Source organism: Psychrobacter sp. M4, from assembly GCF_055699795.1.
This window is the reverse complement of sequence record NZ_CM146740.1, coordinates 2,249,190-2,306,860: the sequence shown is the minus strand read 5'-3', so window position 1 is coordinate 2,306,860 and position 57,671 is coordinate 2,249,190. Positions and strand designations below refer to the sequence as shown.

Below are 57,671 nucleotides of genomic sequence, written 5' to 3'. Positions count from 1 at the left end.
CTATCGCCTTAAAAGACAATATTTATTTTGGTCAAGAGCTGACCACAGTAGGATCTAAGATTCACGGTAGTTTTATTCCAGAAGCCGATGCTACTGTGACGGCAAAACTACGCGCAGCAGGAGCGGTTTTCACAGGTAAGCTCAATATGCATGAATACGCTTTTGGTGCTGACAATAACAACCCCCATTTCGGTGCCGTACATAATCCATGGAATCCTGAAAAAATACCTGGTGGCTCTAGTGGCGGCTCTGGTGCAGCCGTTGCCGCGCATAGTACGTATAGCTCTTTGGGGACTGATACTGCCGGCTCTATTCGTATCCCATCTTCAGCTTGTGGTACTGTTGGCTTAAAACCCACGCATGGCAGGGTTAGTAAATATGGTGTTTATCCGCTAGCATGGACGTTAGATCATGTAGGGCCAATTGCCAAGTCCGTTGCAGATGCTGCGGCCATGCTCTCAGTTATTTCTGGTTTCGATATCAAAGATCCAACTTCTGCAAATGTGCCCGTCAATAACTACCTTAGCGGTCTGAACGGTAATGTTAAAGGTTTGCGTATAGGTATTAATGAAGATTACTTTTTTAAAAATATAGATGCTCGGGTAGAAAAAATCATTCGAGATCGTATTGCAGATTTAGAGAAATTGGGCGCTATTGTAAAACCCGTATCAATGCCGACGCTACGCCATGCCGAATGGACCGAGTTGGCCACTTGTTTTTCTGAAGCCTCAGCCATTCATCATCGCAATTTGCAAAAGCGACCAAACGACTTCGGTGCGGATATCCGTCTTTTATTTGAAATTGGTGAGATGTTCTCAGCAGTTGATTATCTGCAAGCACAACAAGTCAGACGGCAAATTAAGAAAGAATTTGTGCAAGCTTTATCAGAGGTTGATGTGATTATTACACCTACTTTGCCACTTATACCACCAAGTATTGGCGAGAATACCGTAGACATCAATGGTAATGAATCCGGTTATATTGAAAACTCCATTCGGCTTACAGGGCCAAGTAATTTGACAGGTTTGCCTGCACTCTCAGTACCAGCAGGAATAGCTGAAGGGATGCCAGTAGGTGTGCAAATTATAGGTCGGGCCTTTGATGAAGCTAGAGTACTCAACGTAGGTATGGCGATTGAACTTATGAAGCCGCTAGGTGATCATCGACCAGTTTTGGCTCCTTAACTTAACAAGAAGCTCATTCATTAGAGGAGCTATGTAGTTTAGCTCTTAATTACTACAGATAAAAAAGTGATTAAGTCGTTTATTTGCATATTGTAGATAACAGTATCAATACAGCAAAAGGACAATTGCTTGAACGTCCTCACGCTATCAAATTTTAGGCAAAAAGTGTCTTAAAAATACTGAATGAGGATGTTATTTATGAGTAATAATACCTTAGAGAGCTTTGGTTATAAGCAAGAGCTTTCAAGAACGCTGGAGCTAAAAGATCTTGTCATTTACGGTTTTATTTTCATTGTCCCTATTGCCCCTTTCGGTATTTTTGGACATGTCATGAGTGCTAGTGGCGGTATGATTGTAACCGCTTATGTAATAGGGCTGATAGGAATGCTTTTTACTGCTATTAGTTATTCGCAGATGGCTAAAGAATTTCCTGTAGCAGGTTCTGTATATTCTTATGTGTCTAAAGGAACCAATAGCTTTGCCGGTTTTGTAGCGGGCTGGATTATGTTGTTGGATTATATTCTTATTCCGGCGCTACTTTATGTAGTAGGTGCACTCGCTATACACGATATTTTCCCATCGCTTTCTCCCATACTTTTAATCATTGCCTTTGTGATCTTTAACACCTACATCAATATTCGTGGTATTAGTTTTACTGCAGCGTTTAATAAATGGATGCTAGCTGCTGAGCTTATCGTGCTTGTCATATTTTTAGTAGTTGGCGTCATGGCCATTAGCAACAATGTTAATGGCGCTGTTTTCTCGATAGCGCCTGTTTATGATGTCGATAACTTTTCACTAGGACTTATTATCTCCGCTGTACCTATTGCGGTATTAAGCTTCCTAGGGTTTGACGGTATCTCAACCTTAGCTGAAGAGGCGAAAGGAGGCGGTGAGGCCGTAAGTAAGGCCATTTTCTTAGTGTTATTTATAATTGGTGGTTTGTTTATTGCACAAACCTGGGTTGCCGCCTTAATTCAGCCTGATGCTGAGCAGTTTAGCAATCTTGATACCGCATTTTATGAGACGGCTCGTATTGCTGGCGGCGAGTGGTTGGCAGTGTTGACAGCTGGAACAACAGCTATTGCCTGGGGTGTTGCAGATTCGCTGGTCGCTCAGATTGCAACCGCGCGTATTCTTTATAGTATGGGCCGTGACAAGATATTACCTACAACTTTATCCAAAGTTCATCCTCGCTACAAGACTCCCTATATCAGTGCACTATTAGTAGGAGCAGTGTCCATTGTCGTGGGGATTGGTTTTATGTCCAACTTGGCTTTACTTACCTCCATGGTCACTATTGGAGCGTTGACAGCATTTTTAATCCTTAATGTCAGTACTATTTATTATTTTGTGTTTAGAAAGAAGTCTTATAACTTTTTTATTCATATTCTGAGTCCTATAATTGGTATAGGCGTTGTCGGATATATATGGAGCGGTTTTGAAACCTATACGATCATTATAGGTGTGGTATGGGCCTTAATAGGCGTCGGTATTTATTACCTAGCAAAAATGCGCGGTCAACAAGTTAACATGGAGATTTAATATGAAAATCAAGACGATTCATGACGTTCATCATTTTTTTGATCGCGATATCCCGCCTCTTGAAGTTATCAGCTCTGGTGATACTCGTCGATTCGATATTATTGATGCTAGCGGAGGCTTAATTAAACCTGATAGCGAAGCAGAAATTCTCACCCGTCTACCTCCTGATGCTCTAAATCCTGTTTGTGGCCCATTGTTCATGGACGATGCTGAACCAGGGGATGTCATAGAAGTCGAGCTTGTAGATTTTGAACCAGGCAGATGGGGATGGACTGGGCTGATACCTGGATTTGGGCTGCTTGCCGAAGATTTCCCTATGCCATGGTTGAAGATTTCTGAATACGATAGCGATTCGGTATATTTTCTTGATGACATCGTTATTCCTTTTCGCCCTTTTGCCGGTACTATTGGATTAGCGCCTTCCGAACCTGGCCAACACTCTATTATTCCGCCGCGTCTATGTGGCGGAAATTTGGATATCCGTGATCTGGTAAAAGGCGCTAAGCTTTATTTGCCCGTTCAAGTGCCAGGAGGTCTTTTTAGTATTGGTGACACCCATGCTTGTCAGGGCGATGGAGAGGTATGCGGGACGGCGGTTGAGACCAGTATGGCTGCGACAGCGACACTCAGGCTGCATAAGGGCGATAGTATTCCTGCGCCTATGTTTGATATGCCAGCTAGAGCTGAGAGTCAGAAAAACGAGGGATATATTGTAACGACGGGCGTAAATAGTGATCTTATGCAAGGTGCAAAAGATGCCGTCCGTTTTATGATTGATCGGTTGAATAAAAAAGCGGGTATGGACGAGGCATTTGCCTATGCGCTGTGTAGTATAGCTGGACATCTTAAGATTAGTGAGATCGTAGATCAGCCCAACTGGGTAGTCTCGTTTTATATCCCTAAAGCAATTTTTACCTCTCGCAGTCTGAAAGCTATTTGATGAGGTTAAAACGAGGATAGGGTATTAAAAAGTATATCTTTAAAATTCTCTATATGCCTATTTAAACAACGATTGGAGATACTTTATGAAAACTAAGTTAGCTGTTTTAGTAGGGTCGCTTGCTTTTTCAACAGTCTTCACACTTAGCAGTTGTAGTTATAATACTGCATCCTCTGTAGATACTAATAGTCATACTACCTCACCTGTAAATTCCACTAATTATACTACCTCATCTGTAAGTACTAACATTGGAACAGCTCGAGAGATATACGATGGCTCTCTTTATCCTAATAAGGCGGTATTGACTTATCAAAATACCGATAAAATTTTTCCTACACGAGTCATTAAAGCGGGCGAGAAAGCATCTCCGTTTGCTTTAAGTGATAAACGAATAACCGCTATGACGTTTACTTCCGACGGCGAAAAATATGATTTGCCAGATTATTTTGCTTTGAATAGAGTTGTTGGATTAATGGTTCTAAAAGATGGCAAGATAGCATATGAGCACTATGATTATGGAGTGCAGCCAGATACTAGATGGATGTCTATGTCAGTGGCAAAGTCCTTTGTCTCCACCTTAGTTGGCGCTGCAATTAAAGATGGTTATATTAATAGCGTCGATGATCCTGTTGTGAAGTATTTGCCTCAGCTAAAGGGCAGTGCCTATCAAGATGTATCAATCAAAGATGTTTTGATGATGGCTTCTGGGGTGGATTGGAACGAAACCTATACCGATCCAAACTCTGACAGGAGAAAGTTTTTAGAATTACAAGTTTTGAGTAATAAAAAAGGGGCTATTTTTGATATTTTCAAAACGTTAGACAAAGCAACCGAGCCTGGAAAATACTTTAATTACAGTACAGGTGAAACGGTATTGATAGGCGAGATTGTGCAAGCCGCAACAAAAATGCCTTTAGCTGATTATCTCTCTCAAAAAATATGGATTCCAGTGGGGATGGAAGCGGATGCTTTGTGGTGGCTAGACTCCCCTGATGGTCATGAAGTTGGAGGAAGTGGTATTTTGGCAGTAATGAGAGATTACGCGCGCTTTGGTCAATTTATTCTCGACGGGGCAGAGGTTAATGGGGAAAAAATTGTCCCTGATACTTGGTTAGCTGAAGCAACCACTGCAAAACCAATTATCGGCGTTGGCGGCATAGATGGATATGGCTATCAGTGGTGGACTATGAAGCCTGAAGCTGGCAGGGTACATGAAAAAGCATTTATGGGTATCGGCATTCATGGTCAATATCTTTATATCAATCCTGAAGAAAATTTAGTGGTAGTTGCACTAAGTGCCCGTTCAAAACCCACGGGTCGGGATACTATTGATGATCTTGATTTCTTAGCAGCAGTGGCTGAGAAACTAGAAAATTAGTAAAACCAACAGCTCAAACGTTATATTTCAAAATCGCCAACCGAGACTTTCTGTTAGAAGATCCAATTGGCAAAACGATAGACAAATTATCCATTATAAAGATTGAGAGTCCAATATTTCTAATCTGAGTAGCGAGTAATAAGTTTTCATTTATCTCAGAAAAGCTGTCTTTTGTATGAGCAGAAGACAGCTTTTAATGTTTAAAAATTTATTTTGTTGATCATATTCATATACCAATTTGGGTAACAATGAAATAGATAATCGTACCTATGTAATTGCCAATCACGTAACCGACCGTACCGATAACTAATATAGGACCTACTAGCTTTGTCCAGCCCTTACTAATGGCTAAGGCCGCTGCGGTGGTTGGTCCGCCAATATTAGCATTACAAGCTAGCACCACTTCTTCAACACTAAATTTGAATAACTTACCTATACCCATAGTGATAGCTAGATTGACCATAGCAATGATAAAGACGAATACAAATAATAAAGGAGCTTTAGTGATAATTAAACCAATAGAGGCGGGAATACCAATGACGACGAAGAATAAATAAATACAGTAAGTACCCAGCTCTTGGCTACCGTTAAGCCTCTCAAAAGAGTTCCTAAAAATAGAAGCCACTATAAAGGTAATAGTCGTTAGCAATAGGTACTTGTCAGTAATTAGACTAATAATTAAGTCGCCAATCACGTTATCACTAGTTCCTAGTAGCGCTTTTAGAAATGCTGATAATTTAAACGAGATTAGTACTATCAGCATCGAGCTGGCTAAGCAGATCGCAATGTCTTTTAGTGAGATAAGGTTAGGTTGCCAGTAAGCTTCAGACAGTGTCCGACTACCTTGCATATTAGGACTTTTCTCAATTTCATCGGTATACGGTGAACCCCAGACACGGCGTATCATTGGAATACCTGCCAAACCAATTAAAATTAGAAAATAAAAGGCCATCATCATATTATCAGCGACAATAGTAGCAGCATTGATACTCTCGCTCGGTTCTAGTTTGGCGGACATAGCCGCGTAATTTACCCCGCCCCCACTATAAGAGGCTGAGATCATGCCGCTGACTTTATCCAGCTCTGGAATATAACGACGTAAAGCTAAAAAGGCAATGACAGTACCAATCATAGTGGCCATAGATGATGTTAAGAACAGTAGTAGGAGCTTCCAGCTCTCTTTTACCAATATTTGTATATTAGTTTTAAATAGTAATAAGGGTATGGCTAGCGGTACGATATAGCCCCAGACAATGTCGTATGTAGGTGCATCTGTAGGAATAATTTTTAGGTTGGACGCTGCAATAGCAATTAACAATGCGATGATCGCACCGGGGATTTTACTGGCCCATTGGTAACGTTGTTCGATAAAAATAGCGGAGGTGGCGGCTACTAAAACGAATGTCCACAATGCTAGATGATCGTCTGCCTGAATTAAAGTTTCCATCATATTCCTCCTTGAACTTGATGTCTAAATATACAGTTACTATAAAATGAGAAAGGCAACGTTAGTGGTTCATTGTATACCGATGAGCAGCACCATAAATAACGTGGTCTTGTTTATTATAGTGCGCCCGAAGTGTATTGCCATAATCGAAATGCCACCATTCAGTGGGTAGGTTGCTCCCGAATTTACAAAGTGGCTTGAATCGTTAAATCAATCTGAGAAAGAGGATGTATTAGCCGCTTTAGTGATTCTACGTCAATACGGACATCAGTTAGGCCGACCTCATGCTGATACACTAAAAAATAGTGAATTGACTAATTTAAAAGAGCTACGCATCCAGCATTCAGGTAAGCCTTATCGCGCTTTTTATATCTTTGACCCCTATAGACAGGCAGTGATGCTATGCGGTGGTGACAAAACAGGAGATAAGCGTTTTTATAAGCGCATGATACCGATAGCAGAAAATATCTATCAGGTGTACTTAAAAACGCTAGATCGTAAGGAGAATAAAAAATGACTGACTTTATAAATTTAGATGATTATTTGGCAAAAATGCCAGCAGATAGTCAAAATCGTATCAATGATAAAGCCAGACGTTTAAGCCAGTCCATTGAGCTTGCCAAACTAAGACAAATGAGTAATTTAAAACAGACTGAGCTTGCAAAGATGATGGGTGTATCGCAAGCGAGTATTTCAAAGGTAGAAAGTGGTAAAGATATTCAGTTATCAACCCTACAAAACTACGTACAGTCTTTAGGTGGTGAAGTTGTTATTACCGCTAAAATGCCTGATGGTGAAGTCATATTGATGTAATATCTGATAGGTTTAAACTTAGCTCAAATATCACATAAAAAAATACCGTTAACCAAAGTCTAGCGGTATTTTAATACTACTTTCGATTGGCTTCTTTCTCAAGTTAACCCTCTGCTCTCTCACTATGCTCCAAAGCAAACTCCCTGATATACTCGCTAACTTGCTCCGGATGACTAAGCTCAGCCCAATGATTAGCCTTGATCTCAACGACTTTCAAATCCTCTACCCAGTTTTTCATCTCCTCAATATAAGTTGGTCTAACATAGTTGTCTTCGGTCAGCACAATCGCTTGTACCGGACACTGCGCATAACGTGGACGCGGATTCAATGTGCGCGGCAAAAAGTTAGCGCGGTAGAGCTTAATCCCGTATTCGCCATTTTTAGTGACATATGGATTAAAAGGAATATCTGGGCAATCTTGGACTTTCGCCACATAGTCTTGCCATTTTTTGGGAGAATAAAACTTCCAGAAGGTAGGCCCAATAAAGGGTAGATGAAAAGCGCCGACATACCATGAGGGCTTTAGTAAAGCGGCCATACGCAGTGGCGATTGTTTAACCAGACGGCGCATTAAGAAGCCAGCATGATCAAGGCTAGGGCCAGACATGGAAGAGTAGGACAAGATATGCCCTGCAAAATCAGGATCGGTTACCGTCTCCCAGCATTGCAGTGAACCCCAATCATGGGCTGCCAGATGAAACGGTTTATCGTCTAATAGCTGTTTGCTCACAGCTTTTAGATCATCATTGAGCTGCGAGAGTCGGTAAGACTTCAACGACTCAGGATGATCTGACGCGCCTGCACCGCGCACATTGTAAGCGACAACATAGAACTGAGCAATCAAACTTGGAATCACCTTTTGCCAAATATTATGTTGGTCTGGATAGCCGTGCACTAATATTAGCGGTGGATTATTCTTATCGCCATAGCTAAAGGCGGCAAGCTTGATTCCGTCGCTGGTATTCACCGTGTGCCGAGTTTCTTGTAGCATAATTTTTCCTTATCGTTATTCTTATGGAAAGTTAACTAAATCAAATAGTATTTAAGACTCTTACTACTATAAGCGCTAGAAAAATTATTGTTATAGGAATTACTTTACGTTGTTTATCTTTTACGTTAAACAGAGTAGGGATATTTTTATTATTATTCAACGTACTTAGTAATCAGCAGACAAGAAAAAGGCTTCCAAGTTATCTTGGAAGCCTTTTAATATAATGGTACCCGGAGCCGGACTTGAACCGGCACGATCTTTCGATCGAGGGATTTTAAATCCCTTGTGTCTACCAATTTCACCACCCGGGCAAAACTTGTGTTATCTATTTGGCAACCAGTTGATAGACCGTCTGGTTACTAGATAAGTGCTCGCTATTATAATCCGTTATATCAATAATGCAAGTCAAAATTAATGCAATTATTATAAAAACTGACTAAATAGCTGTGCTAAATAAATGGAGGCTGGGGTCGGAATCGAACCGGCGTCTACGGATTTGCAATCCGCTGCATAACCACTGTGCTACCCAGCCAATCAAGGTGACCTATATTAGCAAAAATAATTCAAATTACAAGCTATTTTTTGACTAAATGCAGTCTATTTTTGCCTCATTATTATAGTCTGACTTAGTAATGACGCTATAGAGCAGCTATACAGTCCTAGCCATTTAGGCTTAGCAACTTAATATCAGTAATTTAATATCGGTAACTTAAGCAGCTAAACAATGTCTTTATTATTACGCTTAGCCTTTTTGATATCGCGGTAAGTGGCCGTACAGATCAGTACCAGTACCCCAAGGGTAATCGCCGGCCAGATCAAAATATAAAAGCCATAGAGTAGTGTGTTATCCATGTTATCTCCTTATTAGTATGAGAAGTTATTAACGGCCAGCACATAAGACTGACCGTATTTGTTAAATCTTTGTCGATGCCTTAGGTTGGACTTTAGCTTTTTTATCGTAGTCACCGACGCGCTGTTTGATCAGATCAAAATCGAAGCGCTCATTACCCATTAGACTCACGATAGTACAAACGATTGTACTGACACCATAAGCAGTTAGTGAGGCGACCAGCACCATATAATCGCGCAAGAAACCAGTGGCGAATATCAGCATCAAAATGAGCGTAATAGCTGCAGCACTCAGACCCGCCTTGCGTCCTAAGAAACCAAAGACCATCAGACCGATGACGACAGCTGCACCGACGCTTGCCATCACTTCAAAGAACAGGGCAGTGATACCAGTGATAGGAATCAGCTCGAAGCGCGCAATACAGAAGAATATTAGCGCGACGATAACCGCTGAGGTAAAGGCAACATTGGTGACGCGATTCCAAAATACACTGGCAATAACTGGAAATACCACCGCGCCCCAAAGCGCGCCAACAAATACCAGCATCACTAGGATATCAAGCTTAAAGCTGGCGAAGATAAGTCCGGCAGCCGTCGCCACAATCATGGTACCGCGTCCGACAAGCATCATAGTTTTGGGTTTAACCTGACCTTTTTTAGCAATGTTTTTGCCGTAAACATCGGCCATCATAATCGTTGATAATGCGGATAAATCAGAGTCAGCAGTAGACGATAGTGAGCCGATGACTAAGATAAAGAACAGCGCAATAAATACTGGATGCAAATAAGTACTGACCATTTGCGGGATCAGGTTATTCATATCGCCATTTAGCGGCTCAATACCAATGGTTAGCGCCATCAGACCAATCATGCCAAGACCGATAACGATACCCGCATAGCCGACAGTCGCGGTCACAAAGGTGGCTTTGATTTTGGTTTTATCAATGGCAAACAGGCGCTGGGTGATGGTTTGATTACCGATAGCATAAGCCAGTACTGCCACAAAAAACGGCGCGCCTTGCTGCAAAAACGCCTCTGATGAGAAGAAGTTTTGTTGCTCTAAAGTTAGATTGGACAGGCCGCTTACCATAACCTCAGGACCACCCATAGAGAATAGCACGGCAGGTATGATTACTACGCCAATCGCCATTAGTGCAACCAGTTGCGCAAAGTCGGTAAAGACGGACGCCCGAAAACCAGAGGTTAAGGTATAGCTTAACACCCCAATACCAGCGATGATCACACCGGTTTGAAACGATAATGGGGAGAGTACCGAGACTAAAGCGCCCGCAGCGGTAAAGTTGACCATCAAGCTAATTAAGCTGCCCATAAGATTCGATATGGCTAAAATCAATTGGCTTGAGGATCCGTGACGGGCGTGAATCAGCTCGCCTAAGGTATGACCGTTCGGCGCAAGCTCGCGAAAGCGCATCCCAAAGGGGTAGATAAATAAAATCATCAATGCGCCCCAAAAGCCATAATGAATGGGACCTGATACTCCATATTTATAGCCGGAAGTGGCCGCTGCATAAAAGGATGCCGCCCAAATCCATGTCGCGGTCATACTAGCCGCGCCCATACCAAAGCCAACACCGTGTCCGGCAACCATGAATCCTGTAGTAGATTCCTTATCTTTTTTAATGAGTAAAGACAGCAAATAAGTGCCGCCATAAAACGCAACCAGTAACAAAATAATGGTCAACGCTGAAAATTGAAACAGTGACTCGGTTTTCAAATTTGCACCTCGCAATTATTAACGTTTATTTAAAATAAAGTTATTTATCAAAATTTGGAATATAAAGGTTTCAAGTAAGGTATTCGCTTATTAAACAGCCAATACAACTTAATAAGAATAGTGAACTAAGCTAACTAGTTACTGATGTGACAACTATAAAAGTAGGCATAGCACCATATTGTTTACTATGAATACCAATAGCTAAGCTAAATAAAAAATACTTATTGTTAAGAAAAAGTAATATTATCTTAACATAAGGATAACTTATTGCTCCTTGAACCTCAAATTTATTTATTATTAAACTTTAAATTATCAGTTGGATGCTTCGACAATTTTTAATCACGTGTATTGTTTAGTTAATACCGAGGTATCAGGGTTTGGTTTCTACTATTAGAAAATAGTAGTTGTGCCCTTTTAGAGCAGACAGTTTCAGAGTAGACAACATAGAGGGAAGTAAATATTGATAACTAGGATTTCTTTGGAGAGACAGGTACAATAACACCCTTATATTTGTACCTACTTGCCCTTTTATCGATTGGAGTTACTATGTCAACCGCTAAGCCTTCGTCAACCGCTAAGCCTTCGCCCAAACTAGCCGCTACCGTTTTGGATGGTAAAGCCCTTGCCAAACAAATGGAGCAGCAGTTAAGCCCGCGCGTGGAGGCAATCAAAGAAAAAACGGGGCGTACCCCAAGTTTGGCGACGATACTGGTAGGTGATGATCCAGCTTCTGCCACCTATGTGCGCATGAAGGGCAATGCTTGTAAGCGCGTTGGCATGGACTCTATCAAGGTTGAGTTGCCATCTGAGACCACCACCGAGCAGCTGATGGCAAAGATAGATGAGCTTAACGACGATCCTGATGTACATGGGATTTTGTTGCAGCATCCCGTCCCAGATCATATCGATGAGCGTGCCTGTTTTGACCAAATAAAACTAGCAAAAGACGTCGATGGCGTGACTTGTCTAGGCTTTGGCCGCATGAGTATGGGTGAGCCCGCCTTTGGATCTTGTACGCCGCAAGGTATCATGTACATGCTCGAGCATTATGATATTGAGCTTGCAGGTTTGGAGGCAGTAGTCGTTGGTCGTAGTCCTATCTTGGGCAAACCCATGGCTATGATGCTGCTCAATGAAAACTGTACCGTGACCATCTGCCACTCAAAAACGCAGGATTTAGCGGCGCATATTCAGCGCGCCGATATCGTTGTTGGTGCCGTCGGCGTGCCAGAGCTGATAAAAGCGGAGTGGATCAAAGAGGGCGCGGTAGTGATAGATGCAGGCTTCCATCCAAGAGAGGGTGGCGGCGTTGGTGATATCGAAATGAGCGGCGTAGCCGATAAAGCAAGTGCTTATACGCCAGTGCCAGGCGGCGTCGGCCCGATGACCATTAACACGCTCATTCGCCAAACCGTGATAGCGGCTGAGAGAGCGGCAGGTATTGAAGCTTAATGTTAGTTTAGGAAATCCTATTTAAATGATTTTCCTTGCGAAACTAAAATTGCAGTACAATTTTGATGTTTCTTAGGGCTAACTATTTAGCCCTTTTTTATGCTCTAAATTAATCTTTTTTTGAATAGTTTGCGTAGGCTGCGGCTTTAGCCCAGCATTTTAACTAAGTTTGGGTCATATATAGCTTTCGCAAAGTCTCTACATATTACTTTTGTTTTTGGAGTTGTTATTACAACCAGCCCAAACGCTTAAAGTTATAGTATAAATAGCCACACAATGAACCAATAACTAGCATAATCACTAGGTACGAATACTCCCAATGTAGCTCGGGCATAAAGTCAAAGTTCATACCATAAATGCCCGCTATCGCTGTGGGCACCGCCAAAATACCGGCCCACGCGGCAAGCTTACGCACGACCTCGTTTTGACCCATATTCACCATGGCCATATAAGTATTCATGACTACGCTTAGCATCTCATTTAAGCCATTAATCGCATCTAAAGAGTGCAGTAGATGGTCATTCACGTCGCGAAAATAGGGTTTGGCCGCCTGAGAGAATGCTGATCCTAAGTCGCTTTTTTGATGATTGATAAAAAAGCTACAGATGTCTTGTACCGGCAGTATTACCGCGCGCATATGTACCAGCTGCGATTTTAGCTCATACAAATTTTTTAGTGTACTTTTATCAAATTCATACGTAAATACGTAACGCTCTTGCTCGCGCAGATAGCGGCCTAAACGATCAGTGACTGGCATATAATTATCAACGATAAAATCCAGAATGGCGTGCAAGACAAATATAGGCCCCATGCGTAGCTTTTCGGGGCGACGATTGCAGTGCTCGCGCACGGGCGCATAAGAGTTTGAAGGGCCATTACGAATGGTTATTAGATAGTTTTTACCCATAAATATAGCGGTGGTACCGTAGCGAATGATATTGTCTTCAAGCTTGGCGGTACGCAGCACCACAAATATCATGTCATTATCGTAGTTCTCAACCTTGGCACGTTGATGATCGGCAAAAGCATCTTCAATCGCCAGTTCATGCAGATCAAAGGCATTTTGTACCTTTAGCATGGTTTCTAAACTAGGATCATAAAGACCAAGCCAGATAAATTGACCGCTATTGCTTAGAGCCTTACTGACATCGTTAAGCGCTACTTTATCGAGCTGCTTACCGGTTTTACGCGAATACGCATAGCAATTGACGACTTCATCAGCACTGGATAAATCGATATCCTCGTAGCGTTCAGAATCAGGATCGTAGACGGTCATGGTCTCAATTGCGTCTTGGGCGCTAGCGTCAGCATCACCGTAGATATAGCTGTCGTAATTGTCCGCATAAGGATGATCACGACTATCAACTGCATAGACGGGACTGATATTAGAGTCAGGTGTAACACGAATCGTCGTTTTGGCTATTAGATCATCTAGATCGTCATCGCGGTTCATACTGCCTCCTTTACTATCATTAGGGTCTGTTTGATTATTCAAATATTAGGGCGGCTGATAACTAAAATAAGTATAAGGATAAAAAGCTATTAAAAACTTAGATCGCGTAGCGTTTCAAGGTGTCAAGATCGACTAGTGTCAACAAACTTTCGTGACAGGCTTCAAGCTTTAGAGGGGGAGCTACGTCAAAGTCTAAGGCCTCAACCCAGCGCAGCGCGCAAACGCACCAAAAATCTCCTGGTTTTAGACCCGGAAAATTATATTCTGGTATAGGGGTAATTAAATCATTACCGCGTAGTGCTGAGAAGCTTAGAAATTCGCTAGTCATCTTGGCACAAACCGTATGTTGACCCAGATCGCCACTACCAGTGTGACAAAAGCCGTTACGATAATAGCCAGTGATAGGATCGAAACAGCAGCTAGCTAGGGCAGTGCCTAACACGCTGGTTTGGTTAATAGCCGGATTGAGATGATAATTAGATGCCATAAGGCCTCCGAAATAAAGTAGATAGGTATTATAAAATATGCGCTAGTGTAACATGAGTCTAAGCGGATGTAGTAACACAAATGCCTTACGAGTCATTAGGGACAATAGGGTCTGCCTATCAAAACCATCTTCGGTAACAACAAAGGTTTGACGACTTAAGCTTTACTAAATTGACATATTGAGCTTAATTGTGACTAGGCGAAACTTAACGGCTATGCTAAACTAAAGCTGAAATGTCATGCTCGTTTAGCGCATTTATTTCGTCGTTTTATCATCCCTATACCCATACCTTTCGGTATTACCTAACTTGTTGATGACCTGTCTACGATATAAAGTACCTAGTTTGTTGATTCTAATTGGGTTTGCTATGTTGCGTGCTAAAAACCTAAGGCTCTTAATATAGAGAAGGTAACAAGCATAGAGACAGCGACAAGCACGGTATTGTAATGCCGCGTCTTTTGGTAAGCGTTATGCCAAACAAGGATCTATTGTGTCTGTTAGTTCTAATCCAGCTGTAACTTCTCCCTCACGTACTATAGATAGTACTGCGATGCAAAATGTAGATGATAGCAGCGTTGTACCTAACTCCGATCATGTTACTACAAGTCCCTCTTCTGTCAGTAACTCCTCTATAAGCAACTTTCATTTGAGTAGTTTTGCAAGCGAGACAGCCAACAGCTGGCTGCTGCCTGACGGCGTCACTGACGTCTTATTTGAAGAGGCGCAGAAGCAAGAAGTACTTCGACATAGATTAACGCAGCAGCTTATCACTCACGGTTATCAGCTGGTCTGTCCGCCGATGATTGAATATACTGAATCGCTGCTAAATGATGCCTCAGAAGATCTTAGACGCCAGACTTTTAAAATTATCGATCAGCTAACGGGTCGATTGATGGGCGTGCGCGCGGATATTACTCCGCAGATTCTGCGGATTGATGCGAATCACGGCGGCGAGGGTATCGCGCGCTATTGTTATGCAGGCGATGTTATTCATACTCTGCCCTCAGGTCTGTTTGGGACGCGCACGCCGCTACAATTAGGTGCCGAGATATTTGGTTGCGCTGATCTTAAGGCAGATATCGAGCTGATTGATGTTTTATTTACCATAATAAATAATCTAGAGATGCGTGCAGCTCTACACATTGATTTAGGGCACGTAGCGCTATTTGAGCGCTTAACAGTTATAGCTGAGCTCACCGATAACGACACCAAACAGCTGATGCATCTTTATGCTAATAAAAACCTGCCCGAGCTTAAGAGAATTTGTCAAACTCTACCTATGGGTAGTGATTTTTATGCCTTAGCACGCTACGGTCATGATATGACGCAGCTGTCAGCCAAACTGTCAAATGCCGCGCAGGACGATGAGCAGATTATCGAGGCTATCGATGACTTGCAGCGTCTCAAAACGCATCTGCAAGAGCAGTGGCAGGCTGAGGTTAGTATTGATGTGACTGAGTTATCAGGTTATCACTATCATACCGGTATTGTGTTTAACGGTTATATCAATAGTGAATCGCAGCCGCTAGTACGCGGTGGGCGTTTTGATGGCATGCAAAGCGGTGCTCAAGAAACAGGTGAACAGCAATCACGCAGGGCCACAGGCTTTAGTATGGACGTCAGTCGTTTATTGCCCCATGTGCAGCTTGCTACGCCGATGATCGTTTCGGTTGATTACAGTGCACTTAATAATGCTGATAGCAAACAAACGCAAAGCTTGCAGCAAAAAGTGGCACAGCTGCGTGAGCAAGGCTACCGCGTCACGGTGCCCTTGGATGCTAACGACTGTCCGCAAAACATTACGCATCAGTTAAGCGTCGTCGATGGCGATTGGCAGCTGATAATTTTATAGTTTAAATAGCAGTATTCGCAGCATTATTTATAAGAGCCAGTTATAACAGCTAGTATTATTTTTTATCTGATTTTGATGATCAGATGGTTATCAAACATACTTAAATACATTATTGTAAGGATTTATCATGGGTAAGAACGTCGTAGTTTTAGGGAGCCAGTGGGGCGATGAGGGTAAGGGTAAAATCGTTGATCTGCTTACCGAAAAGGCCTCAGCGGTGGCACGTTTTCAAGGCGGACACAATGCTGGACATACGCTGGTTGTCGATGGTAAAACTACGGTACTGCATCTGATTCCCTCCGGTATTTTGCGCGAAGGGGTAACTTGTTTTATCGGTAATGGTGTGGTGCTCGCACCAGATGCGCTGCTCAAAGAGATGAAAGCGCTTGAAGACAACAGCGTTCCGGTACGCGAACGTCTACGTATCTCGCCCAATTGTCCCCTAATCATGCCTTATCATGTAGCGCTTGATCAAGCCCGTGAAGCCAAGCGCGGCACTGGTAAAATTGGCACGACTGGACGCGGAATTGGTCCGGCTTATGAAGATAAGGTTGCGCGCCGTGCCATTAAGCTTGCTGATCTGTTTCGCGATGATTTAGAAGAAAAACTACGTAATCTGATTGAATATCATAATTTTCAGCTGACCCAGTACTACAAGGTTGATGGCGTTGATTTTGACGAAACTTATAAGCTGTGTATTGAATGGCGCGATCAGATCAGAGGTATGGTTACCGATGTGACCGAAGATCTTAACCAGTTGCGTCTGGCAGGTAAGAATTTGATGTTTGAAGGCGCGCAAGGGACCTTACTTGATATTGATCATGGTACTTACCCCTTTGTGACCAGCTCAAGCGTTACCGCAGGCGGCGTATCAACAGGCACAGGTATTGGGCCGCTATACTTAGATTATGTTTTAGGTATCACCAAAGCGTATACTACGCGCGTAGGTAGTGGCCCATTCCCAACGGAGCTGTTTGACGATGTTGGCGCGCACCTAGCAAGAGTTGGCCATGAGTTTGGGGCGACGACAGGACGCGCGCGCCGCTGCGGTTGGTTTGATGCTGAAGCGCTACGCCGTGCGGTGGTGCTCAACTCATTATCAGGTATTTGCTTGACCAAACTTGACGTGTTAGATGGTTTAGAGGAGCTACTCATCGGCGTGGGTTACGAGCGCCCTGAAAGCGAGTTTGCTGGCGCGCATGATGCTGAGTTTTATGAGTCCGTCACGCCAAAATATGAAACCTTGCAAGGCTGGAGCGAATCAACCGTTGGTATCACCAATTATGATGATTTGCCAGAAAACGCTAAGATTTACATTAAGCGTATTGAGGAGCTGATCAACTGTCCTATCGATATCATCTCAACCGGCCCTGATCGTGCAGAAACCATCGTATTACGTGATCCGTATGATGCTTAGTTCTTGTTATTAATCATTTATTTATGAAGGCCTCCATTGTTATGCAGTGGAGGTTTTTCATTCATTGACGACAATTAACACCTATTTATGCTTCTTTAATTTAAGTTTTTCTTAGGGGTTAGCATAATTACCCCTATCATTTATAGCGTCAATCATTATAATAGGCGACAATCCTGTGTTGAGACTTTATTTACCGATTGATACAGCAAAAGCTGTTTGATCAAGACAGCTAAACATAGGGATAAAATAGACTATAAATTATCGTAATTTTAATTCACTTCACTAAATTAGGAGCTTAACATGGCTATCGAACGTACTTTATCAATTATCAAACCTGACGCAGTTGCTGGCAATCATATTGGCGCGATCTATGATCGTTTCGAGCAAGCCGGTCTAAACATCGTTGCTGCAAAAATGATGCAACTTGATGATGAAAAAGCAGGTGGTTTTTATGCTGAGCATGCTGAGCGTCCCTTTTATAACGATCTAAAATCTTTTATGACCTCAGGTCCCGTACTGGTATCGGTATTAGAAGGCGAGAACGCTATTGCTAAGCACCGCGAAATTATGGGCGCTACCAACCCAAAAGACGCGGACAAAGGTACTATCCGTGCTGACTTCGCTAGCAGCATCGATGAGAATGCCGTACACGGTTCAGACTCAGCTGAATCAGCTGAGCGTGAAATCAGCTATTTCTTTAATGACAATGAAATCTGCGCGCGCAAACGCTAATAACGTTAATAGAATAGCGAGCAAGTTTGATGCGCAAAGTCAGCTTAACTCAAAATAGCTTACAAGTAAGTTAACTCGAAGCTTAATTGACTCGGCGCTAAACGGCTTATACTCAACTGGGTGTAAGCCGTTTCTACTTCATAGTGGTTGAGGCTGTATAGCATTGATCTATTGAAATCTACAGGGTTTACCCTAATGATGATTATTCCTTTATAATTGTCGTTAGTACAATTTTAAAAGCGTTATCAATCCCTTATCAGTATACTGTTTTTAATATCATAAGTACTTAGCATTAACTAAAGATTAAGTGCTCAAGATAAAAACTACGCTCATAACGGATTGCTCATGCATTACGATACTGCAAAGCTCATCACAGTTATGCAAAAAAGGTTACCTATTATGTCAATCGTTACTACTGCTAATCCAAAATCTTTAGCGTCTACCAAGTCCAATGCTACCAAACGTGATAATGCCATTAAGATTTTGGATGAGGCGCAAGCAAAGACTAATTTGCTAGGTATGACTCAAAGCCAACTTGCCGATTATTTCAAAAGTATTGGCGAGAAGCCATTTCGAGCCACCCAAGTAATTAAGTGGATTTATCAGCACGGCGTTACTGACTTTGAGCAGATGACCAATCTAAGTAAAGGTTTGCGTGATAAGCTCTCCAATAATGCTTGTGTGACGCCGCCCAAGGTGGTTCACCGTGAGTATAGCGATGATGGTACGCGTAAATGGGTGTTTGAAGTGACTGGCGGCTCGCTGGTCGAAACGGTGCTTATTCCAGCAGATGACAGTAAACTAAATGGCCGCAAAACCTTGTGTATCTCCTCACAAGTCGGCTGCGCGCTTGATTGCAGTTTTTGTAGTACTGGCAAGCAAGGCTTTGAGCGTGATTTAAGTGCCGCTGAAATCTTAGGTCAGCTTTGGGTCGCTAATGCCTCTTATATGACTGACGATAATGATAGTTTAGCGCATGTCGATCATAGCCTGTGGGAGAACCATGTCACGAACGTAGTTATGATGGGCATGGGCGAGCCGTTATTAAATTATAAGCCTGTGGTCAGCTCGATGGAGCTGATGCTAAGTGATCATGCTTATGGGTTATCTAAGCGCCGCGTGACTCTCTCGACCTCAGGCGTGGTGCCCAAGATGTACAAGCTGGCGCAAGATATTGATGTGGCATTAGCGATCTCATTACACGCACCTAACGATGAGCTGCGGGACGAGCTGGTACCTATTAATAAAAAGTATCCGTTAGAGGAGCTGATTGCAGCGGCGAAAAGCTACGTTCATGAGGTCAATCCGCGTCACAAAAAGCACGTTACTATCGAATATGTGATGCTAGATGGCGTCAATGACAGCAATGAGCATGCGCAGCAGCTCGTGGCATTGTTAGAGGGTTTGCCAAGCAAAATTAACTTGATTCCGTTCAATCCGTTTCCGCATGCGCCTTACGATAAGTCAAGCAATAACCGTATTCATGCTTTTAGTGATATTCTTAGTCAAGCAGGATTTGTTTGTACTATTAGGCAGACGCGCGGCGATGATATTGATGCCGCCTGCGGACAATTGGTGGGGCAAGTGGCTGATCGTACTAGACGCTCAGCGGCGTGGCAGCAAAGTATCAAAGACCGTGATACTAGTAGTAATGCAGAAGTTTAAATATTAATACTTAAAGGTATTTGAAGACATTAAACTATAGTCTTTGCAACTAAACTGTACTTAAGGGGCATAAATCTATTAAACTAGTGGCTGTTTGTTTGATACTCATTCATTAAATACTAAATAATAGTTTTAAATTTGCGATACTAAACTACAGTTTTATGATGGCGGCTACAATGACCTCTAAATACTCTTGTCAAAAGATTCTATGTAATTTTTCTATTGCAGCAGAAAAGTCTTTGCGCTCAAAAAACTTACCACGAAACCGTTGTCTATTGTCAAAACCAAAGTGCTGGCTGGCGTTTGGCATGTCTATACTGGTACTAGCAGGGTGTCAAAGCACCCCAACTGATGATTTAGTTGGCGATGCACGTTATCAGACCTCAACACAGGCGAGCAGCAATCGCAATGTGGATCAACAAGAGATTGCCCGTGTTCGTACCTCACTTGCTGCGCAGTATATCCGCAAAAACGAGCTTGATGCTGCTCAGCGTCATCTTGAAAAAGCGTTCGCCGCTGATAGCCGATACGCACCAGCCTATGATATGATGGGCGTTTTGCTACAACAAGAAGGCAGCCGTCTCAATCTTGAAAAAGCTGATCAGTACTTTAAAAAAGCCATTGCGCTTGACAAGGATTTTTATCAAGTACGTAACAATTACGGCGTATATTTGTCGCAAATGCAGCGTTACCGCGAGGCAGCAGAGCAGTTTGAGATTGCAGGCTCCGCCCTTGGCTATGAAGGGCGTATCGGCGCTCTTGAAAACTTAGGACGCACCTATTTACAGCTTAATGACCATCCAGCAGCGGCCAAAGCATTTTTGCGCGCTCTCGATGGCAATAGAAATAGTTTGATTGCGCATATCGAGCTGGTTGATTTACTACTCGAGCAGCAGCGTGTGCAGCAGGCCCAGCGCCTTTACGATGAGACTTTATTGCTCATAAAAGGCCAGGCTATCAGTCCGCGTTTGTTACTACAAGGTATTAAGCTGGCTGCTGCACAAAATGATATTACTACGCGTCAACGTTTGGCGCAGCAACTGCTATCGGCTTATCCATTAAGCGCTGAAGCAAAACAACTCAAGACTTGGCTTAATAATCCAGAGGCACCATGGAAATGACCGACCCATCATCAAATAATCAGTTTAAAGCTCAAGGTTCATTTGGTGCCACGCTGCAGCAAGCCCGTAAGAGTAAAAAAATTAGTCTAAAAGAGGCGGCCGGCGAGCTGTTTATTTTAGAGCGGCATCTAGAGGCCCTTGAAAATGAGGATTTTGCTGGACTACCGCAAGTGACTTTTGCGCGCGGTTTTGCGATTAACTATGCTAAATTTTTAGATTTAGATCCTGTAAGAATTGCGCAGAGTTTTGATGCCGCTTATCCAAACGAGCTTAAAGCTCAATCGATGAGCAATACTGTTACGCCGCTGCGTCCGATGGGCACTTTGCAGCGTGATAGCAGTAACCGTATTCGCTTCAATCCTTTACTTATTATCGCAATCATAGCGCTGATTATTCTAGCGGTGTTTTTGTTTCGTATGGTGACTAACGCCAGTAAAGAAGACAATCTTGCGGCAGCCCCTGTAGTGGATGGGTTGACAGAGTCAGAGCAGGCGCAAGGCGCTGCTATCGATGATCAGATCAGTGGGGCAGGTCTAGAGGGCGTAGGTGCTTCAGGCTCTGCCCTTAATTTGGGTGGCGCAGATAGCAGTACAGCTACTCTAAGCGTCAATGTCACCAGTAATACCAATGTAAATATTACTGATGCCTCTGGCAATAGTTTGATGGATGGTAATCAAACCAGCGGCAATTATGAGCTGCTTGGCACGCCGCCGTTTGAGGTTCAAATTGATGATGTCAATAGTGTGAGTTTAACCTTGAATCAAGAGCCAGTTTCGTTAGATGAGTATACTGCTGATAATCAAGCAGACTTTACTTTAACCCCTTAACTTCTGAACGGCTTTAAACTCTGGTCTTTAAACTTTAGCACTTCGATATCTAAGGCTCTAACTTAGTTTTCTTATCTATAGATTTTAATTAATAACCTCAAAATTTTTAACATTCAGTTTTTAACATTACACGTATTATCTCTCGTTTTGCTTGAAGGACTCTTATATGTCAACCTCATCACCTATTGTTCGTCGTCCAACCAAAAAAATCTACGTCGGTGATGTCGCAATTGGTGGCGATGCACCGATTAGTGTGCAAAGCATGACCAACACCGATACTTGTGACGTCGCCGCAACTGTGGCACAAATCGAGCGCTGCGTTGAAGCGGGTGCTGATTTTATGCGTGTATCTACCCCCACAATGGATACAGTCGAAGCCTTTGGACAAATTCGTAAATTAGTAAGCGTACCACTGGTCGCTGATGTCCATTTTGATCACAAAATTGCGCTTGCTGTAGCTGAAGCTGGTGCGGACTGCCTGCGTATTAATCCAGGTAATATCGGTAACGATGCCAAGGTGCGTGAAGTCGTGGCTTGTGCTCGCCATCACAATATTCCTATTCGTATCGGGGTCAACGCCGGATCATTAGAAAAGGACATTCAGCGTAAATATAAAGAGCCAACTGGCGAAGCTATGCTTGAGTCAGCCATGCGCCATATCGACATCTTAGAGCGTCTCAATTTTGATCAATATAAAGTCTCCGTCAAAGCCAGTAATGTGTTTTTGACCTTGGATGCTTATCGGTTGATATCAGCGCAGATTGATAATCCACTACATTTAGGGGTGACAGAAGCGGGCGTCTATCGTACCGGCGCGGTCAAGTCAGCTATCGCGCTTGGCGGATTATTATTAGACGGTATTGGCGACACTATCCGTATCTCATTGGCAGCAGAACCAGAAGAAGAGATTAAAATTGGCTTTGATATTTTAAAGTCGCTCAATATTCGCTCCAATGGGGTAAACTTTATCGCTTGTCCTAGCTGCTCACGCCAAGAGTTCGATGTGATCAGAGTTATGACGGCTTTAGAGGCACGTTTAGAAGATATTCGTGAACCGATGAATCTGTCCGTTATCGGCTGCAAAGTAAATGGACCAGGAGAGGCCAAAGAGGCGGATATCGGTATTGTTGGTGCGGCGCCAAAATCACTGGTCTACCGTATGGGTGAGAAAAGCCATCTTATCGACACCAATAATTTGGTTGATGAGATAGAAGGTATGGTACGCGCTCATGCAAAGGATCTAGAAAAAGCCCGTGAAAATGAGATTATTAGAGTAAAATAAGCCGCAAATAGTATAGATAATAATAGAGACCACAGCTCTGATGTTTAATAGCAACTACTTTTAAGGATTTAATTGCACCATGATCAAAGCTATCAAAGGGTTTAATGATATTCTTCCAGATCAAGCAGCTAAATGGCTGCAACTGGAGTCAGTATTAGCAGAGGTATTGGCTCGCTACGGCTATGAACATATTCGTTTGCCAATTGTTGAGCAAACTGACTTGTTTGTGCGCTCTATTGGCGGTGCTACCGATATCGTTGAAAAAGAGATGTATAGCTTCGTTGACAAATCTGAGCCGCCAACGCCTTTGACGCTGCGTCCTGAGGGTACAGCAGGAGCAGTACGAGCGGTGATTGAGCACAATTTGCTGCGCGGTGATACCCCAAAGCTTTGGTATATTGGGCCGATGTTTCGTTATGAGCGTCCACAAAAAGGGCGCTATCGTCAGTTTCATCAGATTGGGGTCGAGAGCTTTGGTAGCGCGTTGCCTGACGCTGATGTCGAGCTGATCGCTATGACTCATTTGATGTGGCAAGAGCTGGGCCTCAAAGATGAGATGCAGCTGCAACTCAATAGCTTAGGCGAGATCGATGAGCGTCATGCTTACCGCGACGCTTTGGTTGCTTATTTGACCGATAAAGAGGCTCAGCTTGATGAAGATAGCAAGCGTCGTCTAATTACCAATCCGCTACGGATTTTGGACAGTAAAGAGGCGAGCACGCAAGCGCTACTTGCTGATGCGCCCAAACTTGCTGATTTTTTAGGGGAGGATAGTCGCGCTCACTTTGAGCAAGTACAAGCTTACCTGACTGCGCTTGGTATTGATTATACGCTTAATCCGCATCTGGTTCGTGGTCTTGATTACTATAACAAAACCGTCTTTGAGTGGGTCACTGATAAGCTGGGTAGTCAGGCAACGGTTTGTGCTGGCGGGCGCTATGACGGTCTGATTGGTCAGCTCAAATCCGTAGATGCTAAAGGCGATGCGCAGAACAAAAAAGCGGTAAAATCTGAGCCAGCAGTCGGCTTTGCTATGGGGCTTGAGCGCTTATTGCTGCTTATCGATGCCGTCGCGCCTATGCCTGCAGTCTCGGCTTGTGATGTGTTTGTCGTTACCCATCCTGAAGTTTTTAGCTCCGGTATTCGTTATGCTCAGAGTTTGCGTTATAGCCGTCCTGATCTGCGGGTTAAAATGGCAAGTGCTACTAGTTTAAAAGCGCAGATGAAAAAAGCAGACAAATCAGGGGCGAAGCTCACGGTTATTATTGCTCAGCAAGAGCTTGATGACAGTACAATTAGCATCAAAGATATGCAAACTGGCGAACAAAAAGTGGTAGCGCAAGATTGGCTTGCGACAGTAGAGAACTTTAAACCATAGTAGTCAGACATCGGTAGTAGCAAGCAATCGCTTTTAGTAATTAGATTTTATCAGGTATACAAACATGGCTAAAAACATACAGTCGCCCAATACAGACGACTCACAGCAAGCACTCAAACAGTATGGTAGCTCTATTATTACTATTATTTTATTGGTGCTGGCAGGCTACTTTGGCTGGACCTATTGGCAAGATAACCATGCGCGCGTAGATACGGTTGCCGCAGACTATTATGCTGATATTCAAAGGCTTAATGACGAAGTGAATTTGGCCGCGCAAAACCCTGATTTAGAGGCAGAAGCGCTAAGCGCACTTGCCGACAGTCGTGATCAGCTCAATAAAGACATTGATGCTTTGGTTGAGACACATGGTGATTCTATTTATGCTTGGCAAGCATTAATGATTAAAGCGCGTCAACAAGTCGATAGCGATGATTATGCAGGTGCGCTCGATAGTTTAGATAAGGCTTTAGCAATTGACTTAGGCGATGCAGGGCTAAGCGCTATTACTAGACTACGCTATGCTGAGACGCTATTGGCATCAGGTGATGCAGACAAAGCCTTAGCTGAGGCTAATAATGATATGCCAAGCTCATTCGAAGCCAGTCAGCAAGAACTGCTAGGTGATATCTATATGGCTCAAGGCGATGAAGATAAAGCTATTCAGTCTTACAATAATGCTTGGGAGCTACTACGCAAACGTCAAGAGACACGCGCTGTTTTGGCTTTAAAGATGGAGAGTTTGGGGGTGATACCTGAGCCCATTGAAGGGCAGGCCAGTCTTATTCAGGCCTCAGTACCTGTTGCAGCACCCTCCGAGCCACTATCCATAGAAAGTAATAATAGTGATGTCGATACTGCTAGTGCTGACAGCGCGGCTATTGTAGATAGTAGTAGTGGTAATAATAGCGTCAACAATAGTAACGATTCTGACCAAGCTGCGCAGTAAATCAGCAGTATAATCAACAACACTGTATATTACAGACGTTATGGTGCTATATACTGGTAACCTTTTTTGTACCGCTTTTTAGTTTATAGTCCATGTATTGATAGTTAATTTATTCGTAGTGAGAACATACAATGATCCGACCTATCCGCTTTAGCAAAATGACAAAAGGCCACCCTGTGAAGGCAACGGTCATGAATATGACAGTATTGGCACTGATGGCGTCTGCTGTCGTTGGCTGTAACCGAGGTATTAAGCCAGTCGTCAATGATCCGGTAAAATTGGTCCAAATCGCTCAGCCTGTCTCCGTGCTACAACCCGTATTTAGCGTCGATGTCGGTAACAAGAAAGCTAGCAAGAAAGACCCACTGGCCCTACAAGTGGGCTATGATAATAACCAGATTGTAACAGCGTCTCGCGGCGGCGAGTTGACGGGTTTTAATAGTGCAGGTCAACGCTTATGGTCTATAGATGTTGGCGATCAAATCACGGGCGGGGTAGCATTAGATCCTCTAAGCCTTACTGCCGTTATTAGTACTCGCAATGGCTTGGTAATGGCGTTTGATAGTGAAACGGGTGCTAAGCGCTGGCAGAAACAACTATCAGGCTCTGTATTGACACCAGCACTAATCAGTAATAATAGGGTGATTTTGTCCGCTAATGACGGCTTTTTACACGGACTGTCTTTGCAAACGGGTCAATCTATATGGCAGTTTGCAACCCAAGTTCCGGCGATCAGCGTACGCGGTACCGCGGCACCGACATTATTAGATGAGCGAACGGCACTACTAGCAACTGCCGATGGGCGTCTGCATGCTATCACCGCTGATAATGGTCTACCGCAGTGGTCACGCCGCGTGGGCGTAGGTATGGGTAGTAGTGAAGTTGAGCGTATGAGTGATGTCGATGGTACGCCTGTGATTGATAACGATCAGCTTTATGCTATCAGCTATAGTGGTCAGCTACTAGGAATAGATCTAGCGACTCGTCAAGTCATGTTCGTCAACGAGCTTGCCAGCTTAAAATCTTTGGCAGTGAATAACGTGCAAATTATTGCAACGAGCCTAGATGGCAAAGTGGTTGCTTATGATCGCAATAGTGGCGAGATGCTATGGGAAAGTGAGGAGCTGGCCTATCGCGAATTGACCAATCCGGTCATGATTGGCAACTATATTGCTGTAGGCGATCTTGATGGCGTAGTGCATTTATTTGACCCGGCAACGGGCAGCATTGTCAGCCGAGTACAGACTAAAGGCGCGCTCAATCACTTACAAGTACAAGGCAGTCGTTTAATGACTCAAAGTGCTTCAGGACAGGTTGCGATCTGGCAGCTTGCCCGTTAAATACGGATTATCGTATTTATAATTATGCTTACAACTGTGCTTATAATAGCGCTTTTAACAGAGAGTAATCCATGAGTATCAAGCCTGTGGTCGCCTTAATTGGTCGTCCAAATGTCGGTAAATCCACTTTGTTCAATCAATTTACCAAAAGTCGGCAAGCATTGGTCGCTGATCTTTCGGGCTTGACCCGCGACCGTCAATATGGCGATGCCGAATATGAAGGCAAGTCATTTATTGTGGTCGATACGGGCGGTATCGGTGAGGCGGATGATGGTAGCGGCAACATTGATGACTACATGTCTGAGCAGTCGCATACTGCTATTCATGAAGCCGATATTATTGTTTTTGTGGTTGATGCCCGCGCTGGTATGATTGGTGCTGACGCTGAGATTGGTAAGTTTTTACATACCTTAGGCAAGCCCGTCTATGTCGTTGCCAACAAGGTTGATGGTGTCCACGATTCTGCGCCTGCAGAATTTTATGCTTTAGGATTAGGTGAGCCTTATCCTATGGCAGCCAGCCATGGCCGCGGTGTGGGTAACTTATTAGAAGCCATTACAGCTGATATGCCAGAACAAGAACCGATGCACGAACCAGATGGTCTTAAGCTGGCAATAATCGGTCGCCCCAATGTAGGTAAGTCAACCCTAGTTAATCGTCTGCTAGGTGAAGAGCGAGTCGTTGTGTTTGATATGCCAGGCACGACGCGCGATAGTATTTATATCCCTTATGAGCGCGATGGCAAAAATTATGTATTGATTGATACCGCAGGCGTGCGCCGCCGCGGTAAAATAGATGAAAAAGTAGAAAAGTTCTCAGTTATCAAGACTCTACAGGCAATCGAAGACTCTAACGTCACAGTCATCGTGATTGACGCGCAAGAGGGTATCGTTGATCAAGATTTGCATATGATTGGTTATGCCCTCGATGCTGGCCGCGCTTTAGTCGTTGCTATCAATAAGTGGGATGGTCTCGATCAAGACAAAAAAGACTTTATCAAAATCGAGATGGATCGCCGTTTTAATTTCATACCTTATGTCAAAGTGCATCTGATATCTGCATTACATGGTACTGGTGTTGGTAACCTTTATCCCTCTATTTTGCGTGCCTATCAGTCCTCTATGTTTGAGGTATCGACCAACCGTTTGACGCAAATCTTACAAGATGCGGTAACCGCAAACCCGCCTCCCGCCGTTTCAGGTCGCCGTATCAAACTACGCTATGCTCATATTGGTGGTCATAATCCTCCTGTCATTGTCGTTCATGGTAACCAAATAGGCTCACTACCTAAGAGCTATCAGCGCTACCTTGAGAACCAATTTAGGCAAGTATTTAAACTTGAAGGTACACCGCTCAATGTGGTTTTCAAGCTTAATGAAAATCCTTATGCTAATAAAAGTGATACGCCAACCAAAGCTAAAGCGCAGCAGCTGCGCCAGCGTGAGAGAAATCGCGAACAAAAATACTCAAAAAATCATAGGCACACAGATAAAAAGAGCAGTAAGAAAAAATAAGCGATTAAATGGGAAATATACTCGGTAGGTAGGTTTAAAATAACTGAATTGTGTGTAGAATGTCTCAATCAGGTAACATAAATTAAAGCCGACCTATTTTGATTGAGTGATATGAGTATAAATTCTCTTAGAACCATCCCCAAGATTATCCGTCACTCCGTTATACAAGCCATTTCGTTTGCCATACTAATAGCAGCTTTATTGGCTTTCGTTTATACTTTTGTTTATTACTATCAACAAAAACGTCTTCATGTACAGCAGCTCGGTGAGCTGCTTGCTAGTAGTGCCTCAAATCCTGACGGTGCTAATCTTGTTGCCAGACAAGTAAGCTTGCTCTTAGATAACGACCCTAGTTTGCAAAGTATTGTCTTTTATTCTACTGATAACCCTGTCAATAGTTTGTACCAAAATGAGATTAGTAGCATAAGTAACGACTGGTATAACGCTTTACTTACTCATACTATTAGTTTCAATTATCCGGTTACCAGTCGCTACTTCGATGGCGATAGTATTCAGCGTGCCAGCTCAAGTCAGCCGCTCTTAAATAACTCTTCTTTAGCTTCTTCTGCAAATAATAAAGAAACACAGCCTCCATTATCCCAGCCTGCCGCACGTAACACTTTAGTCGGCCATATTAATATAACTCTAGATATCGCAAGCCTACGCTGGCACTGGATACGCGTTAATTCCTTACCATGGCTAATAACTATGGTATTAGGAATCCTCTTTGTGCGATTTATTGCCCGTAAACTCAACTGGCCCACCCAAGATATTATTGCGCTTGCAAAAGTATGTGAAGTGGCTGTCGATAACCCGCAACTAGAGCAGCTACCAACGATTCAGCAGCGCTTCGATTTTCAAGAAATTATACGTATCAAAAGAGCTTTTATTATTCTATTTGAGCGCTTAAAAGCCGCTCAGCACGATTATCAGGTACTAGCAGATTTTGAGCAGCAGCTGCATAATAAAGATCTGTCTTTAGATATCCAGCGCTCTAATTTTCAAAATATGATCACTCATGAGCTAAAAACCTCACTTAACGCTATTACGGGCGGTCTGCAATTATTGGATGATCCGTATCTTAATGAGGAGCAAAGAGATACGCTGGCGATCATATATAAAGGCAGTCAGCATCTGGAACGTACTTTAGAACAAATAATCCAGCTCAATAGGATAGAAAAAGGCCAAACGATCATCAGTCTAAGTGAGTTTAATCCACTACAAATGATTGCTGATCTGCTAGAAGAGTTTGAGCCTGCTGCCAAACAAAAGCAATTAGAGTTTATTAGCCGCGTGCACCACGTTGAATATATGCTAGAAGGGGACGCCAATAAAATTCAACAGATTCTGAACACCCTGATCGATAATGCGATTAAATTTACTCATAGCGGGCAAGTCATTATCGATTCGCAGCTGACTCATTTTAACGAAAGTGTTCGCTGGCAGGTTAAGATTATTGATACCGGTATTGGTATTGATGCTTGTTATATAGAGGATATTTTTGTGCCGTTCTTTCAAATTGATTCGTCAGAGACGCGTATGCATGAAGGGGTAGGGATAGGATTATCAGTTATCAAACAAATGGCACAGCTACTAGGTGCGACTATTGAAGTTAATAGTGAGCTTGGGGTTGGCAGTCAGTTTATTGTTACCATGCCTCTGCGTTATAAGAATCATATGCCGCAGCAAAATCTGTTACAGGGCATCGATATCGTTTATTATCATTATGATGAAGCAGGTCCTATAGTTGAAGGATTGCAGCGGCTTGGTGCCAGTGTTGATAGCTTGAATAATGAGCAATCACTGCTGCACTATATGGAAAATGAAAAGGTAGTTATGGTGATGTTCGCCGATGAGGTGCTACCAGAGCAAGTTATTTATTTAGCCAAACGTATTCGAGATCAAGAGAGAACCAGCCGCGCTTTACTCATCTATTGGTATCCTGCGCACAAAGCCAAAGATATAGATCGCTTTGAATATGAGTTAAAGACGGCGGGGATAGACTACTACCACAGTATGGTTAATGAGGTTAAAGTATTAGCGAGCCTACTGGATAAATGGCTGATATAAAAAAGACGCTGCAAAGTAAGCGTCTTTTTGTAAGTGTCTTTAAAAGGATTACATGTGATTAAAACAAGTTTTGTACCCAGCGTACCGCATGCTGCCACATCCGACTCATAAAACCTGACTGCTCAACATCATTGGTCGCTACGATAGGCACTGAAGCCACTGCTTTTCCATCAATAACCGCCATCATTTTACCGATTTGTTGGCCTTTTTTGATGGGTGCCTCTAGGCTATCAGGAATGTCAACGACCGTAGTAATTTTGTTTTTTTGATTTTTGGTAGTTAGAACTTGTAAATTATCACTTGTGGCAAGCTCTACCTCTTCAGCTTCTCCAAACCACACAGGCAGTTTGCTTACGAATTGACCAGATGGCGCTTTAGTCACGGTAGTAAAGTTTCCAAAGCCCCAATTGAGTAGCTCCCGTGATTGATCAGCGCGCGCTTGCTGGCTATCAGTACCCATAATGACGGAGATTAGACGCATATTATCACGATCACTTGAGGCAACTAAACAGTAGCCTGCCGCATCAGTATGCCCGGTTTTAAGCCCATCAACGGAGGGGTCAGTTGCTAGCAGGGCATTGCGATTACCTTGCGTGATACCGTTATAGGTAAACTCTTTTTCAGCATAAATATCGTAGTATTCACCGCTATTTTTGATGATAGCGCGTGCAAGCTTGGCCAAATCGAGAGCTGACGCCTCATGCCCTTCATCTGGCATACCAGTTGAATTCACAAAATGAGTATTTTCCATGCCAAGCTTTTGGGCCTGCTCATTCATTAATACGGCAAACGAGGCCTCACTGCCAGCGATATGTTCAGCCATAGCCTTTGAGGAGTCATTGCCAGATTGAATAATAATGCCGCGTAGCATATCGATCACGCTTGCTGTCTTATTTACCGGTACATACATACAAGACTGACTACTACTGCCGCGGCACCAGGCATTTTCGCTCATTAGCACCTGCTCGTCCTCGGATAGATCGCCCGATGCCAAACGCTGCTCGATGATATAGCTGGTCATCATCTTGGTCAATGATGCAGGAGGCAAAGGTTGATTGGCATTTTTCTGTGCTAAAATCTCCCCAGTATTATAGTCCATTAATACATAGGCTGTATTGTCCATCTCTGGAGGCTGAATAGCTGCGTAGCTTGCCGTTAGAGCGCTTAAAGAGACGCCAACACCGATTACTAATTGTACGAGTTGTTTTTTCACACGCTTTACTGTCATAGATTGTTACACCACATCATGAAACTAAGTGTGCCTATCACCAAATATTTGCTTATCAACACTGTAACTAAACACAGAGTTTCTGATGTCAGCAAGGCGCTTGGACAATAGACATAAAATTAACGCCTTATCTTAGCAAAACGCTGCCCAAGGGGGAAACAATAAATACCAAAAAATAAGAGTTTGATAAAGCTGGCAAGAATAATCTAAAAACCCGTCTACAGCAAGAGCTAGAATGATTAAATCCGCTAGGCATAGTCGACTTTGATTTTGGTAAGCGCTTTTAAGATATGGATATCGACAGTTGGTGTTACCCTTTAGCTAATAAGCGCCTGTGGTATACAAAAGTGAGCTACAAAAAAACTTGCTAGCTTCTACTCAAAAGATATGAGTAAAGGCTAGCAAGTGCGGTTGCTCTCAAGTTTGTTCTTTATATTAGCTTTGATAACTGTCTTAGAATGAAGCTTGTTTGTTGTGACCATAAATCAAAAATCGCCATAACAAAACAAAGATTAGTACTTGGCATTAGCAAGGTCTACACAAAGAGCCTTGTTGTCTTTTTTAGAAAACCCCATGGTCCAGCTACGAATGCTTTGTAAAATCTGACGATAATCTTGCTGGGTCGACAAGTATTGGATAGCTGCTTTAGGATCCTCTAAGGTAGGCATAAGCTCGTGCAGTTGTCTGTTGTATGATTTGTAAAAACGCTGCTTTTGTCTACTATTTAGCATAGGAGGACAGATCTCAGACAGCACTTGCATAACTGCAATTTCATGCTTAGTGATATTTACACCTGACATATCAAGCGGAATGGTGGAGACATTATCGGCAGCATTAGACACCTGAGACAACATCGCGATTGATGCTACCAGCCCTACAATACCAGCTTTTGAAGTTGTTTTTTTAATAGTTCTTGTTGACATAGAAACTGACATAGAAATTATAGATAATATCGATTGATTGTTCATTCGGTATCACACTCGCTTTACATTATTTAATGGTGTTATGGTAATAGGAAAAAAAACAAAAGTCACATTAAATATCGGGTTATGTGTAGATGTCTTGTGACCTAACAGCCATTTGTAGCAACATAGCCGTAGCATCAGCAGATAAGTTACGTTAGTCTTAATGGATGAATGTTTGTTTTTACATTTCATTGCATATAGTAATAAAAAAGCAACTTAGACATTTAGTGGATAGTTTTATTTGTAAGTATAAACATAAACTTAGAGTAGAGTAAGATGGTCGTTATTTATTACTAAAAGCTTTATAAACACTCTATTTATATTATCTTTAGTGTAATAAATAAAGGATAAGCTTATAGCGGTGCGCTGTTAACATATAACAGGTATAATCAGCTGCAAAATTATGTATGTATAAAGCCAAACTCATTATGACTGTTGTGAAAATTTATTATAGCAACTTTATAGTGAAAAGGCATATAAGTAGATAAACGGTCAAATATAACTATGTTGAGCTGATATGAAGTTTTTAATTAGTAATGACGATGGAGTGTATGCTCCAGGGTTGCTGGCACTATATAAAGAGTTATCCAAATTAGGAGAGGTGGTGGTGGTTGCACCCAGCAGTGAACAAAGTGGTTCTGCCAGCTCACTGCATATCACTCAGCCCTTATATACGCAAAAGCTGACCTCAGGCTTTATAGCGGTGAGTGGTTCACCAGCAGATTGCATTTATCTTGCCCTGCATCAGCTCTACTCTGATATCCAGTTTGATTGTGTCATTACTGGAATCAATTCAGGAGCAAATTTGGGTCAAGACGTCTTATATTCAGGTACTTTTGGCGCTGCATTAACCGCTCAGATCTTTGGTATACCTGCTATAGCGACCTCCTTGGTTAGCGATTCGTTTACAGGTAACGAGCAAGAGGGTTACTATAAGATAGCCGCGCAACAGATCGCTCAGCTGCTAGCAAAGACAGCATTGCTGACTGAGATGAAGAATCTACCTTATCATGTATTAAACGTAAACATCCCTGGTGTAGATAAAGCTTGTGATATTAAAGGACACAAGATTACCCAATTAGGTCATAGTTTACTAGCACGGCCTGTACATCAAATGGTTGATCCGCGCGGACGTACCGCTTATTGGTTGAGTCTAAAAAAACGTCAGTCGCCTTATGTAGACGATTCTAAGTCCAGTATGACGCTAATAGAAAACGACGACAATAGCGATATTGTTTTGACGGATGATCAAGCAGTAGCGGCAGGTTATATCAGCTTATCCCCAGTTAGATTACATCACACTCCAGTATCTACGCTTGAAAGATTCTCAACCTTAAAACTATAAGTCGTTAATAGTGCAACTTACTGACGCGGACAAATTTTAGCAGATAAGTCGTCATGAGCATTTGATCAGCTGTTCTATAAATATGATTATATTGTAGTTATAATGGTGTTGGTATGACTCTAGCTATAAATAGAACTAGCTACAACTGACTCTAGCTATAAATAGAAAGCCAATGACACGATGATCGTAAATGATATAAAAATCGTGCGTAATATAAAAAAATGGGAAACCTTGTATGAAAAAGCTTATTTTTGGATCGCAGCTTAAGACGGCAGCCTTAGTAAGTAGTTTAGCGCTGATAATGACGGGCTGTGCAACCAAGCCTACTTATCAATTGCCCTCGCAGTCCGCTCCTACTATTATTACTAATAGCCAAGGAGTTCCAAATTATCATCTGGTCAAGCGCGGTGATACGGTCAGTCAAATTGCTGCACGTTATCGTTTAAACTATCGTCAAATCGGTGCACTCAACGGTCTTGATAGTCAATATACTATTTATACTGGTCAATATCTCAAGCTATGGCAAGCAGATCAGGTTACTCAAGTAGCGCCTGCGCGTAATCCTAACTACAATACGGCTACCACGCCGCCAAGACAACAGCAGCCGTATACAGCGCCTAATACGCCACCGCCAGCTACCAACCAAACGCCTGCCTATAGCGTGACAGCCAATGCTACCTCAGGCTATGAATATCCGACGCGTAACCAAGTTATCCGTAACTTTGATGCCTCAGCAGGAACGATGGGAATGTGGTTCACAGGCCAGCAGGGCGATCCAGTGCTGGCAAGCCAAAGTGGAACGGTGCTTTATTCAGGTGATGGTCTACCAGAGTATGGCAATCTAATTATGATCCGTCACAGCGACAACTATATTACTGCCTACGCGCATAATAGTCAGCTCTTAGTAAGAGAAGGTGATCAGGTACAGCGCGGTCAGCGTATTGCTAGTATGGGTAGCAGCGGACAGACAGACCAAGTGGCGCTTGAGTTTCAGGTGCGTCTAAATGGTAATCCTATTGATCCGCGCGCAGTATTGGGGCGCTAGTTTAGAGGTTCTGATAAATACAAAAGCTTATAAACTAAGTACATAAAGTAAGGTGCGCTAATGATCTCAACGATTTTTAATATTCAAAGCTATAGTTATCCGCAAAACTTCGTTGAGATCAAACCCAAGCTTGCACGTCTAGAGCAAGCGATCAAAAAGCTAGAAGCCAATCTGGTTGAAGCAAATAATGAGATATTAGAGGAACGACTACGTAATGAGTTGGGTCTAAAGGTCGACTATGCTCGTGAGCTTAATGCTAATCAGTTATTGGCAGCCACAACCATTGAAGGTAAAGCTTTGGTTATTGCTGGTGCAGGTTCTGGCAAGACTAAGACGCTGACTTATCGTACTAGCTATTTATTAGAAAACGGTATAGCTCCCAAACAGATATTGCTACTTACTTTTACTCGAAAAGCGGCCAATGAGATCAAAAGCCGCGCAAAGGCTTTACTGACCAATAGCTTGTCTGATGACGAATTATCTGAGGATGTTTTGTCAACTCATACAATGCCTACTAGCAAAGCGCTAAATGATATCACTAGCGGCACTTTCCACTCTTTTTGCAATCGGCTTTTGCGTCAATACTCTAAGTTGCTCGGTATCAATCCGCGCTTTACTATCTTGGATACGGGTGATAGCGAGGACGCCATTGATCTAATCTATAAAGAAAAAAAGTATCCAGCGCAAACCAAAAAACAAGCTTTTCCGCGCAAAAGCACCCTACAAAATCTCTTCTCTACCTCTAGGAATCGTCGCATTCCCATTCGTAATCTAGTTGAGGATAACTATCCTGATATCGCTATTCATATTCCTATCATTGAGCAATTGGCTATCGATTTTCATGAGTATAAACGCGCCAATCACTTATACGATTTTGACGATATTATCAGCCAAGTGGTGCGCCATCTAAAGTCTAACGATAAGTTTCGGCAGCTCCTGCAAGAGAATTATCGCTATATCATGGTTGATGAATACCAAGATACCAATATTCCGCAAAAGCAGCTTATTGATCTAATCTGTGCTCCTGCGTCCGTGTCACTTATGGTTGTCGGTGATGATAATCAAAGTATCTACGCCTTTCGCGGTGCTAATTACGAGAATATTTTACTGTTTGGTGAGACTTATCCTGAGGCAAGGCTGATTAAGCTTGAGCAAAACTACCGTAGTACGCCCGCTATTTTAAATTACATCAATGCTTTGTCGGCGAACATTACTCTAGGCTATCAAAAGCAGCTATATTCAAATGCTACTATCACGGGTGATAAGCCCGTCTTTAGCCGTGCCAGTGATGAAACCCGCGAGGCCAAATATATTGCGGATAAAATCGTCGAACATAAAGCCGATTTTGATTATAGCGATTGTGCGGTGCTCTGCCGAACCTCTTTTCAATCCAACTACGTGCAGCTGGAATTTATGGAGCGCCGTATTCCCTTTATCGTCGTGGGCGGTATCAAATTCATTGAGCGTCGCCATGTCAAGGACGTGCTAGCGTTCGTAAAAATTCTTTATAACCCCAATGATACCATTGCTTGGCATCGCATTTTGACCTTGTTTAAAGGGGTAGGGGCAGTCACTGCTACGCGTCTAACGCAAGCAATCAATAGCGACGACAACTCGTTTGAACCCTTGCTATTACCGAAATTTAGCAAGAAAAGTCCGCAACTTGAGCCGTTATACACCACCTTAACTAAAGCGCAACAAGCTCAGTCAGTCGAGACCATTATTGAGCTGATCCTTGATTTTTATATTCCTGTGTTAAAAACGGTTGAGGAGAATTGGCGCGAGCGCAGTGAGGACTTTCGGGTACTCAAAAACTTAGCGACAGAGTACCGCAGCCTCGATGACTTTCTAGAAAATCTAGCCCTTGATCCGCCTAATGATTCAGTCGCGGCGATGGATACGACCGAGGGCAATGACAGCGATGAAGATAAAGACAAAGTGACGATCTCAACCATTCATAGCGCCAAAGGGCTGGAATGGCCGGTAGTTTTTGTCAACTCACTCGTTGATGGCATGACGCCGCACTATCGCTCCTTAGATGATTTTGAAGAGTTAGAAGAAGAACGTAAGCTGTTCTATGTAGCCTGTAGCCGAGCTAAAAATAAGCTGTATTTGACCGCGCCTGATTACTTTGCCAGTTATTCTGGCTACTTTGATAAACCGTCAAGATTTATCGCCGAGTTGTCTGCTGATGAAGTAGAGGTTAAACGTTCAAGAAAGCTGCTTGAGACGCTGGCGAGTGATGATCCGGTTTGGTGGTAATCTATACCCCTCAATGCCCCACCGACGTTGAGAACACATTAATCACCACCACCCCGCCAATAATCAACGCAATGCCTGCTGCCGCTGGTATGTCGATACTTTGCTTAAATAACACCAAGCCGATGATAGCGGTCAATACAATACCGACGCCGCCCCAAATAGCATAAGCGATTCCTAAAGGAATAGTCTTTAGAGTTTGAGTCAAAAAGTAAAACGAGCAGATATAAAGTATCGCCACCATTAGCGTTGGCACTAGGCGTGTGAACTGCTCGGACTTGACCAAAAAAGTGGTACCCAGCACTTCAAAGATAATAGCTAGAGCTAAGAAACTGTAGCCAATCAAAACAGGGTTCATAAGGTGACTTCCAAATAATAAATGTACGCAAGATAACGGCGAATGTAGGTTTGAGTGCTAGCGATATGGGTGTAAATTGCACCAATTAAAAGCTAAAGCGAGCTTAGTACGGATAATTTGCATGATAGTTATAACTAAAAGTAATTTATAACAAAAAATTCTGTTAAATAGTGGTTTCATATTTAGTCTAATGCGTTATCATTGGCGTCTGATATTCTAGTCTCTATTATCTTATATTCCTAATAAAAAGGACAGGCTATGCGTTATGACGTGATTGTAATTGGTGCCGGTATGGTAGGTACTGCGGCGGCTTGGCATCTACAAAACAATGGTTCAAAAGTGCTATTGCTAGATAAAAAACTACCGGGGTCTGAGACCTCTTATGGTAACGCCGGTCTTATCCAGCGTGAGGCCATTCATACCCATCCGTTTCCGCGTCAGTTGACTGAGATGGTCAGGGTGCTTCCTAATCAAGGCACCGATATTCGCTACCGTATACCCGCTTTGCTACGCTATCATCAAGCGCTACTCCAATACTGGAAATACTCAACACCAGCTTCGGTCAAAAAAATAGAGTCCGAGTGGCAAACCTTGATTGAGCACTGTACTAGCGAGCATCAGGTGATGATTGAAGAAGCAGGTGCTGATGAGCTAATCACTCGTGATGGTTGGTTACAATTGCATCGCTCTGAGGAAACTTTTAAAAGTGCTATTGACGCGGCTATTAGTGCACGCGAGCAAGGTGTCGAGCACAAGGTTTTGAGCCTTGATGAATTAAAAGCCATGGAGCCTAATGCCAATTTTGATGGCTTCGTGGGCGCGATTCATTGGTTAAACTCTTGGCAAGTATCCAACCCAAGCGCTTTAGTGAAAGCTTATGCTAAAAGCTTTCAAGAGAAGCAAGGGACGATTATTGAAAGTAATGTCCATCAGATTTTACCTGATGTAAAAAGTAGCGCTGAAGATAAAGGCTGGCAAGTGATCGCAGAAGACGACACTTATTATAGCGATCATTTAGTGATTGCAGCTGGGCCTTGGTCTAATGATTTAATCAGACCGCTTGGTTATAATTTGCCATTATTCCCAATGCGCGGTTATCATCAGCATTTCAAAATTAGTGACAAAAATACTATTCATCACAGCATGTTTGATATGGATAAGGGCTTTGTAATGGGGCCAATGCAGCAAGGTATTCGTATCACTACTGGCGCTGAGATGACGACTATGAACGCGCCCAAGAATTTTGGACAATTAAAAACGGTACTTAAATTTGCTAGAAAGATCCTACCCCTAGAAGAAGCGGTAGAGAGTGAGGCTTGGGCAGGGTCACGCCCTTGTATGCCTGATATGAAACCAGTTATTGGACCTGCTGATAAGCACGATAAATTATGGTTTGCTTTTGGGCATAGTCATCAAGGTTTTACCTTAGGACCGATCACCGGACGTCTGGTTGAAGAGCTTATCCACGACAAACCTTTAACGGTGGACGTTAAGCCCTTTAATGCCACGCGTTTTTCTAAATAGTAGTCATTGACTCTACACAAACATCAATTTTAATAAAGTAAGGACAAACCATTATGAAGAAGATCAATAGCAGTCAACGTATGAGCGAGATCGTCATTCACAATCAGACCATTTATTTATCAGGTCAAGTTGGTAATGCGGATGATGATATCAAGGCGCAAACCTTAACTTGCTTAGAGAAGGTTGAGGCACTGCTTAAAGAGGTTGGTAGCGATAAATCCAAATTGCTCTCAGCGACCGTTTGGCTAAAGAGCATGTCGGACTTTGCCGCGATGAATGAAGTTTGGGATAACTGGTTTGAAGGCGTGCAGCCACCAGCACGCGCATGCGGTGAGTCAGCACTGGCACGTCCTGAGCTATTGGTTGAGATTACCGTTATTGCTGCTGAGTAGTTATTTGAATATAAAATTTGGATAAAAAAAGGACATGATACCGATATCGTGTCCTTTTTTGTTTTAAGCTCATCAAGTTGTATGAGCTTTGAGGTTTAAACTTTTATAAATCATGTTCTCGAAGCCAATTATCAATCATGATACTAAGACGTTTACCTGAAAAGCTCGGAAAATGACCACCATGAACGACACGGGTGGGTAGAGCATTTAAGCGACGCATGCTTCTTGCATAATCAAAGATATCACTATGCCAAGTATCTTCAATCAATGGACCGTCGTAGATCAGGTCGCCGGAGATTAAAGTTTGCGTAGCTGCTTCCCAAAGAGCAATGCCGCCTGGTGAGTGTCCTGGGGTATAAATGACTTCAAATTGCCGATTACCTAGATCAATGATATCACCATCTTCAAGCTGTGCAATCTTTGCAGGTGCAGGGATTTTATAGCCGGAGTGCGAATAAGGCGCTGGTGGTAGGGCATCGAACATCTCGTCATTAACAAACATATCCGCCAAGGTTCGCGCATTATCTGGCGCCGCGAGAATATCAGCTTCTGCAGAGTGCACATGGCAGCAGTCAAACTCGCCTGCCGCACCAATATGATCGAAATGGGTGTGGCTGGCGACACCGACCACTTCGCGCTCAGTAAGCAGCGCCACATGACGGCGCAGAGGAACGGCGCCCAAGCCAAAATCTACTAACAAATCGCGCTTACTCCCCCGTACGTGCCAAAGATTACAGCGAAAAAATGGCTTAATCCACGGCTCATCAATAAGGGTGATATCGTCGCTCATACTTTGGGTTCGATACCATTTTTCCGGCTCAATACGCGGTAGGATATGATTCATAAGTCAGCTCCATTCAGCTTTTGTAGATCTGTTAGATAGTCTTGATGGCTGCGGCTCTCTTGGATTCGGTTTAGGTCTATATCTACTATTAATACCCCAGAGTCCCTGCCAAGGCTACCTAAAACTTCACCGTCAGGACCAGCTACGAGGCTATGACCGCAGTAGTGCAGCGCGCCTTCTACGCCGGAGCGATTAACACAAGCAACGAAACATTGGTTGTCCATTGCGCGGGCACGAACTTGTAGTATTTGCCGATCGGCATTCGGTAGCATATTGGCAGTAGGGGACAGTATGATCTGCGCCCCTGCTTGAGCCAATTCGCGGGCTATCTCCGGGAACTCATTATCATAGCAAATCATTAGCCCTAAGCGTCCGAGATGGGTGTCGATTACGCAGCCCTCTTTACCCGCTGTAAAGTAATCATTTTCACGATCCCACAGCTGACGTTTGTGATAGGTGGTGAGACGCTTGCCAGTATCGTCGAATAAAACCGCTGAGTTAGTGAGTATCTCATCAGATTGACGCTGGGCAAGTCCAAATAAGATATGTAATTTGTACTCGCTAGCAAATTTAGCGACTTGGTTAGAGATCGGACCGTCCTCTGATTCGGCCAAACTATCAAGACGATCAAAAATATTGTAACCCGTCAGTGCCAACTCTGGTAGGACAAGTAGGTCTACTTGAGCGTTGGTAGCAAGCTTGCAGAGGCTTTTTAAAGCTTTTAGGTTAGCTTTAGCGTCGCCCCATGCTGGATTGGTTTGCGCAAGCATTAATTTCATCGTAGGGATGCTCCTAAGTTTGACTGATAGAAGGGTTTGGACGAGTAAACAACTTTACGCCTAGCCAATAGAGCCCACCAGTAATAACAAAGACCGGTAATGAAGCGCCAAAAGGTGGCGGCGCAATAATGGCCCAGTAGGCGGCAAGGCTTGCGCCAATCAGATAGGCACCGATAGCCACTTTTGCTGTAGGTCTTCCTAATTGCCGACGAGCATGGAGAAGCTCCGCTCTATAACCATCACGGCCAACGAGATAATAATCGACGATCATCACTGAAAACGCTGGAATGAACAAAGCGCCGACTAACAATAAAAAGTTTTGAAACTGATCCAAAATACCCGGAATAAGTGCACCAAAGATGGTCACTAAACCGATTGCCAAGGCAGGCTTCCAAAAGCTCATGCCGGGAGCGACGTTCATACATGATAATGTAGCACTATAAACCGCCATGACATTGGTAGTCATTACTGAAAAGAAAATGACTAAGGCTGCAGGTATTCCAAAGCCAAAACCGGCGAGCAATCGCGTTGGGTCATAGGTCTGCTCCATGCCGTTTAAAATAGAAAGCCCGGAGATAGTAGCGCCTAAACCCATAGCGACTAAAGCGGCCATGATATAACCAAAATAGGTCGCCCATATGGCAATGCGCGGGGTTTTACAGTTGCGATTATAGTCTGCAGCTGACGATATCCAAGAGAATGCTGTGGCGATAACGATATCAAAAGCAATACCCAAAGTGATGCCATTACGCGCTTCAACTGGCATATCAAAGAGCGCCGATACCTCGTAGTGTTGATTAAGCTGGTAGAGGACGATAACGGTGAGTCCTGCCATCGCCAGTGCCGCCCAGCGCTCCACCTTCTCGATACCCAAATGCCCGCGTAGTACGATCAATACGACGATACTCTCACACATAATGGTCATAAGTGGCAAGTTGCTATAGCCCGTTGTGGCTTCGATAGCGTAGTTGAGACTCATGCCAGCAAGTAGAGCTTGAATACAGCTCCAAGCGATCAGCACCCCCATGTTAACTAAGGAGATCATTTGACTACCAACTGGACCATAAGCGCGGCGGGTCAGCGCCATTGACGGCATACCGGTATGCTGTCCCATCAGACCTACTAATAATAGAGGAATAGCACCGATCAATGAACCTATCAAAACTGTGGTGATAGCAGTAGTAAATCGTAAGTCAGGTACCAATAGCATACCAGTCAAAATGGTAGTGACGACTATATTGGCACCGAACCATAATGCGAAGGTACCCAATGAATTTAAACTGTGTCCAGCGCTATCTGGAGAGAGGCCATCTTGGCCAAAAGGGGAGGGAGAAGCGGATTTGCTCATTATGGTTTTCCTTAACCAAATTATGTATTCATACCAGTGAATGCAGCGCACTGATAACGATAAAATCATCCATAAGTACATCGTATTAAAAAAGCAAGGTTGTTAATTGTGCAGGTGGCAATTTCAACTGTGTTAATAGTAGGGTATCCTAGAAAAAACTTACCTGTATTCACAATACCTAAATATAATTTGTCGAACCATGGTAAAATTTAGAAGTAAACTTCTGTTATCTCGTAGTTAAGTGTGATATTTACTTAAAATTAGAAATAACTTATCCTTTATAGTCAGTACATAAATGTCAGTCTCCAATACCGTCTCAGTGGTTAGAGGTTTATAGAGTAAATAATAGTGTTCGATGAATTAATAAAGATTGATATGAAAACCTTGCGTAGCTTTATGGCAATCGTAGAGTGTCAAGGTGTGACTGCTGCTCAGTCTCGATTAAATGTTACGCCCTCTGTTATTAGTGGACACCTATCACATTTAGAAGATCGGTTGGGCATGACGTTATGTCACCGCGGTCGTGGTGGTTTTAGATTGACTGAAGATGGCGCTGCTGTATACGAGGCCTGTTTAAGCTTTCAAGAGGCCGCCGCGAGTTTTGAGCACCAACTGCACTACATTCGTCAGTTAGACTCGGTTAGCGGAGGGCATATTCGATTGTGTTTGGCTGATCAGTTGCCAAGCTTTTTTTATCAAGCGCTGCGTCAATGCTTGTCTGACAGTTATAGCAAAAATCCACTAATACATTTTTCTATTAACGTACAAAGTCCTGAAAATATGCTGGAGAATTTACTTAGCAACGAGAGTGATATTGGCATCGGTTATTTTGTCAGCTTTCCGCCCCAATTGACTTTTCAGCCTGCATTTACAGAAAAGCAGGTAGTTTGTTGTGGCCAGCAGCATGAGTTGTTTTATCATGCCGATAAGTTGACCTACGCTAACCTAGAACAACAATACGCTTGGGTAAAAAGAGGCTACGTTGTAGATCACAATATCAATCATATCCGTCCCAAAACGCTAAGTGCTACGACCTATCATATGGAGGCTACCGCGCAGCTTATTCTTGCGGGGCATCATGTCGGCTATTTACCTAATGATTTAGCAAAATATTATGAAGATAAAGGACTAATGAAGATTTTGCTACTTGAAGAGGCCAGTTATAAGGTGCAGCATCACTGGGCTTATCGAGAAAATCTGCATAAACAAGCTGAGAGTTTTTTGCAGCAGATGATCGAACAGCTCCCTTAAAAACATATTTTGAATAAAAGAGATATGGTTTCAAACAAACTTCCAACTACCAAGAATAAACGGACTTTACTACGAAAACTCAAAAGTTTACTTCTAAATTTTAGCATGGTTTAATAAACTAAATTTAGGTATTGTAAAAGTAAGTAACCTTCTATTTCAATAACTCGTTATTTCAGCAAGATGAACGATAAGTATAACTAAGGATATAATTATGTCATTTAATCAACCTCTAAGCGGCAATGAGATGCCAAGATTTGGCGGTTTTGCCTCTATGATGCGTCTGCCAACGCAAGCTGATGCTCAAGGTTTAGACGTCGCTTTTGTAGGGGTACCTATGGATATTGGCGCTTCAAACCGTAGTGGTGCAAGGCTAGGACCTAGGCAGATTCGCGATGAATCAAGAATGATTCGCCCGTACAATGTAGCGACTCGTGCCGCGCCATTTGAGTCGTTACAAGTTGCTGATATCGGTGATGTGCCTATCAATACTTTTAATCTGCTAAAAAGTGTTGATATTATCGAACAATTTTACACCGATAAAATCCTTGCTCATGACGCTATTCCACTAACTTTAGGCGGTGATCATACTATTGCATTGCCTATTTTGCGTGCTCTTGCCAAAAAACACGGCCCGGTAGGACTGGTACACATCGATGCTCATGCTGATATCAATGATGATATGTTCGGTGAAAAAATCGCTCATGGTACGCCGTTTCGCCGTGCGGTTGAAGAAAATCTAATCGATGGTAATCGAGTAGTACAAATTGGTCTGCGCGGTACTGGTTATAGTGCTGAAGAGTTTGATTGGTCAACCCAGCAAGGTTTTCGCGTAGTACCAGCCGAGGAGTGCTGGTATAAGTCGCTTACGCCGCTCATGGCAGAAGTTAGAGAAAAGCTGGGCGATGGTCCTGTCTATTTAAGCTTTGATATCGACGGAATTGATCCGGCGTTTGCTCCGGGTACTGGAACGGCCGAAATTGGTGGTTTGACATCAACGCAAGGTATTGAGATTATTCGCGGTATGCGTGGTCTTGACGTGGTTGGTGGCGACTTAGTAGAGGTGTCGCCGCCGTATGATCCGTTTGGTAATACTTCGGTACTGGCAGCGAATCTATTGTTTGAGATGCTTTGTATCTTGCCCGGCGTCCGCTATGACGAGAAGGTCAAAGCCGTTTATTAAAAATAAAACGCTAATACAATATATGAGACCATAATGTGATAAACCAGCCTTTAAAATCTTTTTAAAGGCTGGTTTATCCTTAAAACGGTGCTACTTATCTGCTGCTAATGCTATGGCTCAATGATCAAATCTGCCTTAAATATCGATAAAAATTTTCAGGATAATGGACTTATGACGCAATCAGTACCCACTTCAACGCAATCGGCAACCCCTCGGTCTACTTCTACCCCAATCACCTGCGGCGAGCTGCTCGTCCAATGGTTAGAGTACTATGGCGTTGATACCGTCTTTGGCATACCGGGCGTCCATACCGTCGAGCTGTACCGCGGCCTGCCCAGTACCGGTATTCGCCATATTACCCCGCGTCATGAGCAAGGCGCTGGATTCATGGCAGACGGCTACTACCGCGCCTCTGGCAAGGTTGGGGTGTGCTTTATTATTACTGGCCCCGGCATGACCAACATCATGACCGCCATGGCACAAGCGTTGGCGGACTCTATTCCGATGCTCATCATCTCAAGCGTCAACAACATAGCGCAAACGGGCAGCGGCGAAGGTCACCTGCACGAACTACATGATCAACAAGGCATGGTCAGCAAAGTCGCCCTCGCCAGCAAAACCATCTGGCAACCAGAAGCCCTACCTAAAACCATCGCCCAAGCTTTTGCTTTATTTAATGGCGGTCGTCCGGGTCCCGTGCATATCCAGTTGCCCATCGATGTCATCACCGCGGATGCCAGCCACGTTGCCAAACCGCCTACAAAAAACCAAGACGGCTCAAACCAAGCCAGCTCAAACCAAAACAGTTTAAATCAGTCCACAGCATCAACAGTTAAATTACCATCTCCTAATCCTGAACAGTTAGACCGCATTGTCGAGCAGCTACAAACCGCCAAAAACCCAGTCCTACTGTATGGCGGCGGCTGCGTCGATGTCGATAGCGACGCGCAGACACTGGCCGAGCTGATAGACGCACCAACCTTTTTAACTATTAATGCCAAAGGACTATTGCCGCCTGCACACCCTTTAAGCTTAGGCAGTAATCAATCCCTACCAGCGGGCCGAGCACTGATTGGAGAGGCTGACGTCGTACTAGCCATCGGTACCGAGCTTGGCGAGACCGACTATGACACCGTACTCGATGGCGGTTTCTCTATCAACGGCACACTGATTCGCATTGACTGCGATGCCGAGCAATTGCAGCGTCCCTTTATCGCCGATATTGCCGTATTGTCTGATGCGCAAAGTGCGATTAGCGGACTATGCCAGCGCCTAGAAAAAAGCGCTAAATCAGGATTAGATCATCAAGCTACCAATAAGGTAGAACAAGTTAAGCAAGTGATGACCCAAGAGATGCCTGCTAACTTCGCGGGACAAAACGCGCTACTAAAACTACTCAGAGATGAAGTTAAAGACGTCATCATCGTCGGTGACTCCACCCAGCCGGTTTATAGTGGCAACCATGGTTTTGAAGCACTAGCCACGCGTCGATGGTTTAATTCAGCAACCGGCTACGGCACCTTAGGGTACGGGTTGCCCGCTGCTATTGGTGCTATGCTCGGATCGAATAAACCGGTGATTAGCCTGATTGGGGACGGCGGTATTCAGTTTACCATTAGCGAGCTTATCTGCGCCGCTGAGCTTGAGCTACCACTCATTGTCCTATTATGGAACAACCAAGGTTATGGCGAGATTCGCACTTATATGGAGAATCGCGGACTGCCGCTGATTGGCGTCAGTATCAAAACCCCTAACTTTGAGCCACTAGCAGCAGGATTAGGAGCCGGGTATCGACGAATCACCGCTAAACAGCAACTAGTGGACGCCTTACAAGAAGACACTCAAGGCAAGCAGCCGATCATCTATGAGGTTGATGAAAGTGATGAGTTTCTTAAAGAGTTGGGCGCGGCGTTTAGCTATTTTAGTTAAACAAAGCTTTAGCTAAACATATTGAAGCCTGATCAGTTAAGAAGGTTTGTTTAAAAAGAACGTCTATGGTGTCACCAACTAACAATCTATCTGCTTTTAGCTTATCAGCTTTGTTGACTGACTTTAAAGGTGTGGTTGCTGCAGATCATGTATTAACCAAGCCCAGTCAGCAGCAGGCTTATGTGCAAGGTATGATTGATAATAACTATGAAGATGGTAATGGTACAGCTATCTTGCCAGTAGTGGCCGTGGTCATTCCGCAGTCTTTAGTAGAACTTTGGCGCGTGATCAATATCTGCGCTAAAGCTGACGTCATTATTATTGCTCAAGCGGCCAATACTGGACTGACTGGCGGCTCAACGCCATATGGTAAATATGACCGTCCAGTGGTGATGATCTCCATGCAGGCTCTGACAGGTATTTATCTGCTTAGTGGGGGCGCGGAGGTGGTTGCGCTACCGGCAGCAACTTTGCAAGAGTTAGAATATAAACTTGCTCCGCTAGGGCGCGAGCCGCATTCGGTGCTCGGCTCTAGCTGTGTTGGCGCGTCAATCATTGGCGGTATTTGCAATAGCTCAGGTGGTATGCTGGTACAGCGTGGCCCTGCTTATACTGAGATGGCGCTGTTTGCGCGGCGCAATGCAGAGGGTCATTTTGAGCTGATTAATAATCTAGGTGTTGATTTAGGCGACGAGCCAGAACAGATGCTAGATAATTTGCAAAAGGGGCAATTCAATAAAACCTTAGATAGCTCTAAGGTAAATAACAATAACGATAGAAAAAACTCAAATCGTCAGTATCAAACCAAGGTGCGCGACTGCGACGCTGACACGCCTGCACGTTTTAACAATGATCCAAGCGGGCTTTATGAAGCCTCAGGTTCTGCGGGTAAATTAATCGTCTTTGCGGTGCGAGTGGCGACTTATCCAAAGACCGCGCAAGAGCAAACCTTTTATATCTCCACTAATAATGCCGATACTTTGACTAAACTTCGACAGGGGTGGCTAAAAAGTACCCTGAATCTGCCAATCTTGGCAGAGTATATGCATAAAGAATACAATGACATTACTTTAACCTATGGACGCGATACCTGTTTGAGCATGCGTAAATTGTCAGCTGACAAGATAGGGGCGCTGTATCGTCTGCAAGCGAAAATTAATTATCATCTGGATAAATGGCATTTGCCAAAAACTTTGCCGGATCGGGTATTGCAACTGGCCTCAAACTTTATGCCAACGTCGTTGCCCAAAACTTTAATCAAGCAGGCGATCACAAACCAATATCATCTTATTATAAAAGTTGCCGATGATGATATTGAATCGGCTCATGAGTTTTTGCGCTCGCATTTGCAACAGCATCAAGGCACACTGCATCTTTGTACAGATGAAGAGTCGCAGGCGCTGTTAGTGTTTCGCAGTGCCGCGACTGCAGCGATGTTTCGCTATCATAATCTGCATAGCAAGGATTTTGGTGCGCTGTTATCGACTGATATCGCGCTGCCTAGAAACGCTGTTGATTGGGATGAGAAGCTACCCGCTCATCTACAAAAAAAGGTCAGCAAAACCTTTTATTTAGGACATTTTTTCTGTCATGTGATGCATCAAGACTATTTATTACATGCCAGCATTAACACTGATATTGATACAAAAACATTCAAGGATGAACTATTGGCCTTTTATGACCAGCGCCGGATTGAATATCCAGCTGAACATAATGTCGGTCATATCTATACTGCTAAACCTGAATTACATGAGTTTTATAAGGAACTGGATCCGACCAATTCGCTAAATCCTGGGATTGGTCAGGCAGTTAAAGGGAAAAATTGGCGGTCGTCGCCTAACTTGGAGGAGTAAAATGACGAATTATATTAATGAATCACAGCAGCCTATTCTGGGCACAGATGCTGTTGATTCACAAACCCCGCAAGGGAGCCAATGGCGAGCGTCATTGTGGAAGTTTTTATTATTTTCAGCACTAGGCATTGCTCTATTTATCATCCCGTTTCAGTGGGATGGCAAAGTGACCATTTTACTCGGGGTATTAACGGATACATTGCAAGCGGCTTTAGGCGGTTTTGTCGCTTATATTACCATTGCGATAGTGACTGCTTCCTTTGTCGGGGCGCTAGCGGTAAAAGTGCTAAGACCCAATTTGCATGAAGATACGGTAATGGCTAAGCTTTTCGACGTCGACTGGTTTTGGCTTGCCGCGCGCTTTTTAGGGATGCTGTTTATTTGGATGATTTTTCTGCAAATAGGCCCCGAATTCATTATCAATCGCAATACAGGGGGGGTAATCTTTGAGGACTTAGTGCCGATTTTGATTCCGCTATTTTTCTTTGCTATTTTATCACTACCATTTTTGACTGATTTTGGTTTGATGGAATTTTTGGGAACACTAGCGAGCAAGGTGTTTGTCAAGCTCTTCAAATTACCGGGGCGCTCGGCCGTTGATGCCATGTCTTCATGGTTTGGAGCCGCCTCTATTGGTCTTTTGGTGACCATGCAAGAGTACAACAAAAGCTATTATAGCCAGCGTGAAGCGGCGATTATTGCCACCACCTTTTCGGTAACCTCAATTGCTTTTACTTACGTTGTTGCCAAGACTATTGGCGTTGACAATAACTTTGTGTTCTTCTATTTGACCATTGCCCTAACAGGGTTTATAGCCGCTATTATTATGCCGCGCATACCGCCGTTATCATTAAAACCTGATACCTACCATTCAGGCAAGTGCATGCTTGATGAAGAGATTCCTAACCAATATAGCACTTATCAATGGGCGCTGAATCGGGCGGTGACTCGCGCGCATTCTATGCCAAGTTTAGGTACCGTATTCAAAAATAGCCTAAAAAACTTATTCGACATCTACTTTGGTCTGATTCCGGTTATTTTCGCTATTGGCACTATTGGTTTGGGATTGGCAGAGTATACGCCAGTATTCGATTGGCTAGCTGCGCCGCTCGTACCGCTGCTTGAATTATTGCAGATTCCGGAGGCGACGGCCGCAGCACCTGCGATGATTATGGGTTTTGCTGATATGTACTTGCCAGCTTTAGTAGGCAAGAGTATTGAAAGTGAGATGACCCGTTTTATCGTTGGCGCGGCTTCGATCACCCAGATTATTTATATGTCTGAGGTGGGTGCACTGATTTTAAAATCAAACATCAAGCTTAACGTGTTAGAGCTGTTCATTATCTTTATTATTCGTACGCTTATCAGCTTAGTAGTTATTACCTCGGTAGCTCATTTGCTGTATTAGTCATTTACTCACAATGCGAATAAAGCCGGTTTGATTTAATATCAGACTGGCTTTTTTTGTGATGGACAGTCGTATTTATTGATAAGTTTAGTGATCTAAGTTTACCCTTCTCTGTGAAATAGCCTAAGTAAAAATTTAAACAACATAAAATCAATTACTCAGATCATCTACTTAATGATAATAATTTTTTATCATTTGACACTAGTTAGGATACTGGCATATATTCAACTAGCGTATTAACTATATCCTCAAAATCTCAAGATTAAAGGCTTTAAGCCACATTAAAAATAACGATCAAAAATATAATTTATGATTAGCAAAGGAGTGCAGAGTATGACGAGGAAAATGAAAATATATAGCCATGATAATTTAAGTTTACATAGACCACTGCCTTATTTTTCTTATGGAAAAATGCACGAGCCATTAGAGATACCGGAGCGTATGACCGAGCTGTTAAAAGCTCCAAAAGCTCTGGGACTTGAGGTCACTACGGCCAAAGAGATCGGCATGGCACCGATATTGGCTGTGCATGATTTTGGCTACGTGGACTTTTTAAAGCATGGCTATAATGAGTGGATGGCAGTAGAGGAAGACTTGGGGCCGCAGGTACAGACCGGGATTTTTGTCCCCTATGATAATTTTGGACTGGGTATCATGGCAAAAGCAGCGAAGTATCAGGCCGATGATAGCGCGCCGATTAGCGAGCATTCATGGACGTCGATTTATTGGTCGGCGCAAACCGCGCTTAATGCAGCTGATGCTTTGCTAAATGACGATAGCGGTGCAAGCGATATACAGCTTTGCTTTTCACGCCCGCCCGGACACCATGCGCGCCGTAGCGCGGCTGGGGGCTTTTGTTACCTAAATAACGCCGCCATTATCACAGAATACCTACGCCAAAAGTATTCAAGAGTAGCCATTATCGATACCGATATGCATCATGGTCAGGGTATTCAAGAGATATTTTACGCGCGCAGTGATGTGCTCTATACGTCAGTACATGGCGATCCTGTGAATTTTTATCCGGCGGTCAGCGGCCATACTTTTGAGAGAGGCGTAGGTGCAGGTGAGGGTTATAATGTTAACTTTCCGATGCCGCACGGTACCGATGAAGCTGGCTTCTTTGATTATATCGATCAATCTATCGAGTCGGTTAAATTATTTGACGCCGATGTCATCGTGCATGTCCTAGGCTTCGATGTCTACAAAGATGATCCTGAAGCCAGATGTCAGGTCAGCACTGAGGGTTTTAAAATCTTGGCGCAAAAGATGAGAGCTTTGGATAAACCTGTTATTGTACTGGTTGAAGGGGGTTATTATCGACCCAAGCTTAATGAGAATTTGCAGGCCTTTTTGTCAGGGTTGATAGAATAGATTGTTTAAAGGGGTTATAGCTATTTTTGAGCAGTAGCGAATGACTGTAAGAAAAAAGGATATGATAGTTAATATCATATCCTTTTTATTTGCTGCGTTATAAAAGCGGTATTGAAGCTTTTCGAACAATTGAGTTATAGCAAGTCCCTAATCTTAATCTATAGGTCTAATACCAGCTCTGGGCTCTTGGCGCGTGAGACACAAATCATCATGGTTTTTTGCTCTAGCTTTTCATCGTCATCAAGATAGTGATCAAGATGTTCTGCTTCTCCTGCTAAAATAGTGGTCTCACAGGTACCACAAGCGCCCTCCCTGCACATACACTCCACATCGACATTCAAAGACTCTATGGCTTGTAAGATAGTTTGATCCGCTTTTACCTCAACGCGGTAGTTTGATTTGGCCAAAACCACAGTAAAGGCTTGTCCGTTCTCTGAGGTGTCTGCTGAAAACTGCTCCCAATGAATCCACTCGTCGCGGAATCGATGTTTATTACAGGCATCGATAGTAGCGGTAATCATAGATTTTGGCCCGCAAACATAGACGTGGGTCCCCAAAGGCTGAGCTGCAATCAGCTGCTCCACATCTAAAGGGCGACCATCCCTACGTATATAGGTCTGCACTCGATCAGCATGATCTTTATGTAGATCATCTAATAAAGTGGCGCGCTCTGGTTCCCGAAAAGCATAATGCAGCTCATAGTCCACGCCGCGCAGGGCTAATGTTTCCATATGAGTCATAAATGGCGTAATGCCAATACCACCCGCTATGAGAACGTGCTTTTGACCTAAGGGCGACAGCTCAAACATATTGTTAGGAGAAGATATTTCCAGCTCAAAGCCCTCAACGCCGTATTTATGCATAAAGAGCGATCCACCTTTACCATCCCGCTCTTCTTGTACGCAAACTTGATAGTAGGATAGATCTTTTGCAGAGCTGACTAGTGAATACGCATTGGATAGCTTATCATTCATCTTCAAAAATATATGACTGCCGGCACTGAACTCGGGGTAGTATTCACCATCCACACGTTTAAAAGTAAAGCGTTTTACGTTAGGGGTGAGCTGCTCTACAGCTGTGACTATGGAGGGGTACATCTGATAACTTTCAGTCATGGTTAAATCCTGTTCTAAATAGGGTTGAGCATTTATAAATTTTGTATACCGACTATATACGCTGCATTATCCTATTAATTTTGGCGATAAATTGGCTAAAAGAGCGCTCTTCTAGCCAAAAATACCCGTTGAGATAAACGCTTATTTATAATGCTCAGCGACAAGCCCTTGGAAATAAACCATCCCATGCTCACTAATACCCGAACGTTGACGATCCGTCATGATCCGTCCCTGACCTCGATAGCCACGAGACTTGAGTCCACGTTGTACGCTTTCGACTAGATTGAGATCCTCAGGACGAAAGACATGCTTGTACCACTCAATCAAATCTTTTTGCTTTTGAGTCAGCTCTTCATTCAAAAAGTAGATCTCATAATTTTGTAGGGTGGTTTCTTCATCGACTGGCAGCTCGTAAATCACGGTCATATAGTCGCCGCCTGGATTGACATTGAGCATGGTACAAGGCCACACCCAAAACCCGCTAAAAGACGGCTCCACTACGGAGGGATCAAGTTTAAAAGACTTCTCAGAGGAGCGCGCGTAGCCAAACTGCAAGGTCCAGTTCTCATGAATGGTATGCCAGTATTTATCGACTTGTACAGAGTCCGAAAAACCCGGATGCGCAGGACCACAGTGATAACATTCCATGTAATTATCAACGATAACTTTCCAGTTTGCCGCCGTTTCAGTGACAAAGCGCGCGGCTAGTTTTAAATCTTTGACTTCAGGGCAAGCCTCATTTAATCTCTCAGCAAAACCGGGGAGCTGTTCGGCGACACTCCCAGCGTCATCGTCCATATTGATAAAAATAAAGCCGGCATGCTCTTCAGCTTTTAAAGGCATTAGACTAAACGCTTCTTTATCAAAATTTTCAACATTTTCACAATTACGCGCTAGTGCCAGTGAACCGTTGAGCTTAAACGTCCAAGCATGATAAGGGCAAGTAATGACATTTTTAGCCTTACCTGATCCGGTAAGTAGCTCATGACCACGGTGCGGACAGACGTTATAAAAAGCTCGCAGAACGGCATCTTTGCCCCGTACTACGATGATATTTTCGCCAACGATTTTGCGTGTAAAGTAGTCGTTAGGATTGGCCACCTCGCTGATATGTCCCACGCAGATCCAGCTTTTGGTAAAAATGGCTTCCTTTTCTTTTTCAAAGACACTTTTAGAAGTATAGAAAGTCTTGGGCAGAGTATAAGCATTATCCGGATCTTGGCAAAAGTCCTCAGGCAAAGTATCTATTACGTCTGTTGTTGACTCATTAAGTACATTTATAGGGCGCTCTTTAGTAAAACTCATAATAACTTCCTTGTTTAAATCTCTTGTGTAAAGCTGTACTTTTTAGCAACAGCCTTTATTATTTCAGCATCTTGTGACAAAGCTGTTAATCCGATAACATCGATGGCGAAAGCTGCTGTTTTTACACACCATAACCAATAAAAACCCTTAAGTTTTCAATGGGTTTGTCTAGGCTCATAATGCTTGTCTAAAAGCTTTGGAGCAATAGCATAATCGTCAACATAAGGAACACAGTTCGTGAATAATCTACCCAATCTTACTGACCTTAATGTGTTTTATATTGTTGCCAAAAAGAAAAGCTTCGCTGCGGCGGCTGATGAGCTTAATGCTTCACCTGCTTATGTCAGTAAGCGAATCCGTATTTTGGAGGAGACGCTTAACAGCAAACTATTTCATCGTAGTACGCGTCATATCAGTCTGACAGGAGATGGTAAGCTTATACTTGAGCGTGTTTTCCACATTTTGAATGAATTTGAGAAGCTTGAGGACATTATAAATAACCCAGAAGACACTCCTAAGGGCAAGATTAATATGGTCAGTAACTTAAATTTCGGACGGACTCATGTTGCTCCAATCTTAGCGAAACTGATGGTTATCTATCCTGAATTAGAGATTCAATTTAATACCATTGAACAAACTTTGGATTTGATTAAGCACAATTTAGATTTGGACATTTGCGTAGGGGACGATATTCCCCCTAGTATGATTGCTAAAAAGCTTTTAGCTAATCATAGGATCCTATGCGCCGCGCCTCATTATATAAAGCTGTATAGTGAGCCTGATGATTTAAATGATTTAAGTTATCACAGCATTTTGGCAACCAAACAACGTGAGCAATCTAGCAAAGTTTGGCGGCTGCGTAGTTCTATGGAAGAGGTTTCTGTTGCTATCACTCCAAGATTTATCTCCAATAGTAGTGATATCATTAAACAGTTGGCTATCGAGGGTCGAGGGATTATGCTTTGTTCAGTGTGGGACGCAATAGAGGAGATACAAAGCAATAAGTTACAGCATGTTTTGCCGCATTACTGGCAGAATGCTGATATATGGGCGGTTTATCCTTCGCGTTTAAAGAGCTCTTCTGCCCTAAAAACCTGTATTTTATTTATTCAAAATGAGCTACTAAATCGTTTACAAGTGTTAAATACCATTACCAAAGGTGAAAAAATCTCAATGATAGGGGATGGTATTGAGCCGCCACCAGACAAAGTATTTATATAGCTATAGTCAATTCGAAATAAAGTCGATACGCTAATATTACCAGTGCTACTGGTATAAATTTTACTTGCGTGCTGTGTCGTTGCAGCCAGAGGCTGCGCAACCTATGTTTTGAGAGAAAGCATCCCAGCAGCACTGTATCAGTTTTATAGTGATTCAACTATATTTTGAAGCTATAGAATATAAGATTCATTAAGGACAAGTTTTAAAAAACCATAAAAATAGGCTGGGTTACCAAGATACTATCTAGGTAATCCAGCCTGTTAATAGTTTAAAAATTGATAGTTTAAAGATTAATAGTTTAAAGATTGATAGTTTAAAAAACTCTAAATCACCTTGGTCTTTTTAGTTTTTTCTCGCATTCGTCTCCATTCCTCATCCTTATGCAATACTGAGCCCTCGAGTACTTGTGAGGTTTCTCCTTCTTCCCATGGTGCATTATCAGCCAACTCCTCGACATGGATGGTTTTGAGGCTATAGTCAGGCTGGTAACGCAGATCGTAGTTGGCCGCTTTAACTACCGATATCATCATCATACACAAGATAATCATCAGCGGTGCGCCAGCGACAATAGAGGCCGTTTGTAAGGTTTGCAAATCGCCATAAAACATCAAAATAGCGGGCAACAAACACAAAGTGAACGCCCAAAATAGACGGCTCCAACGATGCGGCTCGTCATCGACTTCTACTTGCACCACAGATGCTAGGATATAAGAGATAGAATCAAACGTGGTGGCGGCAAAAATAGTCGCTAAAAAAGTAAAGACGCCGACAACTAAGTAGGGCATAGGTAAGCTGGTTAAGATAGCAAAGATTGCTGCGGTTGGAGACTCATTACTTAGTATACTAACCACGTCGACAGCGCCCGTCAGTTGCAAATATAAGCCATAGTTGCCTAAAATAACCATGAATGCCGCGCAGCCAAGTGAGCCATACAATACCGATCCGACTACCATATTACGCATGGTACGTCCTCTTGATATTTTGGCAATGAATAGCCCGATTACCGGTGCAAAAACCACCCACCATGCCCAGTAAAAAATCGTCCAATCTTGGGGAAAGGTTGTAGGCTCAAAACCAAATTCGCCAAATGCTTGGAAGGGTTCCATATAAGTCATCATACGCGGTATCTCTGAGATAGCACGGCCCATAGCTTCTACGCCTGTATTCAAAATAAAGACAGTAGGCCCAACGGTCACCACAAACAATAAAAAAGCGATGGCTAAATAAAAGTTTATATTGGAGAGTTTTTGTATCCCGCCCTTTAGACCCTGATAGGCGCTATAGGCGAAAATAGCGGTGGTAAATAATAAAACCACAATCTGCATGGTTCTATCACGTGGCAGACCAAATAGGTTATACAGTCCTTCATTAATGAGCGGGGCGGCAAAGCCTAGTGAGGTCGCACCGCCGCCCACAATACCGAAGATAAATAAGACATCAAGCAGCTTCGCCCAGTTACTATGAGTTAGCTTTTCCCCCAATAAAGGCATCAAGGTTTGACTGACTTTGAGCACTGGGGTCTGACGGACATAATAAAAGTAAGCGATAGGAACGGCTGGTACTAAGTAGATACACCAAGCTGAAGGCCCCCAGTGAAAGATACCGTAGGTGGTTGCCCAGCGAATGGCGTCAGGCGTGCCTCCTTCTAAACCAAAAGGCGGGCTTTGATAATAATAGGCCCACTCAATTAGACCCCAGTAAAGAATACTGGCACCGATGCCAGCACAAAACAGCATAGCGGCCCAAGAGCCATTAGCAAATTCTGGATCCTCCTCTGGACGGCCCAATTTTATCTTACCGATATCAGAGAATACGATGTAGAGAATAAAGATAGGCGCGATAATACCAAAAGCTAAGTAAGCCATGCCAAAATTATCGATCACGAAAGCTCTAGCGAGGTTTACCCAGTACTTACCTTGCTCAGGATAAATTAATAAGGGGATGGCGATACCCAAAATTATGGCGATAACCATGCCAAAAGTGAATTTGTCTATACGGGTATCTGGCACGTGATCAGGTGTACGCTGAGGAACCTCTAAACCTACATTAAAGGTACCTAGATGGGGAGCTTTTCTATGTTTCGTCCTTGTTCTTATATAGTCTGGAAGATACTGTACTGAAGAGGAGGTAGCATCTCTCTTCGGCTTTTGACTATCCTTGTCATTGCCAGAACTTATCATTCGTTTCTCCTACTTTTGTGTTGAATGTTGAGCAACTATAGCAGCAAATATCAATAAGTAAATAATAATTAGCTTATGTAAACCCTATTAATTCAAAGTTTAAAAAAAGAGCTTTGCATGGACGACTAGAAGGCTGTTTTAAAAGTAGGCAATGTAAGTTAATATGACTTAACTTCACGTTTAGTTTTCAATGACCGCTAATGCTCAAGGCTGACTTATGACTCAAACTATGCAGGATTCAACGACCGCCACCCCAATCACCTGCGGCGAGCTTCTCGTCCAATGGTTAGAGTACTATGGCGTCGACACCGTCTTTGGCATACCGGGCGTCCATACCGTCGAGCTGTACC

46 protein-coding genes, 2 tRNA genes and 1 pseudogene (2 of these 49 cut by a window edge) are annotated in these 57,671 nt (G+C 43.2%); 32 read left to right on the top strand and 17 right to left on the bottom strand.

Annotation, left to right across the window (positions count from 1 at the left end; all coding sequences use genetic code 11):
- From ACR63N_RS09510 to ACR63N_RS09495, 4 genes are all read left to right on the top strand, one after another.
- Positions 1–1,184, top strand: partial view of an amidase gene (locus ACR63N_RS09510; RefSeq protein WP_472781914.1) — the 3' portion only. The gene continues 238 nt to the left of window position 1, outside the view; 1,184 of the gene's 1,422 nt are visible here — the last part of the coding sequence; its start codon lies beyond the left edge, outside the window; it ends in the stop codon at positions 1,182–1,184.
- A 198-nt stretch (positions 1,185–1,382) separates the two neighbouring features.
- Positions 1,383–2,729 carry an APC family permease gene (locus ACR63N_RS09505; RefSeq protein ID WP_367109414.1) on the top strand — a complete coding sequence of 449 codons (1,347 nt, stop codon included), beginning with the start codon at positions 1,383–1,385 and terminating at the stop codon, positions 2,727–2,729.
- Between the two features lies 1 nt (position 2,730).
- Positions 2,731–3,669: an acetamidase/formamidase family protein gene (locus ACR63N_RS09500; RefSeq protein ID WP_367104061.1), complete on the top strand. Its 939-nt coding sequence runs from the start codon at positions 2,731–2,733 to the stop codon at positions 3,667–3,669.
- An 85-nt stretch (positions 3,670–3,754) separates the two neighbouring features.
- The gene (locus tag ACR63N_RS09495) at positions 3,755–5,047 is read left to right on the top strand and encodes a serine hydrolase domain-containing protein (RefSeq protein WP_367104062.1); all 1,293 of its coding nucleotides are present in this window, start codon (positions 3,755–3,757) and stop codon (positions 5,045–5,047) included.
- Positions 5,048–5,273: 226 nt separating this feature from the next.
- Here the strand turns inward: ACR63N_RS09495 and ACR63N_RS09490 are convergent, their stop codons facing one another.
- Complete coding sequence (locus ACR63N_RS09490) at positions 5,274–6,497, bottom strand: DUF819 family protein (protein WP_367104063.1); 1,224 nt, start codon at positions 6,495–6,497, stop codon at positions 5,274–5,276.
- A 181-nt stretch (positions 6,498–6,678) separates the two neighbouring features.
- Between ACR63N_RS09490 and ACR63N_RS09485 the strand changes: the two are divergent.
- Positions 6,679–7,011, top strand: a pseudogene (locus ACR63N_RS09485) (type II toxin-antitoxin system RelE/ParE family toxin); the annotation flags it as partial.
- Positions 7,008–7,307: a helix-turn-helix domain-containing protein gene (locus ACR63N_RS09480; RefSeq protein ID WP_472781913.1), complete on the top strand. Its 300-nt coding sequence runs from the start codon at positions 7,008–7,010 to the stop codon at positions 7,305–7,307. The pseudogene ACR63N_RS09485 and the gene ACR63N_RS09480, both read left to right, overlap by 4 nt.
- A gap of 103 nt (positions 7,308–7,410) precedes the next feature.
- On the opposite strand, the gene ACR63N_RS09475 is transcribed toward ACR63N_RS09480, so the two are convergent.
- The 5 genes from ACR63N_RS09475 to ACR63N_RS09455 all read right to left on the bottom strand — a co-directional run bounded on the left by ACR63N_RS09475 (position 7,411) and on the right by ACR63N_RS09455 (position 10,867).
- Entirely contained in the window at positions 7,411–8,298 is an 888-nt protein-coding gene (locus ACR63N_RS09475) for an alpha/beta fold hydrolase (RefSeq protein ID WP_472781912.1), read from the bottom strand.
- A gap of 224 nt (positions 8,299–8,522) precedes the next feature.
- Positions 8,523–8,609, bottom strand: a tRNA-Leu gene (locus ACR63N_RS09470).
- Between the two features lie 147 nt (positions 8,610–8,756).
- A tRNA-Cys gene (locus ACR63N_RS09465) sits at positions 8,757–8,830 on the bottom strand.
- Between the two features lie 185 nt (positions 8,831–9,015).
- Positions 9,016–9,150, bottom strand: a complete 135-nt coding sequence (locus ACR63N_RS09460) for a putative transporter small subunit (protein WP_367107068.1) — start codon at positions 9,148–9,150, stop codon at positions 9,016–9,018.
- Positions 9,151–9,211: 61 nt separating this feature from the next.
- Complete coding sequence (locus ACR63N_RS09455; protein ID WP_472782733.1) at positions 9,212–10,867, bottom strand: sodium:solute symporter family protein; 1,656 nt, start codon at positions 10,865–10,867, stop codon at positions 9,212–9,214.
- Positions 10,868–11,428: 561 nt separating this feature from the next.
- On the opposite strand from ACR63N_RS09455, the gene folD reads away from it, so the two are divergent.
- Complete coding sequence (gene folD, locus ACR63N_RS09450; protein ID WP_472781911.1) at positions 11,429–12,334, top strand: bifunctional methylenetetrahydrofolate dehydrogenase/methenyltetrahydrofolate cyclohydrolase FolD; 906 nt, start codon at positions 11,429–11,431, stop codon at positions 12,332–12,334.
- A gap of 229 nt (positions 12,335–12,563) precedes the next feature.
- On the opposite strand, the gene corA is transcribed toward folD, so the two are convergent.
- Complete coding sequence (gene corA / locus ACR63N_RS09445; protein WP_367104068.1) at positions 12,564–13,787, bottom strand: magnesium/cobalt transporter CorA; 1,224 nt, start codon at positions 13,785–13,787, stop codon at positions 12,564–12,566.
- A gap of 97 nt (positions 13,788–13,884) precedes the next feature.
- The gene (locus ACR63N_RS09440; protein WP_367104069.1) at positions 13,885–14,274 is read right to left on the bottom strand and encodes a DUF2237 family protein; all 390 of its coding nucleotides are present in this window, start codon (positions 14,272–14,274) and stop codon (positions 13,885–13,887) included.
- A gap of 490 nt (positions 14,275–14,764) precedes the next feature.
- Between ACR63N_RS09440 and ACR63N_RS09435 the strand changes: the two genes are divergently transcribed.
- From ACR63N_RS09435 to ACR63N_RS09380, 12 genes are all read left to right on the top strand, one after another.
- Positions 14,765–16,126 (top strand): ATP phosphoribosyltransferase regulatory subunit, encoded by a 1,362-nt coding sequence (locus ACR63N_RS09435; protein ID WP_472781910.1) that lies wholly within the window; start codon positions 14,765–14,767, stop codon positions 16,124–16,126.
- Positions 16,127–16,253: 127 nt separating this feature from the next.
- The gene (locus ACR63N_RS09430) at positions 16,254–17,543 is read left to right on the top strand and encodes an adenylosuccinate synthase (protein WP_367104071.1); all 1,290 of its coding nucleotides are present in this window, start codon (positions 16,254–16,256) and stop codon (positions 17,541–17,543) included.
- A 300-nt stretch (positions 17,544–17,843) separates the two neighbouring features.
- Positions 17,844–18,275 carry a nucleoside-diphosphate kinase gene (ndk, locus tag ACR63N_RS09425; RefSeq protein WP_367104072.1) on the top strand — a complete coding sequence of 144 codons (432 nt, stop codon included), beginning with the start codon at positions 17,844–17,846 and terminating at the stop codon, positions 18,273–18,275.
- Between the two features lie 399 nt (positions 18,276–18,674).
- Complete coding sequence (gene rlmN, locus ACR63N_RS09420; RefSeq protein WP_472781909.1) at positions 18,675–19,940, top strand: dual-specificity RNA methyltransferase RlmN; 1,266 nt, start codon at positions 18,675–18,677, stop codon at positions 19,938–19,940.
- 176 nt (positions 19,941–20,116) lie between these two features.
- The gene (gene pilW, locus ACR63N_RS09415) at positions 20,117–21,061 is read left to right on the top strand and encodes a type IV pilus biogenesis/stability protein PilW (RefSeq protein ID WP_472781908.1); all 945 of its coding nucleotides are present in this window, start codon (positions 20,117–20,119) and stop codon (positions 21,059–21,061) included.
- On the top strand, positions 21,058–21,888 hold the full coding sequence (locus ACR63N_RS09410) for a helix-turn-helix domain-containing protein (protein ID WP_472781907.1): 831 nt from the start codon (positions 21,058–21,060) through the stop codon (positions 21,886–21,888). The genes pilW and ACR63N_RS09410 overlap by 4 nt, the downstream gene beginning before the upstream one ends.
- A 166-nt stretch (positions 21,889–22,054) precedes the next feature.
- Complete coding sequence (gene ispG / locus ACR63N_RS09405; protein WP_367104076.1) at positions 22,055–23,170, top strand: flavodoxin-dependent (E)-4-hydroxy-3-methylbut-2-enyl-diphosphate synthase; 1,116 nt, start codon at positions 22,055–22,057, stop codon at positions 23,168–23,170.
- A 79-nt stretch (positions 23,171–23,249) separates the two neighbouring features.
- Positions 23,250–24,548, top strand: coding sequence for a histidine--tRNA ligase (gene hisS / locus ACR63N_RS09400; RefSeq protein ID WP_367104077.1), 1,299 nt, complete (start codon positions 23,250–23,252; stop codon positions 24,546–24,548).
- Between the two features lie 64 nt (positions 24,549–24,612).
- Positions 24,613–25,494 carry a YfgM family protein gene (locus ACR63N_RS09395; RefSeq protein WP_367104078.1) on the top strand — a complete coding sequence of 294 codons (882 nt, stop codon included), beginning with the start codon at positions 24,613–24,615 and terminating at the stop codon, positions 25,492–25,494.
- Positions 25,495–25,685: 191 nt separating this feature from the next.
- Positions 25,686–26,834, top strand: a complete 1,149-nt coding sequence (gene bamB / locus ACR63N_RS09390; RefSeq protein WP_367104079.1) for an outer membrane protein assembly factor BamB — start codon at positions 25,686–25,688, stop codon at positions 26,832–26,834.
- A 71-nt stretch (positions 26,835–26,905) separates the two neighbouring features.
- Complete coding sequence (gene der / locus ACR63N_RS09385) at positions 26,906–28,348, top strand: ribosome biogenesis GTPase Der (RefSeq protein ID WP_367104080.1); 1,443 nt, start codon at positions 26,906–26,908, stop codon at positions 28,346–28,348.
- A gap of 111 nt (positions 28,349–28,459) precedes the next feature.
- Positions 28,460–30,418, top strand: coding sequence for a sensor histidine kinase (locus tag ACR63N_RS09380; RefSeq protein ID WP_472781906.1), 1,959 nt, complete (start codon positions 28,460–28,462; stop codon positions 30,416–30,418).
- Between the two features lie 58 nt (positions 30,419–30,476).
- On the opposite strand, the gene ACR63N_RS09375 is transcribed toward ACR63N_RS09380, so the two are convergent.
- Both ACR63N_RS09375 and ACR63N_RS09370 read right to left on the bottom strand, forming a co-directional pair.
- Positions 30,477–31,646 (bottom strand): D-alanyl-D-alanine carboxypeptidase family protein, encoded by a 1,170-nt coding sequence (locus ACR63N_RS09375; protein WP_367104082.1) that lies wholly within the window; start codon positions 31,644–31,646, stop codon positions 30,477–30,479.
- 512 nt (positions 31,647–32,158) lie between these two features.
- Positions 32,159–32,569 (bottom strand): MCR_0457 family protein, encoded by a 411-nt coding sequence (locus ACR63N_RS09370; RefSeq protein ID WP_367104083.1) that lies wholly within the window; start codon positions 32,567–32,569, stop codon positions 32,159–32,161.
- Positions 32,570–33,128: 559 nt separating this feature from the next.
- Here ACR63N_RS09370 and surE point away from each other — a divergent pair.
- The 3 genes from surE to ACR63N_RS09355 all read left to right on the top strand — a co-directional run bounded on the left by surE (position 33,129) and on the right by ACR63N_RS09355 (position 37,263).
- Positions 33,129–33,956 (top strand): 5'/3'-nucleotidase SurE, encoded by an 828-nt coding sequence (gene surE / locus ACR63N_RS09365; protein ID WP_367104084.1) that lies wholly within the window; start codon positions 33,129–33,131, stop codon positions 33,954–33,956.
- A gap of 235 nt (positions 33,957–34,191) precedes the next feature.
- On the top strand, positions 34,192–35,001 hold the full coding sequence (locus ACR63N_RS09360; RefSeq protein WP_367104085.1) for a peptidoglycan DD-metalloendopeptidase family protein: 810 nt from the start codon (positions 34,192–34,194) through the stop codon (positions 34,999–35,001).
- A 60-nt stretch (positions 35,002–35,061) separates the two neighbouring features.
- Positions 35,062–37,263 (top strand): ATP-dependent helicase, encoded by a 2,202-nt coding sequence (locus ACR63N_RS09355; RefSeq protein WP_367104086.1) that lies wholly within the window; start codon positions 35,062–35,064, stop codon positions 37,261–37,263.
- Positions 37,264–37,273: 10 nt separating this feature from the next.
- Here ACR63N_RS09355 and ACR63N_RS09350 read toward each other — a convergent pair whose 3' ends face one another.
- Entirely contained in the window at positions 37,274–37,606 is a 333-nt protein-coding gene (locus ACR63N_RS09350) for a DMT family transporter (protein WP_472782732.1), read from the bottom strand.
- A gap of 270 nt (positions 37,607–37,876) precedes the next feature.
- Here ACR63N_RS09350 and ACR63N_RS09345 point away from each other — a divergent pair, with 270 nt between their 5' ends.
- Both ACR63N_RS09345 and ACR63N_RS09340 read left to right on the top strand, forming a co-directional pair.
- Positions 37,877–39,142 carry an NAD(P)/FAD-dependent oxidoreductase gene (locus tag ACR63N_RS09345; protein WP_367104088.1) on the top strand — a complete coding sequence of 422 codons (1,266 nt, stop codon included), beginning with the start codon at positions 37,877–37,879 and terminating at the stop codon, positions 39,140–39,142.
- Positions 39,143–39,195: 53 nt separating this feature from the next.
- Positions 39,196–39,534, top strand: a complete 339-nt coding sequence (locus ACR63N_RS09340; protein ID WP_367104089.1) for a RidA family protein — start codon at positions 39,196–39,198, stop codon at positions 39,532–39,534.
- 103 nt (positions 39,535–39,637) lie between these two features.
- Here the strand turns inward: ACR63N_RS09340 and ACR63N_RS09335 are convergent, their stop codons facing one another.
- The 3 genes from ACR63N_RS09335 to ACR63N_RS09325 are packed head-to-tail and all read right to left on the bottom strand — an operon-like array spanning position 39,638 to position 42,505.
- Positions 39,638–40,378 (bottom strand): MBL fold metallo-hydrolase, encoded by a 741-nt coding sequence (locus tag ACR63N_RS09335; protein WP_472781905.1) that lies wholly within the window; start codon positions 40,376–40,378, stop codon positions 39,638–39,640.
- Positions 40,375–41,157, bottom strand: coding sequence for a carbon-nitrogen hydrolase family protein (locus tag ACR63N_RS09330; RefSeq protein ID WP_472781904.1), 783 nt, complete (start codon positions 41,155–41,157; stop codon positions 40,375–40,377). Before ACR63N_RS09330 ends, ACR63N_RS09335 begins: the two co-directional genes overlap by 4 nt.
- A 13-nt stretch (positions 41,158–41,170) precedes the next feature.
- Positions 41,171–42,505 carry a purine-cytosine permease family protein gene (locus tag ACR63N_RS09325; protein WP_367104092.1) on the bottom strand — a complete coding sequence of 445 codons (1,335 nt, stop codon included), beginning with the start codon at positions 42,503–42,505 and terminating at the stop codon, positions 41,171–41,173.
- A gap of 375 nt (positions 42,506–42,880) precedes the next feature.
- Here ACR63N_RS09325 and ACR63N_RS09320 point away from each other — a divergent pair, with 375 nt between their 5' ends.
- The 6 genes from ACR63N_RS09320 (at position 42,881) to ACR63N_RS09295 (ending at position 51,500) form a co-directional block, all read left to right on the top strand.
- The gene (locus tag ACR63N_RS09320) at positions 42,881–43,756 is read left to right on the top strand and encodes a LysR family transcriptional regulator (RefSeq protein ID WP_367104093.1); all 876 of its coding nucleotides are present in this window, start codon (positions 42,881–42,883) and stop codon (positions 43,754–43,756) included.
- 211 nt (positions 43,757–43,967) lie between these two features.
- Entirely contained in the window at positions 43,968–44,936 is a 969-nt protein-coding gene (speB, locus tag ACR63N_RS09315; RefSeq protein WP_367104094.1) for an agmatinase, read from the top strand.
- 171 nt (positions 44,937–45,107) lie between these two features.
- The gene (locus ACR63N_RS09310) at positions 45,108–46,865 is read left to right on the top strand and encodes a 5-guanidino-2-oxopentanoate decarboxylase (RefSeq protein WP_472781903.1); all 1,758 of its coding nucleotides are present in this window, start codon (positions 45,108–45,110) and stop codon (positions 46,863–46,865) included.
- Between the two features lie 65 nt (positions 46,866–46,930).
- The gene (gene dld / locus ACR63N_RS09305; RefSeq protein ID WP_367109590.1) at positions 46,931–48,718 is read left to right on the top strand and encodes a D-lactate dehydrogenase; all 1,788 of its coding nucleotides are present in this window, start codon (positions 46,931–46,933) and stop codon (positions 48,716–48,718) included.
- 1 nt (position 48,719) lies between these two features.
- Complete coding sequence (locus ACR63N_RS09300) at positions 48,720–50,126, top strand: YjiH family protein (RefSeq protein ID WP_367109589.1); 1,407 nt, start codon at positions 48,720–48,722, stop codon at positions 50,124–50,126.
- Positions 50,127–50,459: 333 nt separating this feature from the next.
- Positions 50,460–51,500: a histone deacetylase family protein gene (locus ACR63N_RS09295; protein WP_472781902.1), complete on the top strand. Its 1,041-nt coding sequence runs from the start codon at positions 50,460–50,462 to the stop codon at positions 51,498–51,500.
- Positions 51,501–51,658: 158 nt separating this feature from the next.
- Here ACR63N_RS09295 and ACR63N_RS09290 read toward each other — a convergent pair whose 3' ends face one another.
- Positions 51,659–52,615 carry a PDR/VanB family oxidoreductase gene (locus tag ACR63N_RS09290; protein ID WP_472781901.1) on the bottom strand — a complete coding sequence of 319 codons (957 nt, stop codon included), beginning with the start codon at positions 52,613–52,615 and terminating at the stop codon, positions 51,659–51,661.
- Positions 52,616–52,756: 141 nt separating this feature from the next.
- Positions 52,757–53,920 (bottom strand): aromatic ring-hydroxylating oxygenase subunit alpha, encoded by a 1,164-nt coding sequence (locus tag ACR63N_RS09285; RefSeq protein ID WP_367109586.1) that lies wholly within the window; start codon positions 53,918–53,920, stop codon positions 52,757–52,759.
- A 237-nt stretch (positions 53,921–54,157) separates the two neighbouring features.
- Between ACR63N_RS09285 and ACR63N_RS09280 the strand changes: the two genes are divergently transcribed.
- The gene (locus ACR63N_RS09280) at positions 54,158–55,141 is read left to right on the top strand and encodes a LysR substrate-binding domain-containing protein (RefSeq protein ID WP_367109585.1); all 984 of its coding nucleotides are present in this window, start codon (positions 54,158–54,160) and stop codon (positions 55,139–55,141) included.
- 323 nt (positions 55,142–55,464) lie between these two features.
- Here ACR63N_RS09280 and ACR63N_RS09275 read toward each other — a convergent pair whose 3' ends face one another.
- Complete coding sequence (locus ACR63N_RS09275) at positions 55,465–57,321, bottom strand: BCCT family transporter (RefSeq protein WP_472781900.1); 1,857 nt, start codon at positions 57,319–57,321, stop codon at positions 55,465–55,467.
- A 217-nt stretch (positions 57,322–57,538) separates the two neighbouring features.
- On the opposite strand from ACR63N_RS09275, the gene ACR63N_RS09270 reads away from it, so the two are divergent.
- Positions 57,539–57,671 carry the 5' portion of a 5-guanidino-2-oxopentanoate decarboxylase gene (locus ACR63N_RS09270; protein WP_472781899.1) on the top strand. The gene runs 1,604 nt beyond the window's last position, so the window shows 133 of its 1,737 coding nt (coding positions 1–133); the start codon lies at positions 57,539–57,541; its stop codon lies beyond the right edge, outside the window.

Excerpts from the sequence above, each read along its gene's own strand:
- ACR63N_RS09500 (WP_367104061.1), top strand. The coding sequence starts at position 2,731 with ATGAAAATCAAGACGATTCATGACGTTCATCATTTTTTTGATCGCGAT.
- ACR63N_RS09410 (WP_472781907.1), top strand. The coding sequence starts at position 21,058 with ATGACCGACCCATCATCAAATAATCAGTTTAAAGCTCAAGGTTCATTT.
- ACR63N_RS09320 (WP_367104093.1), top strand. The coding sequence starts at position 42,881 with ATGAAAACCTTGCGTAGCTTTATGGCAATCGTAGAGTGTCAAGGTGTG.
- speB (WP_367104094.1), top strand. The coding sequence starts at position 43,968 with ATGTCATTTAATCAACCTCTAAGCGGCAATGAGATGCCAAGATTTGGC.
- ACR63N_RS09275 (WP_472781900.1), bottom strand. The coding sequence starts at position 57,321 with ATGATAAGTTCTGGCAATGACAAGGATAGTCAAAAGCCGAAGAGAGAT.
- ACR63N_RS09430 (WP_367104071.1), top strand. The coding sequence starts at position 16,254 with ATGGGTAAGAACGTCGTAGTTTTAGGGAGCCAGTGGGGCGATGAGGGT.
- ACR63N_RS09335 (WP_472781905.1), bottom strand. The coding sequence starts at position 40,378 with ATGAATCATATCCTACCGCGTATTGAGCCGGAAAAATGGTATCGAACC.
- ACR63N_RS09460 (WP_367107068.1), bottom strand. The coding sequence starts at position 9,150 with ATGGATAACACACTACTCTATGGCTTTTATATTTTGATCTGGCCGGCG.
- ACR63N_RS09345 (WP_367104088.1), top strand. The coding sequence starts at position 37,877 with ATGCGTTATGACGTGATTGTAATTGGTGCCGGTATGGTAGGTACTGCG.
- surE (WP_367104084.1), top strand. The coding sequence starts at position 33,129 with ATGAAGTTTTTAATTAGTAATGACGATGGAGTGTATGCTCCAGGGTTG.
- bamB (WP_367104079.1), top strand. The coding sequence starts at position 25,686 with ATGAATATGACAGTATTGGCACTGATGGCGTCTGCTGTCGTTGGCTGT.
- ACR63N_RS09340 (WP_367104089.1), top strand. The coding sequence starts at position 39,196 with ATGAAGAAGATCAATAGCAGTCAACGTATGAGCGAGATCGTCATTCAC.
- ndk (WP_367104072.1), top strand. The coding sequence starts at position 17,844 with ATGGCTATCGAACGTACTTTATCAATTATCAAACCTGACGCAGTTGCT.
- folD (WP_472781911.1), top strand. The coding sequence starts at position 11,429 with ATGTCAACCGCTAAGCCTTCGTCAACCGCTAAGCCTTCGCCCAAACTA.
- ACR63N_RS09375 (WP_367104082.1), bottom strand. The coding sequence starts at position 31,646 with ATGACAGTAAAGCGTGTGAAAAAACAACTCGTACAATTAGTAATCGGT.
- ACR63N_RS09360 (WP_367104085.1), top strand. The coding sequence starts at position 34,192 with ATGAAAAAGCTTATTTTTGGATCGCAGCTTAAGACGGCAGCCTTAGTA.
- ACR63N_RS09495 (WP_367104062.1), top strand. The coding sequence starts at position 3,755 with ATGAAAACTAAGTTAGCTGTTTTAGTAGGGTCGCTTGCTTTTTCAACA.
- ACR63N_RS09475 (WP_472781912.1), bottom strand. The coding sequence starts at position 8,298 with ATGCTACAAGAAACTCGGCACACGGTGAATACCAGCGACGGAATCAAG.
- ACR63N_RS09395 (WP_367104078.1), top strand. The coding sequence starts at position 24,613 with ATGGCTAAAAACATACAGTCGCCCAATACAGACGACTCACAGCAAGCA.
- ACR63N_RS09290 (WP_472781901.1), bottom strand. The coding sequence starts at position 52,615 with ATGACTGAAAGTTATCAGATGTACCCCTCCATAGTCACAGCTGTAGAG.
- der (WP_367104080.1), top strand. The coding sequence starts at position 26,906 with ATGAGTATCAAGCCTGTGGTCGCCTTAATTGGTCGTCCAAATGTCGGT.
- ACR63N_RS09440 (WP_367104069.1), bottom strand. The coding sequence starts at position 14,274 with ATGGCATCTAATTATCATCTCAATCCGGCTATTAACCAAACCAGCGTG.
- ACR63N_RS09295 (WP_472781902.1), top strand. The coding sequence starts at position 50,460 with ATGACGAGGAAAATGAAAATATATAGCCATGATAATTTAAGTTTACAT.
- corA (WP_367104068.1), bottom strand. The coding sequence starts at position 13,787 with ATGAACCGCGATGACGATCTAGATGATCTAATAGCCAAAACGACGATT.
- ACR63N_RS09505 (WP_367109414.1), top strand. The coding sequence starts at position 1,383 with ATGAGTAATAATACCTTAGAGAGCTTTGGTTATAAGCAAGAGCTTTCA.
- ACR63N_RS09310 (WP_472781903.1), top strand. The coding sequence starts at position 45,108 with ATGACGCAATCAGTACCCACTTCAACGCAATCGGCAACCCCTCGGTCT.
- ACR63N_RS09490 (WP_367104063.1), bottom strand. The coding sequence starts at position 6,497 with ATGATGGAAACTTTAATTCAGGCAGACGATCATCTAGCATTGTGGACA.
- ACR63N_RS09300 (WP_367109589.1), top strand. The coding sequence starts at position 48,720 with ATGACGAATTATATTAATGAATCACAGCAGCCTATTCTGGGCACAGAT.
- ispG (WP_367104076.1), top strand. The coding sequence starts at position 22,055 with ATGTCAACCTCATCACCTATTGTTCGTCGTCCAACCAAAAAAATCTAC.
- ACR63N_RS09325 (WP_367104092.1), bottom strand. The coding sequence starts at position 42,505 with ATGAGCAAATCCGCTTCTCCCTCCCCTTTTGGCCAAGATGGCCTCTCT.
- ACR63N_RS09380 (WP_472781906.1), top strand. The coding sequence starts at position 28,460 with ATGAGTATAAATTCTCTTAGAACCATCCCCAAGATTATCCGTCACTCC.
- ACR63N_RS09480 (WP_472781913.1), top strand. The coding sequence starts at position 7,008 with ATGACTGACTTTATAAATTTAGATGATTATTTGGCAAAAATGCCAGCA.
- pilW (WP_472781908.1), top strand. The coding sequence starts at position 20,117 with ATGACCTCTAAATACTCTTGTCAAAAGATTCTATGTAATTTTTCTATT.
- ACR63N_RS09330 (WP_472781904.1), bottom strand. The coding sequence starts at position 41,157 with ATGAAATTAATGCTTGCGCAAACCAATCCAGCATGGGGCGACGCTAAA.
- ACR63N_RS09370 (WP_367104083.1), bottom strand. The coding sequence starts at position 32,569 with ATGTCAACAAGAACTATTAAAAAAACAACTTCAAAAGCTGGTATTGTA.
- ACR63N_RS09285 (WP_367109586.1), bottom strand. The coding sequence starts at position 53,920 with ATGAGTTTTACTAAAGAGCGCCCTATAAATGTACTTAATGAGTCAACA.
- dld (WP_367109590.1), top strand. The coding sequence starts at position 46,931 with ATGGTGTCACCAACTAACAATCTATCTGCTTTTAGCTTATCAGCTTTG.
- rlmN (WP_472781909.1), top strand. The coding sequence starts at position 18,675 with ATGTCAATCGTTACTACTGCTAATCCAAAATCTTTAGCGTCTACCAAG.
- ACR63N_RS09355 (WP_367104086.1), top strand. The coding sequence starts at position 35,062 with ATGATCTCAACGATTTTTAATATTCAAAGCTATAGTTATCCGCAAAAC.
- hisS (WP_367104077.1), top strand. The coding sequence starts at position 23,250 with ATGATCAAAGCTATCAAAGGGTTTAATGATATTCTTCCAGATCAAGCA.